We start from the raw sequence: 57671 nt of genomic DNA on the forward strand, positions 1-57671 counted from the left end.
TTTTCCCTCAAGTGAAAAAAGAATGGCCACTTGAGGATCTACTTCTTCAAGGAATTCCTGTGACGTACCATTCGAACTACCAAAATGACCGACCTTAAGAATCGTTGATTTCAAATCATACTGAGAAGCTAGAATTTCCTCTATTTTAGAATCTGCAAGTCCCATATATAACGTACGGTGTTCTCCATATGTAAAAGAAAGGACTAAGCAAGGATCAACTGCATCATTCTCACCAGTAAATAACACTTCGGTCTTTAGATTAGGAAGAACTTCATGCTTCTCTCCTTCTTTCCAACCGACTATTTTTCCGTTGTTTTGTTGCAATTGAGCTTCTATTGTTCCTTTATTGGCGTTAGGAACGATAATTGAAGAGATTTGATAATGATCTACAAGCCACTCAATATTCCCACTATATTCCTTACCATGATTCGTTACAATTAAAGAATCGATTGTTTCAACATGATACATATGTAACTTTTTTGCCAATTCTATTTGTGACAATGAGTCGCCTGTATTAATTAAGACTGTTCCTCCTTGTCCAGATTGAATTAATGTTGCTTCACCACTAGGAAGATCAAAATAGGTAAAAGCGATCTCGTCATCATCTAAAGAAAATTCAACCTCCAATTCATTTGTTACATTTACTACTGACACTACCTGGCAACCAGCTAATAAAAACATGCAAAAAAAGAAGCATGCCAGCCGTTTAATAAGCATCTGCATACGCGAAACCTCCGAATTTTCCATTAACCGTATTAGTTTGTAACAAATATGGCAAAGTTATGTTACTAAAACTAATGTATGCCTGTGGTTCGCGTATAATGATATTTTACCTTACGACTGATACCAGTCTTTTAAATCAGTTAGTAACTCGTTTGTGTTGACCTTTAGGACAGGGACATCTTCAACGGATAGTAAGAACATTTTCCCGTAGCGCGTTGAATTTACTCTTTGATCCATAACGACGATCACGCCACGATCCCCTTCCGAACGAATGAGTCGCCCTACCCCTTGTTTAAACCTTATAATAGCTTGCGGCAGCGCTAAATTCATAAATGGGTTTTTTCCCTCTAACTTCATATGTTCCGATCGTGCCTGTAAAACCGGATCATCAGGTGGTGAAAAAGGCAGGCGAATGATGACTAAACAACTTAAGTCCTCACCCGGAATATCAATACCTTCCCAAAAACTACTTGTACCAAAAAGAATGGCTTGGTCACTTTGTTTGAACGTTTTTATTAACTTTGTTCGGCTGCCACTATTAATTCCTTGTCCGATTAGATAAAACTCATCCTCTCCCATACGTTCTTTGATGATCTGGTATGTTTGCTTTAACATCTTAAAGGATGTAAACAAGATGAGCATTCGCCCTTTAGTTACATGAGCGATCTTTATAATCTTTTCTGCAATATCTGAAACAAACAATTCAGGTTCCTCATTAATGCTGAATGTATCTGTTGGAATATATAATTTGGACTGACTTCTGTAATCAAAAGGAGAAGGAATGATAAGCGACTTTGGTCCAAAATCTTCTAACCCCAACCGTTCAATAAAGTAAGAAAAGGATTCTTTTACAGAAAGAGTAGCCGATGTCAAAATAACTGAATCTTTCTTTGCAAAAAATTCATCTGCTAATGTTTCTTTTAATTGCACTTGCTTCTTAAACAAGTATGTTGCATTTTTAGCTCCTTTTTCCTCAATTTCAATCCAATACACTGCGTTAGGATCATATTCGAGAAGGAGTTGCTCGATGATCTGTTTCGTTTCTTCAAAATCATTAGTTACACCTTGGAAATCAGCAATAGTTCCTCTGTCTTCCCAAGAAAGATCGTCTACGTTGTCATTTAAATGTTGTACGTAATATTCCAGCTGTCGGTTTAACTCTTTTAAAAACGTGTAAACTCGAAGACCACACTCTAAGATGCTCTGCCATAACGATCCATGCTCATTCGGTGCACAGTAACGATAGGATAACCGACCTACCTCTGTCGAAGACGATTTTTTCATTTTTATTACGTAACTATGCAGCATACGAAACAGTTCATCAATTTCAAATTTACACGTTTCAATCTTCATCTCTAAGGATTGCTTCTCATCGGCCGCAGGCACTTGCCCGCATTTGCCAAACACAGAGGAAATAGCTTGTTTCGAATTAGCCAATCGATTAAATAAAAATGCCATTTGATGAAAGTCAATCGATACCCCTAAATGATTACTTGCTACGTCTTCAAAATGATGGGCCTCATCAATCACGGCTTGAGAATAACTTGGGATAATCGAATGGTTTTGAGCAACATCTGTAAATAATAACGCATGATTTGTAATAATAATGTCTGCTTTTTGAGCCATTTTTTTCGCATGTTGATAAAAACATCTTGAAAACCAAGGACATTGTGGTCCCGAGCATGAATTAGGCTCACTTTGGATTTCCAGCCAGAAACTTCGACCGCCTGAAGGTAAATTTAATTCTTCTACATCCCCTGTAGTTGTTTCTGTAAGCCAGATTAATATTTGTCCTTTAGATAATAATGTATCATAATTATCATCTAAATGATTTTGTAATCGCTGTTCAAATTTTCTTAAACATAAATAATGACTTCTTCCTTTAAGCAGTGCAGCCTTAAATGTGAATGGTAACATACTCTTTAATGCTGGGATATCACTATCTATTAATTGTTGTTGTAATAAAATAGTATGAGTACTTACTACGACCCTTCGTCCATAAGTTTTAGCATAAAAAACCGATGGGATTAAGTAGCCTAATGATTTGCCTGTACCTGTACCTGCTTCAACTAAAAGATGACTCCTGCTTTCATAGGCATCAGAGACAGCTTCAATCATTTCTAGCTGTCCTGTACGCACTGCATAATTGGGGAATTTTTTTTTCATTTCACTTAGATTTGTAAATGTATCTTCAACAAAATCTTTGAGTTGGGACTGTGTAATTAAAACTTCTTCTTCCCCATTAGCTTCCACTGTTTTTTTTCGAATTGCTAATTGGCGGTAAATATCAAAGTCCTGCTCAACCTCTTCGTTATAACTTGTCAACCTTTTACTAATTATAGGCTCCAATAAAGTATTGAAATCACTTTTCAGACGTGTCGTAATCTCTTTTAATTTCTGTAGCGTAACTAGTGGTAACCCTTCTAACTTATGTATCATTTTCAATAACAGCAATGCAGTAACTTCTGCATCACTATCGGCTTGATGAGGACGATCATGTTGAAAATTAAAACTTTCAGCTAATTGCTGCAGCTTATAGCTTTCTTCATTAGGCAATAGCAATCGAGATAGTTCAACTGTATCTAGGATTGGTCCTTTAAAAGGATGATAACCCACCTCATCGAGCTGGGCTTGTAAAAATGATAAATCAAATTGAACATTATGGGCAACAAAGTATGAGCCCTCTAACATGTGCAGTAACTCAGGTATGACTTGTTCAAGAGTAGGGGCCAGCGCCACCATTTCATCGGATATCCCCGTTAATGACTCGATAAATGGCGGGATATTCATTTGCGGATTAACAAATGAAGTAAAGCGCTCAATAATCTCGCCGTCTTGAACTAACACTGCACCTATTTGAATAATCCGGTCTTGTTGCGGGGAATGACCGGTGGTTTCTATATCTACAACGACAAAGCGTGTTTCTTTCACGAGTTTCACCTCTCGAGTGACTGATTCTTGTACTTAAAGTATTTGCTCCAATAATGGGTGAGAAAAATTGAGCCTGTTACAGTACGAACGTACTTTTTCAAACTTTGTTTTTTCGCCCCAGGCTTGTAATAACCATAAATACGAAATCCAACAATTGACTTGATACGGGTTCTCTTGAATTAAGTGCATAAAAAGTTTGTCTGCACTTTGACGCATATCCATTAATCCGTAGTTCCATGCTAACCCATGATAAACTTCAGTGTCGTCAAAACCGAGTGCAAGTAACCGTTTATAACAATGAATGGCTCCAGCGTAATAGCCCATCCACTCCATCTCGTATGCTAAAGTTTGTAACATTCCTTTGCTTTCAACCAATTGTAACCCAGTAACCCATGTTTGACATGCTTGATCATATTTATCTAATTCAACATAACATCGACCTAGAAAATAGTATACATCACCATCTTCAGGAAGTAACTCAATGGCTTCTCTAAAATATGGTAAAGCCAAGCTTGGTTGGTGCTGTAAAAAGTGACACATGCCTAAATTATACACTACATCGGAATTGTTGGTAAGAGATAAGGACTTTTCGAAATAGGTAATAGCCTCGTCATATTTTTCTTGTTGTGCCATTAAACAACCGAGACCAACATAAGCAAAATGTTGGCTCGATATGGACTCTTTACTATGAATTAAGTATAGAAACCACTCTTTGGCCTTTTCATAATTTTGGACGTATAAGTATGAATAAGCGAGATATAATTTGACAATAGGATGTCGATGGGCCTTTATTTCTTTAAGAAACTCTTCAATTGCTTGATGATATAAATCCAATTCAAAGTAGGAAGTGCCTTTTGAGGAATAACTAGTGCACTCATAGCTAAAATTTTTAATCTCATCTTTTAAGACATGTAATTCTTCGTCCATTTCAACCCATTTATCTAAAACGGCTTCGTTTAATTTTGCTAGTTCATTGATGTAGTCATTACGTTCATTTTCCCCAATTTTCTTCCAATTGTTTTTCAATTGTTCCATCATCATTTCCCATTGTTTAATTTCTATTTTTTGCATAAAAAATCCCCCCTCATAGATGCTGTTATCCAACAGTTTTCTTCTAATGAGGGGGGATTATGTTAGTAATAGTTGCCTTACAAAACAGTCGAAGCAGGCTCTGTACCAATCATTTCAACTATTTCATTTTTTTCATTCATAATAGCGACTTTTGGTTCATGTTCTAATATTTTTTCTTCAGCCACAAGTGCATATGCAATAACAATGATTACATCATCTTCTTGTACGAGTCGCGCTGCAGCACCATTTACACAGAAAACTTTGCTTCCTCTTGGACCAGCAATTACATAGGTCTCAAAGCGTTGACCATTATTATTATTTACGATTTGAACTTTTTCATTTTCAAGAATATTAACTTGATCCATAATATCTTCATCAATTGTAATACTACCTACATAATTTAAGTTGGCCTCAGTGACACGGGCACGGTGGATTTTTGATTTCATCATTGTACGAAACATTGTTTTGTTCTCCTCCTTGGTTCTCCCCAATTAAAAAATGCTCAGCTTATTCTATATCTAATACGATATTATCAATTAATCGGGCTCTTGAATATTGTTGAGCAATGGCAATTATCACTTTTCCTTCCAATTGGTCAAGATGATTTAGATCTGGATACGTTAATAGTTCAATGTAATCAATAGTGCCTGAACTACTTTTTTCTAAGAATGTTGTCATTTCTGCTTTAATGCGATCTGCCTTACGATCCCCTTGGGCAATTAGGTCTTTTGCTAGTTGTAAACTGTCAAAAATAGATGTGGCTTCTTTTCTTTCCACTTCAGTTAGATTAACATTTCTTGAACTTTTGGCAAGACCATCTTCTTCACGAAGGGTTGGACAGCCGATTAGACTTACTTGTAAGTTAAAATCACGGATCATTTTTTCAATAACAGCTACTTGCTGAGCATCTTTCATACCAAAGTAAGCTCGATCAGGTGTAACAATATTAAATAACTTTAAAACAACTGTTGCGACACCATCAAAATGTCCTGGCCGGCTTTTTCCGCAAAGTACATCTACCCCATCATGAACGATGACCTTCATCGCTGACTCTGTCGGGTACATTTCTTTTACATTTGGGTAAAATAAAACATCAACACCAGCATTTTGAGCTAATCGACTGTCACGTTCAAAATTTCTTGGGTATCGGTCAAAGTCTTCATTTGGTCCAAATTGTAGCGGGTTGACAAAAATACTCATGACAACAAGGTCACATTCTTTTTGAGCTTGTTCTACAAGGCTCATATGTCCTTCATGCAGGAAACCCATCGTTGGAACAAAGCCGATAACGCTTTCATTTCTTTTTGCTTCCTTGATCAACTTTTGTAACTCTTGTACTGTTTCAACAATTTTCATTTTCTATTTTACGCCTCCATAAAGATGCGAGAGTTGTTCTTCACTCATCGTAAACGTATGTTTCTCTTCTGGAAACTGCTTATTTTTTACTTCCGAAACGTAATCAGCAACCGCTCGTTGAATAACAGGTGAAAGGTCCGCGTACTTCTTCACAAACTTCGGAACAAATTCTCCACCGTAACCAATGACATCATGGTAAACTAACACTTGCCCGTCTGTGTTAGCACCAGCGCCAATACCAATAACAGGAATGGTCAGCTGTTTGCTAATAAATTCACCTAATTGTTTAGGTACACATTCAAGCACAAGTGCAATTGCCCCAGCTCTCTCTACTTTCTTTGCATCTTCTATGAGTTCATTTGCACTTTCTTTATCTTTCCCCTGAACCTTATAGCCACCCAGCACCCCTACGGACTGTGGAGTTAAGCCTAAATGAGCAACCACAGGGACGCCTGCTTTTGTTAACATTCCAATCGTTTGAATAACTTCCCCATTGCCTTCAACTTTGACTGCATGTGCACCGCCTTCTTGCATAAGACGTTTTGCATTATTCATCGTCTCACTAATGGAGCTATGGTACGTAAGAAACGGCATATCTGTAACGATAAACGTTTGCTTTGCACCTCGTTTTACTGCCCTTGTATGCAAGATCATATCCTCTAAGGTAACAGGAACGGTTGAGTCATAGCCCAATACTACCATACCGAGTGAATCACCGACTAGGATCATGTCCACACCAGCCTGTTCGACTAACTTGGCTGATGGTGCATCATAAGCTGTTATCATCGCAATCTTTTCATTTGATACTTTCATCTTCTTAAAATCTGTTGATGTTTTCATCGTTTCTCCTCCTTTTTTATAGAGGAAACTGAATAAACCGACAGGCTAAGATGTAAAAAATCCTTCTTTCCACACCGGAAGAAGGATTCAAAGGAATTATAAGTCAACACTGTCAAACAGTTGATCGGTTTAATTCATCCCTCTGTCCCAGTCCCTAAATGGATCAAGGCAGACTACATAAGTTTAAAATTGTGTATAAAAGTAGTTTAATCCAAAAGGTGCAGTTCTAATGGATACTGCCCATATCAAGAGTATAACAAAATGTAACAGATTTGTGATCAACTTTTCTTTATTTTATTTCAATATCTGCGGAATAAATTTGATGAACAACCTGCTCATCATCTTCTAGTAGAAGTACACCATCATCTGTAATGCCCTTAGCCACTCCCTCAATAGTTCCTTGTATTGTTCTTGCAATAATTCGCTTACCGAGGCTTATTGCATAACTTTCCCACTGTGGTTTGATCACATCAAAGCCTTCTAGGAGATAGTGCTTATACAATGATTCTAACTCATAGAAAACATTACTCATTAACTTCGCTCGACTAACTTCTTCACCTTTGGCAATCGCTAAAGAAGTGGCAATTTCACGAAGTTCAGATGAGAACTGTTCGCGTTTATGATTTACATTAATTCCTATTCCAATGATGACAGAATGCACATAGTCAGGCTCTGATTGCATTTCTGTTAAGATGCCCACAATCTTTTTGCCGTTCAGTAGAATATCGTTTGGCCACTTAATACTACATTGTAAACCAGTCGTTTTCTCAATACCTCTTACCACTGCAACCGCAGCAAGCAGCGTTAGCTGAGGCGCTTTCTGTGGAGATACTTTTGGACGTAAAATAATACTCATTGAAATACTCGTCCCAATTGGAGAATGCCAAACTCGGCCTAACCTTCCTTTGCCTGATGTTTGTTCATCAGCAATTACTACATGTCCTTCGGCTGCTCCTTCTTGTGCTAAACGATGGGCAACCTCTTGTGTAGACGGTAGTGATTCATGATAAGTAAGCTCTTGTCCAATTTTTTCAGTTTGTAAGTACACCTTTATTTCATGCGGTGAAATGGTATTAGGTCTTGTTATAATTCTATACCCTTTTCTTGGAACTGCCTCCACTTCATACCCGTTCTTACGAAGTTCCTCAATATGTTTCCAAATCGCCGTTCTTGAGCAACCTAGATTATTACTGATCTTTTCCCCAGATACAAAGCCATCCTCATTTTCTGAAAGCATCTCCAAAAGCTTGTCCTTCATCATTGATATCCCTCTCTTTCATTAGCCAAGCTATCATTTCTCTTGTATTATTTGCAACCTTTTGTGCTAGTACTGCCTTTTCTACTTTTACTAGTAGACGTTCAATCCAAGCACCTTGCTCTTTCTGAAATGCCTGTACTAGTAACTGTCCATTTAGATTTAAGTCCCGGCGACTTTTTATAGGCAAGTTATTGTGCCATTTCATTAAGGATTGCTCAGTATGTACATGGTTTTCTTCCGGGTGTAAAGTGTAGAGTAATCGCCCTAATTTTAAGCTGTTTTCTAGACCGATTTTGTATATGAGTCCGTTTGTCCAGCCGTTGTTTCTATAAGTATTCAATGCTTCTTGTAACCGAACGACTTGATGAACAAACTGCTTTGACTTTTTTAAAGCCTTCAAATAACTTATTAGATCTTGTTCAGTTTGATCAACATATAAAAAGGCTGCCCAAACCTCTTCAAGTGACAAAAGTATTTCCAGCTTCATCGCAGCTAAATCTTCTAAAGCTTTCTCCTTACCTTTTAAAAATGAAATGTGCTGTGTTAAACCTGAAGATAACATGTAATGGAGGCCACGCGAAAACGTCCTTGCCTTTACTAGCTTTTCGAATTCAGTAACCGCTCTTTCAATTGCTGTTCTTTCAGTTAAACCTCGGCACTTTGTAATTGCGTCAAATGTTTCCTTTTCAATTTCAAAGTTTAATTGACTACTAAAGCGACACGCACGAAGCATTCGTAACGGGTCCTCCACAAAGCGTTCTACTCCATTCTCCACAGCACGAATTAATCGATTTTCAAGATCGTTATAAAAGTTGTATGGATCAATTAACTCCATTTTTTCATTCATGGCCATTGCATTAATAGTAAAATCTCGTTTCTGTAAATCTTCAGCTAAAGTACTTCTACCGTCAGAAACAGAACGATAAGTGGTTACTTCAAAAGACTGTTCTTCTAAACGTACAATAATCGTACCATGCTCTTTACCTAAAGGAATCGTTACCTCAAAAAGTTCTTCAATCCGCTCTACAGGTGCAGATGTCGTAATATCGATATCATGAACCGGTCGTTGTAAGAGAAAGTCTCTGACTGCCCCCCCGACAAAATAAGCTTCATCGCCTTGTTGCTTTATCTTGTGAATAACTTTTGATCCAATTAAAAATAACGGTTCCATACTGTTGCCCCTCTTCATCTGTTGAGAGTTGAATGATAAATATGCTCATATTGATCAACAATATCTTTTGAACTAAAATGATCTAACACACGCTCACGTGCACTTACGCTCATTTGTTTATGCATCTCTTCGTCTGTTAATAAACTAATTGCCTTATCACTTATAGTCGATATATCACCGACTTCACATATGTATCCTGTTTTACCATCCTCAATTACTTCTGGAATCCCACCAATATTCGTTCCGATGACAGGAACCCCACATGCCATCGCCTCTAGTGCAACTAAACCGAAACTTTCTTTTTCAGATAATAAAAGTAATAAGTCAGAAATGGATAAAATCTCAGCTACATCTTTTTGACTACCTAAAAACAATACGCGCTCCTCAATCCCTAACTGTTTGACAAGTTGACAAGCAACAGTTAACTCGGGTCCATCACCTATTAACAGTAACTTTGAAGACAGATGTTCGTTAATTTTTGCAAAACTTAAAATAACGTCCTTTACTCGTTTAACAGGGCGAAAATTAGAGATATGAACAATAACCTTCTCCTCTTCAGCAATTCGATATTGCCTTTTAAGCTCAGTATTGTCTCTCTTATAATACACTCGCTCATCTATAAAGTTGTAAATCGTTTTAATGTCTTTATTTACGTCTAGCAGTTCTCCAGTTTGTCTCACAAGATCATTTGAGACTGCCGTTACAGTATCAGACTGTTCGATCCCAAATCGAATAACTTCACTTAAAGAAGGATCATATCCTAAAACGGTGATATCCGTACCATGCAATGTCGTCACAATCTTTAAATGGTCACCAACCATTTGTTTTGCTAAATAGGCACATATTGCATGAGGAACGGCGTAGTGTACATGAAGTATATCTAACTTTTGCCTTTTGGCAACCTCAGCTATTTTACTAGCTAGAGATAAATCGTATGGAGGGTGTTTAAATACAGAGTATTGATTTACCTCTACTTCATGAAAAAATATATTTGGATCAATTTTATCAAGACGAAAAGGAACGCTAGAAGTAATGAAATGAACTTCATGCCCACGTTCTGCTAGCAGCTTTCCTAATTCTGTTGCAATAACTCCAGAACCTCCGACCGAAGGATAACAACTAATTCCGATTTTTAGTTTCATACGTCTCCTCACTTCTTTTGGCCTTTGGCTTTAATTTTTCTGTCTCCACTCAAGCTCTCCACGTTCAATTCCTTTTATTAAGATTTCTGCTGTAGCCATATTGGTTGCTAACGGTATAGAATGAACATCACAAAGACGCAAAAGAGCACTTACATCAGGCTCATGAGGTTGTGCCGTTAATGGGTCTCTGAAGAAAATAATTAGATCCATTCGATTTTCAGCGATTAGTGCCCCGATCTGTTGATCTCCTCCGTACGGACCAGATAAAAATCGCGTAATTTTCAAAGAAGTTGCGTCCATTATACGTTGTCCAGTCGTGCCTGTTGAAAATAATTCATGCTCTTTGAAAATGTGTTCATAGGCAGTAACAAAATTGACGATATCTAATTTTTTTTGATCATGTGCGATAAATGCAATTCTCACTTTGATTTCCCCTATTCAATAATATTTTCTAATCCATAAATTAACGTGTCCATTTTCATAACTGTTTCTACAGATAACTGAATACCAGGCATGAAGGATGTACGATTAATTGAATCATGTCTTAACGTTAATGTTTGACCTTGTCCTCCAAAAATGACTTCTTGATGGGCCACTAATCCTGGTAACCGAACACTATGTATATGCATACCATCGATAGTTGCGCCACGAGCGCCTGCTAATTCTTCTACTTCATCTGGGTGTCCTTGGACTTTTGAAGCTCGAACCTCCTGAATGAGTTGAGCGGTTTTAATCGCTGTTCCAGATGGAGCATCCAGTTTTCGGTCGTGGTGTTTTTCAATGATTTCAACATCAGGTAAGTATTTAGCAGCAGCCTGTGCAAACTTCATCATAAGAATTGCACCGATTGCAAAATTTGGCGCAATAATGGCACCTAACTTTTTATCTTCAGCTACCTTTCTTAACTCATTTATATCTTGTTCACTAAAGCCCGTCGTCCCCACCACAGGTCGCACTCCATGATTAAAGGCAATTTCCATATGTTTTCGACCAAATTTGGGTGCTGTTAAATCTATAAGGACATGTGGCTCATGCTCAGCTAAACATACTGCTAGGTCCTCATAAACAGGAACATCTAATGCTGGCTGTCCTTCAATATCTTTTAATAACTTCCCGTTATTTTTTGAATCCACTACTGCCGCAAGCTGGAAATGCTCAGTTGCTGTCACCATTTTTACCGCTTCACTACCCATATTCCCTCTTGGCCCTGCAATAACAATCTTAATCCTGTTCTCTGTCATTTATGATTCCTCCTCTATTTTTGTCCAACGATTGGCATCTCTTGTTTTAAATTTTTCCATAACAAGTTCTAATGCCTCATCTAGATTAATATTTAATGAATTAGCAAAACAAATAAGGACGAAAAAAAGATCGCCCATTTCTTGTTCCATAGAGCGCTCGTCTTCTGAATCTTTTTTCGGCTTTTCTCCGTAATAATGATTCACTTCACGTGCTAGTTCACCTAATTCTTCTGTCATTCGTGCTAGCATCGCTAATGGACTAAAATAACCTTCCTTGAATTGACTTATGTATGCATCTACTTCCTTTTGCATATCCTTCAAGCTTCGATCTTCCATGCTCAACACCCCTTATATTCATGTTAGCTAATTCAGGAGCATTTGACAAATATTTATCGAATAAAACATTTATTTCTATAGATCGTGGAATGATTTGATGTAATAACTACAACTTTTAACCTTTAGCGAGGATAATTTGATAACCAATTTGCCCAAATAATGCATATCCAGTATAATATTCGTGCGACACCCATTTGTATCCGCAATAATTAAAAAAGGACGTAAAACATGACCTATCGTATTAAATTTAAAAATGTATTCTTTATTCTGCTTGGCTCTGCCATTCTTTCTTTTGGGCTAGTTTATTTTAATATGGAGAACAATTTAGCTGATGGCGGATTTACGGGAATTACACTAATCCTATTCTTTATCTTCAATTTTGATCCAGCTATAACAAACCTCCTTTTAAACATACCTCTATTTTTCGTTGGTTGGTATATTCTAGGAAGGCATACTTTTATCTACACGATCATCGGTACTTTAGGTGTCTCGCTCTTTTTGTATATTTTTCAACGCTATCCCGTTATTTCTTTACCACTTCATGATGACATGACTCTTGCGGCTCTCTTTGCAGGAGTATTCATCGGTGTCGGTCTTGGTATTGTGTTCCGTTACGGTGGAACAACAGGTGGGGTAGACATTATTGCAAAATTAGGTTACAAGTACATCGGTTGGAGTATGGGAAAAACGATGTTTATCTTTGATGCAATGGTAATTGGCTCATCTTTACTTTATTTAAACTATCGCGAAGCCATGTATACGCTATTAGCTGTATTTATAGCAGCCAAAGTCATTGACTTTATCCAACAAGGTGCTTATTCAGCGAAAGCTTCGTTTATTATTTCAGATCGTGTCCCTGAGATTGCAAGTGCCATCTTAAAAGAAATGGACCGGGGAGCTACTGTACTTAATGGAAAGGGAAGTTTTACTGGTTCCGATAAGGAAGTACTATACTGCGTAGTGGGTAGAAATGAACTTATTCGTCTTAAGGGATTAGTTGAAAGAATTGACCCCCATGCATTTGTTACCGTCAATGACGTTCAAGATGTGATTGGTGAAGGCTTCACACTAGATGAAAATAAGAAACCATTAGAAAATTAGAAAAATTCAAGAAAGCTAAAAACGACTGAAGGAGTAGGTTCCTTCAGTCGTTTTTCTTTTTTCCTTTTAATTAATCGTCACTGTTCATTCCGATGTACATCAGTACAAAACGAACGAGTTCCATAACAGCAACTAATGCAGCCGCTACATATGTTAATGCTGCAGCATCTAAAACTTTTCTCGTTTCACGTTCTTCATCGTTGCGGATAATTCCTGAAGAAACCATTTGTCCCATGGCTCGACTACTTGCATTAAACTCAACCGGTAACGTAACCACTTGGAAAAGAACCGCAGCAGCCATGAAAATAATCCCTAAAAGGACTAATCCTGACATTCCCATAAGAAACCCTGCAATAAGGATAATAAATGACGTGTTTGAACCGAAATTCGCTACAGGAACTAGTGCGTGACGGAAACGCAGAAACGCATACTCTTCTGCATCCTGCATCGCATGTCCGACTTCGTGCGCAGCAACAGCAGCACCTGCAACAGAATTCCCATAGTAGTTCTTTTCTGAAAGACGCACAGCCTTAGCACGCGGGTCATAATGATCCGTTAATTCTCCTCGAATCGGCTCAACTGTAACATCATATAATCCGTTATCATCTAAAATCTTTCGAGCAACTTGCGCACCAGTCATACCCGATGTAGCCGCAACCTGAGAATATTTCTTATAGGCCGACTTTACTTTTCTTTGCGCCCAAATTGGAATGATTAAGATAATCGCAAAATAAACTAAGAATGCTCCTAAACCCATTTGTAAACTCACCTCTCGATGTACACTTTTATAATTATTCTAATTTAAACATCAAAAAAAGTCAATTTATATACTAACTATATTGTGGCGAGTTATTGACATTTACACACTGTTAATGGTGAATATCTAATCTCTAACTTTCACACGTCGCTTTTCTGCTCGGTACTTTTTCCAGCCTACATAAGATAATGAAATAATAATCATTCCACCAATAGTTAGCATAACCCAAACAAGCGACGGATCTGCACTATCTTCTTTAACTTGCTGATACAAATTCTGGAATTCCTTTTCCATCACAAACAATTGTTTTTGCATACTAGTGTCATGGATCATATCGTTTCCATAACGATCGATAAATTGAACGAGTGATTCAATTTTTTGAACTTGTACACCTTCGACACTAACTAGTAATGCTGGTCGTATCATTTGGTATACACGTAGAAATTCATTTATTTTATGGCGGAAAGCTTGAGCATCTTTTTGTTGCATTGTACCTTTTAATTCATTAATTGACTTCATAATTGTTTGTTCAGAACTCAGCCACAGAGGATGGTGCGGACTAGTCAAAGCATCAACAACGAGCCTAAATTCTGTCGCCAACCTAACTCGCTCAACACGATTCATGGAAACTGCAGTAACTGACTCCATTGCTCGCTCATATGATTTAGTAATGATTTGAAGATCGCTCATCGATAGGGAAGATTGCTTATGATCTAAAGATAAAAATTGCTTCGAAAAATAATCTAACAATTGTTTTGCTTCTTCAAGCTTTTCTTGCTTTACTAATTGTAAAACTTTATCCGAAGTGTCATTTAGCGTACGCCAATATTCCTTATCCTCAGCGGCATTACTATATGTTGGCATGCTCAAAACAAAAATAGTAAGTAATATAAGTAAAAACGAGCGCATTTCGGTCCCTCCTTCATCTACTCTAATCTATGAAGGTGTGGACAAGAGTAGACCAATTTCAGGACAAGTTTTTGCGACTTTTCAAAGTTACTTTTCAGGTCGAATAGAAAGCTTCAATCGATCTTCTCGAACTCCGTACCAATAAACTACGAGTACCGAAAAAATACTTAGCCAAAATGTAAAATAGCCAATATGATGAATGTATGGTTGAAGACTCCACGAAACATATGGATGCATATTATAAACGTAATCAATAATGTCATTATGTAATGTCCAAACAGCGACGAGCATTAAATGCCACCCTTTGATCCGGTAGTAAGGTAAGTATAAGACCGCTTGCAGCGCCATCCCTAAATGAGATGCGATCAGCATATAATTTTGCCACCCTAATTGAGAACCGGTCACTCCCGCGCCAATATTCATAGCTACAGCCCACAACCCATATTTAATTAAAGTAACAGCCGCAAGTGCTTCAAGAAGTGGAACATTTCTACCTAAAATAAAAGCGATTAATACAAATAAGAAAAACAAGCTTGCTGTTGGACTGTCAGGAACAAAAATTAAAAAGTGTGTTGGTGTTGCAGCCAGTTGATCCTTATACCAGTAGTACCCATAGATCGTACCGAAAAAATTGATGATCAATAACATATATAACATGAGGGGTTGCCTGAAAATCTTTAATAATGAAATCACACGAAACACACTCCTTCGTATTCTTGAGAACCTGAAGCTACTAATAATAATTTAATGTGTAAAAAAAGCTGACTATATAGTCAGCTTTTCATTAAAAACTATTCGTCGCCTTGACCGTCATTGGCGATAAACTGTGCAAGAATTTCAAGCTCTTCATCAGTACCGTCGAATAAGCCAGGAGGCATTGAACCTTGTCCGTTAATTACGATATCTTTAATTTCATCAACAGTTAAGCCTGTTTCAACTAAAGCGTAACCAGCAGATCCACCTTCCATTTGGTTACCGTGACATCCGATACATGATTGCGTGGCATAAATTTCATATCCTTGGGCTGTATCATCGATTTCGTGTTCAATGATTGCACCTTGCTTAGCAGCTGCTTCCCAGTCATGTTGGTCAACAGACTCCCAAGTTAAATAGATAGTAGCGATTACTGCTAAAAGCATTAAACCTGTAGCTACAGGACGCTTGGATGGTCTTCTTTCTTTTCCAGTATCTAACCATGGCGCTAAAAGTAAAGCACCAAACGCTAAACCTGGTATTACAATTGCACCGATAACTGTGTATACACCAGCAGCATATTCATATTTTAATAATTGATATAAGAATAAGAAATACCAGTCAGGAAGCGGAATATAACCTGCGTCAGTCGGATCAGCCATACGCTCTAATGGCGATGGATGGGCAACAGTTAAACATAAGTAACCGATTAAAAATACCGCACCAACCATCCATTCCTTTAATAGGAAGTTTGGCCAAAACGCTTCCGTTTTACCTGGATATTCAGAATAGTCTTTTGGAATGTTAGGTTTTCTGTGTTCTAAGTCTTTAACACGAGAGTCACCAACAAACTTCATCCCTTTACCACGATGCATCGATTTCCCTCCTTTATAAATTGTCTTTTATTTTTTACAACGGTCCAGAAATACCTTGCTTACGAATCATGAAGAAGTGAGCTCCTAGTAAACCTAAAAGAGCACCTGGTAAGAAGAATACATGGATTGCAAAGAAACGAGTTAACGTCGCTGCCCCAATAATTTCTCCACCAGCAAGTAGTGTTTTCGCAAACCCACCGATAATCGGCGTTGCTTCAGCGATCTGTAAACCTACTACAGTTGCAAAATACGCTTTCATATCCCAAGGTAAAAGATAACCTGTGAAACCAAGGCCTAACATTACGAAGAAAATAAGTACTCCGACTACCCAGTTTAACTCACGAGGTTTCTTATATGATCCTGTGAAAAATACACGTAACGTATGTAGGAACATCATTACGATAACTAAACTAGCTCCCCAGTGATGCATACCGCGAACGATAACACCAAAAGCTACTTCATTTTGTAAATATGCAACGGAATGATAAGCATTAATAATATCTGGTACATAGTACATCGTTAAGAACATACCAGATAGGATCTGGATGACTGTGACGAAGAATGTTAACCCACCAAAGCAATAAACAAATGCTGAAAAGTGATGGGCAGGGTTAACATGCTCAGGCACTTCATGATCCGCGATATCACGCCACATAGGAGTAATATCGAGACGCTCATCAACCCAGTCATAAATTTTCTGTAACATGAGCTACGCCCCTCCTATCCTCTTCGAATTGGTCTACCTAAGTAAATATATCCGTCTCTAACTTCTAATTCATATACATCAAGTGGTCGTGTTGGTGGTGTACCAGCAACATTTGTACCGTCTAATTCAAAACGACCGAAGTGACATGGACAGAAGAATTGGTTTTCAAAGTCTGGATTAGTGTTCCAGTCTACTGTACAGCCTAAATGAGTACATACAGGAGATAATGCAATAATCTCATCACCTTGTCTAAATACCCAAGCTGCCCCAGTTACTTCTGAAGTATACCATGCATCGACCTGCTCAAATTGGAAGTTTTTACGGATTGGCTCTGAAGTAACTTCATCTACATGAAGATTAATCGGAACCATATCGCTTTCAGCACCAACTTTTAAAGCTGGATCTAACGCAAAACGAGCCATAGGCATGATCATACCTGCAGCCATAAAACCGCCAACCCCTGTTAGCGTATACGTTAAAAATTGACGTCTTGATACTTTATGATCTTTCTCACTCACTCTATTTCCCCCCCTACGTTTGTAAGTTAAGTCCAACCGGACATAATTTAACACATATAATACTAGGACATACTCATGATAGCTAACTACTCTTTCAATGTCAATCTTTTCAGAAGTCAAAATGCCACGGAAATTTCATAATTAACGATTTTGCCACTTGTTTGTCAAAAAGGGGATAAGCTGTTTAATTTGTCCCTCAATGACCTCGACCTTATGCTTTTGGTCCATATGTTCTAATGGAATAGAAGGTAGCCAAATAAGCGTTTCTGTCAACTCTTGTTTTGCCTGTTCCCATTCAAAATCTGAAGTGATGTAAACAATGTGTTTAATTTCATTTTCTTTAAGTTCTTTTTCCCAACTCTTAAGGCGCTCTAACTTTTCAATATCACTCTTCAAATATGTAAATGCTGGAAATTCAATCACTCTACCTTGGAATTGCCGTTCTAATTCACTAGAGATAATTGAAATGAATTCTCCCATCGCCACTGTGGACTTAATCTCCTTCTCCCAGCTTACAGGGATTAACGGAATTAACGCAGTATCCACATATTCTTTTGCTTGTAAATATGTATCCATTTCTTTAGCTAACCATTTCATCTCTACTCTCTCCTTATAACAACTAAAATATTAATATTCTCTTATCTTACAGAAAAAAGTACAAAAATAAAACAAGCTGACTTATTCTAAGAGCTTTAGAGCCCCCAATAAATCAGCTTCTACTTATCATTTCTTCTTTTTTGTTAATTTATAAAATGTATCTTCATCTCTTTTGTCTAACGCTTCATCCACTTTTTCATACCATTGTTTGTCACTAAACGAAGCTAAAACTTTATCAAGAAAAATTTCAGCAATAATTGCATCAGCCGTTGCCATTTCATTTGCTGGTAAATACGGATTTTCTTCAAGGACAGCAACATAATGAGGGTTTGTTTTAGCATTCGAGAAGTTCAACTGAATATATACGTCCTCATCATTATTAAGGCGAATGTCATGAAAAGCCTTTTCTGCATCCATCGTTACATGCTTTTGCTTATGGAAACAAAACGGAACATGATCAACGTCAGTTGTAGAAATAATTAATGCTTTTGGACAATATTCAGCTCTTTCCACAAAATGAACTTTTTCCATTAAGTCTTCATCACTAATTAAGTAATTTAAGAGCCAAGCACACTCTCTTCGTTTCAACTGATACTCATTAAGAAACCAACGTAAAAACTCTTTCTTCTCATATACTGAAATAGTGCTGCTCATCCTGATTCCCTCCCCGAAAGGCTAATACCTTAGTTCACATTTGACACGACAACAGAAAGAATCTTATGTATATAATTATTCTCTAACTTACAGTTCAAATCCTCTAAAAAGTACAAAATTATTGTTACATGATTATGAACAATTTATTGTATGTCCTCTTCTAAATAATCAATGAATTCTTTAATATTTAACCGTGTTTCATCTAAAGTGATGGCCTGCTTAAATAAACGGAGACTTTCCTGTCGTTCTCCATTTTCCATTAAAAACTTCCCATATTCTTCAAGAAAATCAACATCATCTGCAAAATCTACTTTAACAGCCTCAAAGCACTCTTTCGCTTGATCAATGTCATCATTCTCATATCTTGCTACTGCCTCATACCACGTTAAGACCGGATCTCCCTCGCCGATATCCTTTAAGTATTCGACCAAGTCAATTAAGTCATCAAAACGATTTTCATGCTTTAGGAATCCTGCTAATGTACGTATTGCTTCAAAATGACTCGGATTAATTGCGACGACTTCTCTTAAATATTCTTCCCCTTTTTCACGGTTTTTCATCTTAAAACTTAACTTCCCACCATGAACGTACAGTTCTTCGTTATATTGATCAACTGACAGACCCTCATTAATGATTTTAATGGCCTCTTCATACCGGTGTAGCACTTCATAACATTTTGCTAAATATGGATACACACTGCTGAATTCCGGATCAAGTTCCTTTAATGTATTGAATTGTTCAATTGCCAGCTCGTATTGTTCAATTTGGTATGCTGTATACCCATAATTAAACAGCGCATGAATGTCTAATTGTTGATCGAGACCCTCCTGATATAATTTCAAAGCTTCCTCATACTCTCCTGTACCACTATATGCTTCAGCTAAACGTAATGCGATATTTAACCCTTCCATTTCTACATTTGCGTGATATGCCTTTTTTAAATGTGGGAGGCTCTTTTGAAAATCACCTCTTGCTAAATAAAAATCACCGAGACCAAAAGAGACAATCGGTTCATCTGGGGCTTTCTCGATTGCCTTTAACAATTTTTGTTCTGCGACTTCATCTAACCCTTGCATTTGATATAGATCTGCTAATAATAAAAGTGACCTTAAATAAGCAGGATCATCTTCTTTAATCTCTAAGAGCATTTCAATTGCTTCGTCCTCTTGATCTTGGTCGATTAATAACTCGGCAGAAAACGTATATAATTCACCTTCATCTGGATACATCATGAGTAAATCATCCACCAGTTTTTTTGCTTTATCAATATGTCCTAACGCATAATAGGTTTCCGCCAGTTCAAATTTTGTTTCATGATTAGTCGTATTCTCAAGTTCTTCAAGTTGTGCAAGTCCTTGATCGACTTCCCCATTCTCTATTTTATGTACTGCATTTATTATTTTTTGCATAACAGCCTCCTGCGTGGTACCTTATTTTACTCAATAAAAACACCATCATAATTATATTATGATGGTAGCATGAATATTTGCTTTTAACTATCTTTTCGCATTATAGACAACACATTATAGATCTATAACATCCCTATAAGCTTCAGTAATTGGTAAGAAGTGCCTCGGAACCGCAATACGTACTTCTCTTCCGTAGCCAGGCTTATAATAAACGTGATCCCCAGCTTTTAGTACTTTTCCTCGCAGGACAACGACAGCTGGCTCATTTGGAGTATCGCAAACTTCTTGTCCAGGTGCATCTTTCTGAAACATGATATAATCAACATCGCTTCCAGCAATTAGTTCACTTTTTTTTGGATATAGCCCGATTTTTTTTGAAAGAACCTTAGAGAAAGGCTCATGTTCACACAAAAACGGATGGTGGGTTGGAATACGATGTTGATTCGAGAGCATTTCCCACGTATCTGCAAGCTTTTGTTCTTCTTTTCTTGTTAATGGAGTAACTGTCCAATTTGGGATAACCAAAAGTTGGTAAGTTAGCATCGCTTCTTTAATACGTCCCCACGCAACCTTATAAAAATCTTCAACTGATGTGATATTAACGAGGATGATTGGAACTTTTTCATTTTTACATTTTCGAACGAGAGCAGGAGTAAATCCATCAATATTCGTTTGAATCCCAATTACGTAATCAATAGGACTATTAATTAGTTGGTGACGTGCATGCCTCAACTTCTTCTTTAATTCATCAACATTCTCTACAAATGGAAACGTAACGATCGTCGTACACCCTTTTTCAATCAGTCGCTTAAACCTCATTTTATAAGCTTCTTTGTGTTTGAAGTTAATTATGTTGAAATCATTCATAATATGCCCAGCCGCTATAGTAAATCCGCTCATATTTATTCGTGTAAATTTAAGTTTGTCCATCCTATCGTTCACATATGAAATAGAATCATTTTCAATGTAGTAAGACTTCTTTATAAATTCACAACCTTCTTCCCTTTTAGCGTCTGCAAGAATGTATTTCATTACTATCCCACCTTTCTTCTATAGACAAGCTATGAGAAAGACTGAGAAAACATTCCCTATTTTGTGTATATATTAACAGTCGTATATCTTTTTAACTTAATGTTTACCTAGAAAAAAAAAGACCTGTTCAAAAACGTAAACGCTTTCAAACAGGTTTAGCAAGATGCTAAAAAGTCTATTAGTATGGATAGGAGTGGAGAGAAACCATACGCTAATTTTTATTATATAGAAAATACTGACAAAGTCAATAATTACTTTCAGAAAAATAAAAAAATATTTTCTAGGTCTGTTATTCTCTAAATATAATAACTAACATGGAGTGTCCTCGAACTTAAGAGCATAACAGTTCGACTAAACACAAATAGACGAAAATCCAACTGATTTCCGTCTACTGTCTATTTTCTGTAATTTATAATGACTACTCTTCTTTATGACAACTTCTTAATATGGTCAAAGAAATTAGGATATGAAACAGCAATAGCTTCACTATTCTCAACCGTAACGCTACCATTAGCAACACAGCCTGCTATTGCCATTGCCATCCCAATACGGTGGTCTCCATGACTATCGACTGTATTTCCTCTAAGCTGGACAGGACCATTTATGACCATTCCGTCATCTGTAGCTTCGATCTCAGCCCCTAGCTTCCTTAACTCACTTACTACCGTATCAATACGGTTCGTTTCTTTTACTTTTAGCTCTTCTGCATCACGGATTACTGTTTTTCCTTGTGCTTGTGAAGCTAGCACCGCAATTACAGGGATCTCATCGATTAATCGCGGAATAATATCACCGCCGATTTCAGCGCCTTTTAGATCCGATGTGGAAATAATGATATCTGCAACAGGTTCTCCATTTGATTCTCTTTCATTGATCAGTTCGAGTTTAGCACCCATTTGTTGAAGAACATCAATAATTCCTGTACGTGATGGATTAACTCCTACATTTTCGAGAACGATTCGACTATTAGGAACAATTGCACCTGCTACCAGGAAAAAGGCTGCCGAAGAAACATCTCCCGGCACGACAACATGCTGTGCTTTTAAGTCTTGTCCACCTTTAACAGATACCGTCAGACCATCTATTTCTACATCAACACCAAAAGCTCGCAGCATCCGCTCCGTATGATCACGTGACAAATGGGGCTCAGTAACAGTCGTTACACCTTCACTTTGTAAGCCGGCAAGTAATAGTGATGATTTCACTTGGGCACTAGCGACCTTAGAAGTAAAATTAATCCCCTTCGTTTGACCTCCACGAATAGATAAAGGCGTTAAATTACCGTTATTACGTCCGTCAATAACTGCACCCATTTGACGTAAAGGCTCCGTTACTCGTGACATCGGTCGTTTGGCAATTGATGCATCACCGATAACAACAGAGTGAAATGGGCGTGTAGATAAGATGCCGAGCATTAAACGGGTTGTTGTCCCAGAATTTCCTACATCTAAGATTTCACTAGGCTCCGTTAACCCTTCCCATCCTTTACCTTCAACTTTCACTTTATCTCCTTGCGCCTCGATATAAATCCCGAGTTTGCGAAAACAATCAATCGTACTTAAACAATCCTCACCTGGTAAAAATCCTTCAATCGTAGTTGTCCCCTCTGCGATCGCACCAAACATAACAGCACGATGAGAGATTGATTTATCACCTGGTACTTTAATTGTTCCATTTAAGCCACCAGTGATTTGTTCCACTTTACTCATTTCTCTCACTCCATTAAATTAGTTTCATACAGATGTGATCTTAAGCTCGTTTCTGCTTTTTCTCTATCTTCATTCGTACGGAAAGTTAATCTTAGAACTCCCATAATATCCTCGCGAGTCTCAATAATGCGGATATTTGTAATACTTATATTTTCCTTCGCTAAAATTCCTGTGATATCAGAAATAACCCCAGGGTGATCGGGAACGTCTACATATAAATCATAGAACGCAGGAATAGCACCTTTTTTATGAATTGGGAGACCGTCACGGAATTTCTTTGCATGATCAAAATATTGGTGGATCTTATCATCTTCCTCTTGCTCAATAAGGACCCTTACATAGTTCATCTCTTCTTGCCATTTATCTAACAATTCAATTAAGCTCTCTTTATTATGAATGAGAATATCCCGCCACATGACAGGACTCCCTGAGGCAATTCGCGTGATATCACGAAACCCTCCTGCCGCTAATCTTGAAACAAGCGGATCTTCTTCTTCAATTTTAGCTACTTGATGGACAAGACTCGCTGCAACAATATGAGGAAAATGACTAATAGCACCTGCTAATCGATCATGTTGTTCAGGAGACATCTCGATAAAACGCGCTCTCGTACCTTTTAACCAATTTTGTAATTGAATAACTTTGTTCATACTTTGTTGATCTACAGGTGTTAAAATATAAAAAGCATTCTCAAACAAATGTGCTCTTGCCGCCTCGACCCCGCTTTTATGAGAGCCAGCCATAGGATGGCCCCCAATAAAAGTTACGTCTTTTTCCTCTAAGCAAGTTGCACTTTGAAATATTCTTTGTTTGGTACTGCCGACATCCGTAATAATTGCACCTTGCTTTAATTCGTAATTAGAAATATCCTCCAGTAGTTGTTCTGTTTTAGTAACTGGTGTGGCTAATACAATAAGATCTGCATTTCTTACCCCAGCTCGAATTGAATCAGTTGCGTCATCAATAACTTTTAAAGACAAGCCCATCTTTACTTGTTGTTCATTAATGTCGTAGCCAACAATATGGACATCGTGCTCTCTCCTAATCGCTAATGCAATTGAGCCTCCAATTAAACCTAGACCGATAACAAATACTTTGCGTTTCTCCACGTTAAAATCTCCTTCTAACCTACAGAGTTCACTTTCTTTCTTCAAGCCATGCTGAGAGCTCTTGAATAATTCCTGCATTTTCTTCTTGGCTTCCTACTGTAATTCGTGCACATGTTGGGAACCCGAGTGCATTTCCAGAGCGAATAATGTAGCCTTTTTTCAAAAGAAAATCAAAAATTTCATCACCTTGAATACCAAAGTCAATTAAGAGAAAATTCGTTTGTGTTGGGTAATATTTCAGATTAAACTTCTCACAAAATTGAATGTATTGCTCAATTCCTTCTACATTTCTCTTATAACAATCTTTAATAAACTGTTGGTCTTCTAAAGCAGCAATTGCAGCCGCATGTGCGAAAGTTGTCGTGTTAAACGGCGGTCTGACTGGCTCTACTAAAGAAATAATCTCTTTGTTAGCAATACCGTATCCAATACGCAAGGCTGCCATGCCATATGCTTTTGAGAACGTTCGTAAAATAATTAAATTATTATATTGTTGAAGTAAAGGAACCGTTTGCGGGAAATCAGAAGCTGTAACATATTCATAATAAGCTTCATCTGATACGACGAGAACATCGTTTGGAACTTTAGCCAAGAATGTTTTAAATGATTCTTCATTTACATATGTACCTGATGGATTATTCGGGTTACAAACCCAAACAATTCTCGTTTTTTCATCAATCGCCTCAAGCATTGCATCTAAATCATGAACTCCGTCTTTTGACGGTACTTCACGAACTTCAGCCCCCTCAATCACAGCATTTAACTTATATTGTGAAAATGTAGGATCCGCAGTCACTGTATTTGTATCAGGGGTTAAAAATGTTCTACAAAGCAACTGAATGACTTCATCCGATCCATTTCCAAACACTAGTTGATCTGGATTGACATTCACAAACTGCGCTACTTTATTACGTAATTCCGCTGCATAACCATCTGGGTAAACGGCAGTATGACTCGCAAGTTGTGAAATCGCCCCAGCGACTTTCTTCGAAGCTCCAAACGGATTTTCATTGGAAGCAAGCTTCACAACTCTTTCTAATCCTAATTCACGTTTAACTTCCTCAATTGGTTTTCCAGGTTTATAGGCTGGCAACCCGATAACTTGTGGTTTTGCTTTCACCTGTATGCACCTCTTTCTATGTATTCATTTGTAATGCTTGATTTTAACTAAGTCAAAATCGTACGCCTTAGCTTTTCTTATACTATCTAAGGTTAAACTTCCCCCAACAGATAGTATATAAATAAGTTCGAGGCCGACCCTGACATGCAGACATCCATAATACCTATATTCATTGCTTCCTAAGGTGCAATGAAAAAGATACAGCGGTATCTGACATTTCGCTTTCGAGTCAGCCTCTATTCAAAAAGTTGACATACCGATCAAAAAGACTTTAGCGGTTTACAGTAAGAAATCTATAATACTATGTTACGATGAAATGAGCGAAAGGACAAACCTTTTTATATGAAAAAGTCCATCTTTTCTTAATTTTTCATCTTCAAGAAGCTCCTTTACATTCTCAACCTCGCGAATAATCGCACTTCCAACAATTACACCATCACAATGGGACTGTAACTGCTGTACCTGCTCATTGTTGGAAATTCCAAAACCAACGACAACTGGCACTTTACTATATGAGCGGACGTCTTCTAAAAATTCATAAACTTTAGGATGAAACTCGTTTCGAACTCCTGTCACCCCTAATGAGGACACACAATAGATAAAGCCTTTTGCTGATTTTGCTATTTTTTCAATTCTTTGTTTGGATGTCGGCGCAACGAGTGAAATAAACTGCAGCTCGTTTTCTTCGCATAACTGAGCGAGTTCTTCATTTTCTTCAAACGGAATATCTGGAACAAGCAGTCCATCTACCCCACACTCTTTTGCTTTATTCATAAATTCCCGTTCACCAAATTGAAGAACTGGGTTATAATACGTGAACGCTATGACTGGGATTTCCAGTCCTCTTTCGCGCATAATCGGAACGAGCTCTAATGCTCTCTTAAGTGACATTTTATGTGCTAGTGCTCGTTTCGCTGCTCGTTGAATAACTGGCCCGTCGGCAAGTGGATCTGAATACGGGATACCAAGTTCAAGCGCATGTGCACCCGCTTCTTGTAAAGTTAGCGCCAATTCGATCGTTGCTTCTGGTGTTGGATCACCAGCCATAATAAAAGGAATGAATAGTGATTGATCTTGTTTTTGAACGTATTGTTGAAATCGTTGCATTATTCTTGGTCACCTCGCTCTGCTTTCATTAACGTATGAACATCCTTATCGCCTCGACCGGATAAACATACGAGGATTATATCATCACTTGTTAATTGTTTTGCTCGCTCAAATGCCTTTGCTAATGCATGGGCACTTTCAATGGCTGGAATAATCCCTTCAGATAGCGATAATTTTTTTAAAGCTTCAAGTGCTTCGCTATCTGTAACCGCTTCATAGGACGCCCTCTCAATGCTTGCTAAGTACGCATGTTCAGGCCCGACCCCTGGATAATCCAACCCCGCAGAAATGGAATATGGCTCAATAATTTGTCCATTTTCATCTTGAAGTAAATACGTAAGCGATCCGTGAATTACACCTTTTGTTCCTTTTGTAATTGTTGCAGCATGTTGATTAGTTGTTACCCCTTTACCAGCAGCTTCAACTCCAATCAATTTCACATCATCGTTTAGGAATGGATAAAACATTCCAATCGCATTACTTCCCCCACCTACACAGGCAACGATTTCATCAGGTAAACGCCCTTCTACTTCTAGCATTTGCTTTTTAGCCTCATCACCTATAATTCTTTGAAACTCACGAACCATTTTCGGATACGGGTGTGGACCTACGACTGATCCTATTAAATAAAATGTGTCTTCAGCGTTTCCAACCCAATAACGGATGGCTTCGTTTGTTGCATCTTTTAAGGTTCTGCTACCGGAAGTAGCCGGAATGACCTCCGCTCCTAACAGCTCCATTCTGAAAACATTCAGCTTCTGTCGTTCGATATCTTCTTCTCCCATAAACACTTTACATTCTAAACCAAAGCGCGCTGCAATGGTGGCAGTCGCAACCCCGTGTTGACCTGCTCCTGTTTCTGCAACGATTTTCTTTTTTCCCATTCGTCTGGCAAGAAGTGCTTGCCCCATCGCATTATTTAATTTATGTGCGCCCGTATGAAGTAAATCCTCACGTTTCAAATAGATCTTAGCGCCACCTAATTCTTTAGAAATATTTTCAGCATAGGTTAAAGGAGTTTCCCGTCCTGCATACTCTTGTAAATGGTGGTGGTATTCTTCAAAAAAGGCAGGGTCTTGCAGAGCCTCATCAAGTGCCTTTTCTAAATCTTCAATTGCATTCATTAACGTTTCAGGTACAAATTTCCCACCGAAAGGCCCGTATCTGCCACGTTTATCTGGATAATTGGTTATCATGATTAGTAATCCTCTCTTCGATCAGTTTGATCAATGTTTTATCTTTTGTTCCGTCCTTTTCTATTCCACTAGAAATATCGATTCCATCAGGGTAGTAGGTTAATAACTCATCGACATTACTAGGATTAATTCCACCTGCTATAAACACAGGTCTTTGCAAAGATTTACCTTGCTCAATGTATTTTGGAATATGCCCCCAGTTAAAGGTAATACCTGTTCCACCCCATTGGCCTTTGACTTTACTATCAATGATAAACGCATCAACAAAAGGCGCATAGTCGCTCATGTTTTGCCATGCCTTTTCTTTATGATGAATGACTTTCCAAATCGTTTTTTTCACCCGTTGCTTAATTTCTTGAACAAGTTCTGGTGTCTCATGCCCGTGACATTGAATAATATCAACAGGCACTTTGGAAACTATCTCTTCTATTTCCGAAATGGTTGCATTAACGAATAAGGCAACGACTCGTTTTGTGTGGTTAGTTGGAACACTTTTTAACCAGCTGTTCACATCTTCAGCTGTGACTTTTCTCTTACTTTCTGCAAAAACGAAACCGATATATTCAGCTTGGGAGTTTATAACGTTATTAACATCATGTAATGAGTGATTTCCACAAAATTTAAGCTTCGTTTGCAACTGCTTCTCCCCCAAATAATGTTTGAATTCCTTCTGCAGGAGAACTCGCTCTCATCAACGATTCCCCGACTAATATTCCGTTTGCTCCTGCTCTATATACACGATCAACGTCTGCATGAGTATGAATTCCGCTTTCACTAATAAATAGACTGTTGTTTGGAATTAAAGAACTTAGTCTCTCGGTTTGCTCTAATGACGTTTCAAACGTTTTTAAATTGCGATTATTAACACCGATAATTTCTGGTGTAAACACGGATAAAACTTCTTCTAACTCTTCTTTTGAGTGTACTTCGACTAAACACTCAAGACCTTTTTCGTACGCAATTGTATATAATTCTTTTAACTTCTCTACTTCAAAAATACCAGCAATCAATAGAATAGCATCTGCTCCAATACGCACACTTTCCTCAATTTGAAGTGGACTAATAATAAAGTCTTTACGTAAAACTGGAAGATCTACTTCTTCTTTAATCGCTGTTAAATAACTACGATGCCCTTGAAAATATGTGCGGTCCGTTAAGACTGAAATAGCATCAGCGCCACTCTCTTCATAAGCTTTACCAATTTCCACAGGTTGAAAGTTTTCTTTTATCACACCTTTTGAAGGAGACGCTTTTTTCACTTCCGCAATTAAACCAACTTTACGATTCGGGTGAGAAAGGTGCTGAAAAAGAGATCTGCGTTCAACTGATAGGCCTGGCGGTAAAACTAACTGATCAAGTTCTTCCATCTTTGTTTGTATAATTTTTTTAAGCATCGATTTTCTCCACCTTTTTTTGTTGTAAATTCATAAATTGGTTATATACTGTTCCATTTTCAAGTGCTTTTTGTGCTTCTTCAACACCTTCTTTAATAGATGGTACTTTACCCGATATATATAAACCTGCTCCAGCGTTATAGGCCACAATGTTTTTAGCCGCTTCATTCTTTCCGTTTTGGAAAACATTTAAGATCATGTTTGCACTTTCGAGAGGAGTATTTACTTGAATATCACTTAAAGTCCCTCGCGGCAACGCAACATCTTCCGGTGTCAGAACATATTTTGTAATTTCCCCATGCTTCAATTCCGTTACAAAGGTATTAGTACCGATTGAAATTTCATCTAAGCCTTCTGCACCTGTTACGAGCATTGCTCTTTTAACTCCTAACTCTCTAAGTGTTTGAGCCATTAATTCACCGTACTTTTCATCAAACACTCCGATTAATTGAGCTTCTGCATTAGCTGGGTTCGTTAATGGACCTAATAAATTAAAGATCGACCTGAAGCCTAATTCCTTTCTAGGCGTTGCAACATTTTTCATTGCGACATGGTAAAGTGGAGCAAATAAGAAACTCATTTTCTTTTGTTCTAGTACAAGAGCTGCTTCTTCAGGAGTTGTTTGGATTTCAATATTTAAATGTTCTAAAACATCTGCACTGCCACTATTCGAAGAAACGGATCGATTGCCATGCTTTGCAACTGTCGTACCAAGCGAAGACAATACTATAGCAGCGGCTGTTGAAATATTAAATGTTTTCGCATGGTCCCCGCCTGTTCCGCATGTGTCAATTACACCCTTTTCATTGTGAGGAATCGATATAGCATGCTCTTTCATTGACTTTGCAAAACCGACCATTTCCTCCAAAGTTTCACCACGAAATCTCAATAATGTTAGCAAGCTAGCAATTTGACTATGTGTTGCTGTACCAGTCATTATTTCATCCATTACTGATTTTGCTTCTTGTTCTGACAAGTTTTCCCCACGAATACATTTTTGCAATATGTCTTTAAACATTACCAATCGCCTCCTCCGCATTTCTCTTAACCATAGCCTCTGCTAATTGAACAGCATGTAAAAGTGCTTTTGCTTTATTTCTTGTTTCCTCATATTCATTTTCTGGGATTGAATCAGCTACGATTCCTGCACCAGCTTGAACATAAGCCTTTTTGTTTTTTATCACTAATGTGCGAATTGCGATACACGAGTCAATATTGCCATCAAAACCAAAGTACCCAATCGCCCCTGCATAAATTCCTCGTTCTGTCGGTTCAATTTCCTTTAAAATTTCCATTGCTCTAATCTTCGGTGCCCCCGAAACTGTTCCAGCAGGAAATGAAGAAGAGAAAGCTTGGAGTGGATGAATACCTTCTTGCAATCTCCCAGTTACTTTAGAGATGATGTGCATAACATGTGAGAAATTCCCGACTTCTAGTAAGACAGGCGTCTCAACTGAACCATATTCAGCTACTCGGCCGATATCATTACGAGCAAGATCTACGAGCATATAGTGCTCGGCACGTTCTTTTTCATCCGATAATAAGTCTTGAGCTAACACTTGATCTTCTTCTACTGACTTTCCGCGCGGCCTCGTTCCAGCGATCGGATGAATTTCCATATGTCCGTCTTGAATCTGGACAAGTCGTTCTGGAGAGCTACCGATAATTTCGTTGCCACCAATTTTTATATAAAACAAGTAAGGGGAAGGATTTACCATACTTAACACTCGGTAAATATCTAGACCACTAACGTCGATATCCACTTCAAACCGTTGCGATAACACTGCTTGAAACACATCTCCAGCGCGAATATATTCTTTAATTTTTTCAACATCTGATAGGAATTGTTCCTTTTTATAGTTAGAACGAACCTGCTCAAACGATACATCGACTTTGTATGTCGGCGGTGGTAATACTCGCTTGTCTTTGGAACCATCCATCATTTGTGCAACAACATTTTTCATCGTTTCGACGGTTTTGTTATAGATCTTTTTGTTTTCTTCATCATTCTGACCCGAACTAGGAAGAGAAATTAAATACATTTCTTTTTTGTGATGGTCGTATGCAATAACTAGTTCACAGAACATAAATTGAACCGTTTCCTTGTTTGTCTCCTCCTGAGCAAGCACACGTTCAAATTGCTCTACCGCATCATATGATACATATCCGACCATACCGCTATGGAAGGGGATTGGAAGTTTAATTGGTTTCACATCCACATATTTTGTTGCATAGTCAAATGCTAATTGAAAAGAAGAAGTAGTATGAATGGTCTTGTTTTGATCTTTAATAAAAAAATCATCCCCATGATTGCTTAAAAACAACTTTGGATAAAGGCCAATAAATGAAAATCTTGACCATGGCGACTGCTCATCCTTACTTTCAAGTAAGTAAACCGCATCTTGCTCTAACTGACGAAAAATTTGAATGGGTGTTAACGTATCAGCAAATAAATGACTAATAACGGGAACTGTTTTGAATTGATTGGCATCTTCTAAGTAAGAAGATAATGAGGTATTTAACATGATTTTCACTCCTTCATATAAGTGAGTGAAAATGAATGTGAGACATATAGCGGAGAAACAGAGGCTAGAACATCCGTACTGCTATGAATTTAGCATCCATTAATTAAATCTAAATATAAAAAGCTGACTCTATAGTGCCCAGCTCCCCAAAACCATACGAAAATAGCGGTGCTGTTGAAACAATCAGCACTAACATTTCGTATTGAGGCACCTGACACCCTTCACTAGAGTCAGCCGAATCATTAATAAACCTATTCGCTCTGCTCAGCTCTACTCAACTATTCATTCTCATCTCTGCTCTACTCTTAAATAAACCTATTCTAAAGAACTCATCTTTTGAGTTTCTTTTCATGTAGTATATACTAATATTCTATACAACTAAACTAAAATTAAACTCTCATCTCAACTAATGTAATCTTACCTTGAGTCTTCTTTATTTGTCAATTGTAAATCTGGTCGAAGTGAAATAGCGTTCTCTAAATATATATGCTCAACTTCACTTTGAGGTACATCAGTTTCTGCCGTAATCATCACTCGAATACACATCGGCAGACTATTCGGCACCGGGATTTCAAGTGCACACATAATCGGTACAAACTTCCACCCTTCAAATCGTCGTAATGCTTTTGCTGGGAACGTCGCATTTAAATCCTGAGTGACTGTCACAACAATTTGGGCAACATCTTCTGACTTAATCCCATTTTTGATAATCATTGTTTCCAATAATTTTTCTGTTGCATCCAAGATAACCTCTTCTTCATTTACCTCAACTGTTGTTGCGCCTCGAATTCCTCTAATCATTTCTACTCCCCCTTAATAGACTTTAAGAGCAGCTCTTTGATTGGCTCTTCATCAACACTAACAACCTCTACTCTCCCTAGTTCTTTCATTAGGACCATTCGGATGACTCCTTTTTGGGCCTTTTTATCTTTTTTCATTGTATGTACTAATTGATTAGGGTCTAATTCAGCAGGAACATCTGTCTTATATCCTAACTTAGTTAACCACGCTTTTACTTCATATACTGGTAAAGAAATTTTGAAATAATGTTCACTTAAACGCATGGCAAAAATCATACCCACTGCTACTGCTTCACCGTGAGTCATTTTGCCATAGCCTAGTTCCTTTTCGATGGCATGACCTAAAGTGTGTCCGAAATTTAAGATCGCACGGATGCCGTTTTCTTTTTCGTCTTCACTTACGACCGCAGCTTTCACAGCTATTGAACGTAACAGCAATTGTTCTGCTAATTCACCTTTAATGTTTGAAAAATCGTCTATATGATCTTGAAGCCATAGATACAACTGAGCATCCCATATTAAAGAATGCTTAATCGCTTCAGCAAACCCCGATCGCCATTCATGTAACGGAAGGCTTTGAAGTACTCGTGGATCATACACCACCGCTTCTGGCTGGTGAAAAGAACCAATCATATTCTTACCTAACGGATGATTGATTCCCACTTTCCCGCCTACACTACTATCATGTGCAAGTAATGTTGTCGGAACTTGAATAAATGGTATTCCACGCATATAAGTTGCCGCAACAAAGCCGGCAAGATCACCGATAACGCCTCCACCTAATGCGATTACTAGTGAATGTCGATCTAACCCTTTTTCTAATGCATACGACTGTATATCATAGTATTGCTGAAATGATTTCGATTGTTCTCCAGCAGGCACGATATATTCGAATATCTCGAACCGATCACTTAATCCGCTCTTTACATCTCGTAAATACAATGGAGCAACTTTATCGTCTGTAATAATTAAAACAGACGACACGTTTTGTTTTAGCGGATTTGGAATATAATCAGACACTTTAAAGCGAATATCTTCACCAATCCATACAGAGTATTGTTTTGAGGATGTGTTTATGTGTAATTGTTCCATTAGAACAACCTCGCTCGCTCTTCATGGCGTTCTATATTCTCCTTTATTTCATCTACACGATCGCTGCCGAATTTCTCAAGTAGTGCATTAGCAATTTCCCAAGCGACAACAGCTTCTGCAACTACGGATGCGGCTGGAACCGCACAGCTATCTGAACGCTCTATGCTCGCAGCAAAAGGCTCCTTCGTATCAATATCGACACTTTGAAGAGGCTTATATAAAGTTGGAATAGGCTTCATTACTCCACGCACGACAATAGGCATTCCATTTGTCATTCCGCCTTCTAACCCGCCAAGGTTATTCGTTTTACGAGTATAGCCATTATCTTCATCCCATAAAATTTCATCGTGGACTTGGCTACCAGGTTTTCTAGCAGCTTCAAAGCCGACTCCAATCTCTACACCTTTAAAAGCATTGATACTCATAATAGCTGCTGCCAGTTTTCCATCCAGCTTTCGATCGTAATGAACATGACTTCCTAGACCAATAGGAACACCTTCCACTACTACTTCAACCACTCCACCTATTGAATCTCCATCCTTCTTTGCCTGATCGATAGCATTCATCATTTTCTGTCCAGCTTCTTCATCTAAACAGCGCACAGGGGAAGACTCAGAACGTTCTTGTAAATTTTTTATAGATGTGTAAGACGTCTGTTCAGCTTTTACCCCACCAATTTCGAGGACGTGTCCACCGACTTCTACGCCAAATGTTTTAAGAATTTTTTTCGCTACAGCTCCAGCCGCAACACGAACCGTTGTTTCGCGTGCTGAGGAACGTTCTAATATATTTCTCATATCGCGATGACCGTATTTAATCGCACCATTGAGGTCCGCATGACCTGGTCTTGGACGTGTCACTTTACGCTTCATTTCTTTTTCTTCATCTTCTGTTAATGGTTCTGCACCCATTATCTTCGTCCAATTTTTCCAGTCATTGTTTTCGACGACGAGTGTTATCGGCGCGCCTGTCGTTTTCCCGTGGCGAACTCCACTTAATATTTCAACAACGTCTTTTTCAATTTGCATACGGCGTCCTCGACCATGTCCACCTTGTCTACGAGCTAAATCGACGTTAATATCTTCAGATAATAAATCTAGATGAGCGGGAACACCTTCGATTATTGTAGTCAATTGCGGTCCATGTGACTCTCCTGCTGTAAGGTATCTCATATCTTACTCCTCCTCCAACCTATTCTCTCTTTAGCGCTTTTATGCACTAAATTATAGCACAACTTTATTTCTTTGTCTTAACAAATTTTTCATTCTGCTACAACTTAGCTTTTTTATGTTAGAAATTTCAGTTTATCAGAAAATTTTTGAAATAGAAAGATGGACTAGTATGTATTTGTACTTTCATTACTTTTTCCGATAAAAAAATGTATCCTCCGTTTCAAAACCATACGTCTGCGGATTGAATATTTGTTCGGTACTTCCTACGAAAAGAATTCCACCAGGCCTTAACGCATCACTAAACTTCTGGTAAAGTTCATGCTTTGCCTCTTCTGTGAAATAGATCATGACGTTTCGACAAACGATTAAGTCAAAGTTCGATTCAAAACGGTCTGCAAGTAAATTGCCTTGCCTAAATTTAATCGTATTTTTAATTTCGTCTTTAATGGTATAACCGATAGTATCTTTGTTAAATGCATTGTACAGCACTTCTTTAGGAACATCTTTTATGGATCGCTCTGCGTAAAATCCAACCTTTGCTCTTTCTAAAATCGCTCGGTCAATATCTGTCGCTAAAATAGAAACTTGGGACAATGGCATAAAGTGACTCATTATAATTGCGAGAGTATACGGTTCCTCTCCTGTTGAACACGCCGCACTCCAAATTTTCGGACGAGGATTTTGTTTTAACAGCCTCGGCAATATTTTATTTTCTAACACTTCCCATCGTTTAGGGTTTCGATAAAATTCTGATACATTGATCGTCATACGTTCAAGAAATTCATCAAATAATTTTTCATCTTTTAACATTGCTTGAAAAAAACTACTAAAATCATTAAAGCCTTTTTTTTCACGAAGGGATGTTAATCTGCGCTTCATCTGCGCTTCTTTATACAGATTTAAATCGATTCCTGTTTTTCTTTTAACGTTATCAATAAACTCGTTATAATCACATTTCATGTCTTGCTGTCTCCTCTAAAACAAACTTATTTATTACTTTTTATCACAGTTTTCCCGATAAAACTACAAAAAAATAAAAGATCCGTACGATTTCAAAAAATATTATAAGTACAAATAGAGCTATCTCACGTTTTAGATAAGAAAAGTGCAAGCGCCCGTTTAGCGACGTACGGACTGAATCTCGCCGTGTGAGATAAAGGAAACACGATGAATACAATGAGGCGATGTGGACTTTTCGCAAGAAGGTGAGCGAAGTTTCGCTGAGCGCTGGAGCTAGACATCTTCGAATTAGATATTCTTACCTTTTAAAAAAAGAAAAGGCATCTACAATTAGATGCCTTTCCCACTTATTATTAAACCCACTTGCTAATTGTTTTATCGTAAGTGTTTAACTCTTCTTCTTTAAAGAAAATACCGATTTCACGAACTGCACTTTCAGGAGAGTCAGAACCATGAATAACGTTCATCGCAACTTGTGCAGCGAAATCACCACGGATTGTTCCAGGTGCAGCATCTGCAGGATTAGTAGCCCCCATCATCGTACGAGCTGTTGAGATTACTTTTTCACCTTCCCAAACCATTGCAAATACTGGTCCAGAAGTAATAAAATCAACTAACTCACCAAAGAAAGGACGCTCTTTGTGTTCAGCGTAATGAGTTTCAGCAAGATCTTTTGAAACCGTCATCAATTTTGCACCTACTAAATTATAACCTTTCTTTTCAAAGCGAGAAACGATTTCTCCCACCAAGTTACGTTGAACTCCGTCTGGTTTAACCATTAAAAACGTTCTTTCCATTATAAAACCCTACCTCTCATTTTTCATGTTTATGTACAAGCCTTTTCGATTATATCAAATTTGGGCGAATTATACAATAAATGAAACATTATATAAGAATTATAACATATGGACATACAACCTTTTTATACTATAGATGAGAAACGGTGACACAACAAAAAAACGCATGAGGCCTGTTAAGGACTACCATGCGTAAGTTCATTTATTTTTAAGAAAACATAGGACCGTTCATTAAAACTTTCGTTTTCCTATGTATCTTGCAATTTCGTGTAAATATTTTTTGGCATCAATGTCTGGTAGATCCTCTAAGCACCTAAATGCTTTGTTTAAATACGTATCACTGATTTGAAGCGAATATTCAATTCCACCTGAATTTTTGATCTCATCCAATATATTCCCGATGTCTAATTTATCAACATACGGATCATCTAGAGTTTCCATAATGAGCCGCTTAATTTCTGGATTTTTGTCCATTGCATATAAAACAGGTAATGTGATGTTTCCTTGTAATAGATCACTGCCAGCCGGCTTTCCTAGTTGTTTCTCAGTACCAATGAAATCTAGAACATCATCTGTAATTTGGAAGCTCATACCGACAAAATAACCAAAATAATAGAGGCGCTTTTGAATATGTAAAGGAGCATTTGCAGCAATCGCTCCTAATTCACAACTAACTGCAATTAATAGTGCTGTTTTTCTTTTTATACGTCGTAAATAATTTCTAAAGTTTTGATTCCAATTGTACTGGTCACGGATTTGCTCCACTTCACCAATACACATCTCCATCATCGCGTAGGAGAGTATTTGGTGGATCCTAGGATTTTCAAAATACATGGATATTTCAAGTGCACGCGCAAAGATATAATCACCAGTATACATAGCTACACGGTTATCCCACTGTGCTTTAACGGTCCGCTTACCTCGCCGAGTTTCGGCGTCATCGATGACATCGTCATGAACTAATGACGCCATATGAATCAGTTCGAGTGGAACCGCAATATTTTTTAATGAATGAATATCATAATCACCAAATTTTCCTGCTAACAAGACAAAGACAGGACGTATTCTCTTTCCACCTGCTTTGAGTAGTTGAGTGGAAGCTTCACTTAGAGTGACATGATCCGCTTGGACTGTCAGCTCTAATTCTTTCTCGATGATGTTAATATCCTTCTGTAACTTATAATATACGTCTGCTAATTTCATTTCTTCCACCCTAAACTACATGGAATGACAATGGTCAAAAGCACTCCATAATGAAATAGTTTGTACCTTTTTCTTTAAGTAGCCTAAATCATATGCTAATTGATAATAATAATTTAAGCCTTTTAACATTTGGTCATTAAGATCATACGATAAACCTTTGAAATATTGTTCCCAGAACTGTTGAGTTCCGCCAAAGTTATTTTTTATGCTATTAATCATCGGCAGATAGTTTATATCAATACTTTTCCTTTTACTACTTATAAATGATTCATATAATACACTCAACTTTTCAGTTTCTGCCTGAAGAACTTCGTTTCTCACAGCAAAAACCGCATAAGTCATTGGTAATCCCGTATGTTCATACCAAAGCTGACCTATATCATACATATAATATTGATCTGATTTATTCCAAACCGTTTTTATTGCATCATCGCCAATTAATAGACACGCATCGTGTGTTTCAAGCATGGTTTCAAAATTTGGCTTCATAACATCATATTCTACTGAAAACTCATAGAACCGTTCTAATATAATTTTAAGTAAATGAATGGTCGTCGCCGAGCTCGATGTTAAGGCAACTGATTTTTCGTTGAGTTCTTCAATCGGCACCTTTGAAAATAAAAAAAGTGATCCGACCCTGGAGTAAGCAGAAACAGATAAGTTCGGTAAAAGTGTGTAACGGTCAAAATTTTCTCCATAAGCAAATGATGAAATCCCACCTACATCTACTGCTCCATTAGCCATACCGCGATTTAATTCAGCTGGTATTTGCGGAACAAAACGACAATCTAGATCGTTTAACTTTTCACGATCTAGATAGTAAAAAATAGGCAGAATATTTGTATAGGAAATTTCCCCGACGATTAATGTCACTTTTGATCCCCCCAACGGGTAAAGAGCTCGTGCCCTACACCTAAACTATCTAACGCCTTTCCAACAACAAAGTTTATTAGGTCATCCATCGACTTTGGCATTTGATAATAGGCTGGCATGGCTGGTAAAATTTTTCCGCCAACTTTTGAGATTTTTAACATATTTTCTAAGTGAATTTGATTTAACGGTGTTTCTCTCGGCACAATAATTAACGGACGGCCTTCTTTTAGCATGACATCCGCCGTGCGTTCTAATAAATTCTTAGAAGAACCATGAGCAATTCCTGACATCGTTCCCATTGAACATGGAATAACAATCATTCCATTATTTTGGTAAGAACCACTAGCAATAGGTGCTGTGAAATCCTGAAGAGTGTGATAAGAGAACTGTTCATCGTTCTCTTTAAATAAGTGGTTGATCACTTTATTACGATTAGATGTATCTAATTCTAGTTCTTCACGAAACACTTGCCATCCTGCTTCGGTTACGATCAAATGCACTTTGTAATTTTGCCTTAACAATTCTTGAACAAGTCTGACACCGTAAATGGCACCACTTGCTCCGGTTATACCAACTGTGTAAATTCCATCGAATTTTTTCATAATAGTAAGTCTCCTATAGTAAATACTAACATGACAATACTAATTATTCCATTCATTGGAAAGAACGCTACACCTACTTTGGATAGGTCGTCCTCTGATATAATCATATGCTCGTACACCATAATTCCACCAGCAATAAGTACTCCTAACAGATAAACCCAACTTAATGGACTAACAAAAAACATGGCTAACATAGAAATAAAACTTAATACATGAAGACCTCTAGCAATTTGTAACGCTTTTTTAATGCCGAAGTAACTTGGGATCGAATATAAGCCTGCTTTTTTATCATAATCTGCATCTTGTGTTGCATAAATGACATCAAAACCTGCAATCCAGAATACTACTGCTAAAAATAATAATACCGCCACCCATGGAAGAGTACCCGTCGTACCGACCCAGCCACCTAAAGGTGCAATACCTATTGTAATTCCTAAGACAATGTGACAAGCCCATGTAAACCGTTTCGTATACGAATAAATAAAAAGAAAGAATACGGCAATCGGTAATAAATAAACAGCAAGTAAATTTAATTGGTAAGAGGAATAAATTAAGAGTGCGAAAGATAAAATAGTAAACGCAATAACCTCTAGTTTTGAAATAAGATTGGCAGGGATTGCACGGTCAGCTGTTCTAGGATTGTGCTTGTCAATTTTCTCATCAATTAGACGATTTAAGGCCATAGCTGCACTTCTTGCTCCAACCATTGCTAATGTGATCCATATCCAATGGTGAAGGGTCGGCCAAGAACCGTTCACCATTATACTGCCTACAACTGCACCTAAAAATGCAAATGGCAAGGCGAATACCGTATGTTCAAATTTGATCATTTCCAGGATGATTTTTATTTTTTTAATCACTTTAATTTCCCCAATTCTACTTCTCTCTTTGAAGATTACTATTTCTATTTTGTTCCTAAATGCATGGCACATACTCCGCCTGAGTACGATTTAACTTGTACATCCTTAAAACCAGCTTCACGGAACATGTTAGCCAGTTCTTCTTTACCTGGGAAGTTCAATGTCGATTCTTGTAACCAAGAGTACTCATCATAGCTTTTTGCAAAGATCTTTCCAAAGATCGGCATAATAAATTTGAAATAAAAAAGATATAATTGCTTAAACCCCATAAGTGTTGGCTGAGATGTTTCTAAGCAGACGACTTTTCCACCTGGTTTGAGAACACGATACATTTCTTTCATCACTGTCATATAGTCAGGTACATTTCTCAAACCGAAACCTATCGTTACATAGTCAAATTGATTATCTTCAAACGGAAGTTCCATTGCATTTCCATGAAGAAGTTCCACTTGTGAAAATTTTGCATCTTTAACTTTCTTTTCACCAATAGTCAGCATATTTTTGCTAAAATCTAATCCATACACTTTGCCATTCGGTCCAACAGCTTCAGCCATAGACATCGTCCAGTCTGCTGTACCACAGCAAACATCTAACGCTTGACTACCTTCTTTCACTTGTATCCTTTTCATCGTGTCTTTACGCCACGCTTTATGGCGTTGAAAACTAATAACAGAATTCATCATATCGTACTTTTTATAAATCGACTCAAAGACTTGATGTACGCGTTGTTCTTTTGTTTGTGTCATTATTTACCCTTCTTCCGCAACTTTTTCACTATGATTTAATGGCGAGAAAAGTAGGTCCATTTGTTTCATTATAACATCATGTTGAAATAATGGGTCTTCTAAAAGCTTCTCGATCCGTTCTTTTCCTTCATTGATTTTTTCATTAATGAGTTTCAAAACCTCATCATCTGTTAAATTGGAAGAATGCTCACGTTTAATTTTCATCTGGTCATGAATTAGAGCTCGAACAATCGGCAGGATACTACTACCTTCTAACCATTGACTTCGTTCAAAAATCAGCCTTTTTAAGAAAAAGAATTCAGAAATCACTCGTTTCCAGTTAGCTAACTGAAAGTGTTCTGCTATATTTTGCAAAATGGCAGATTCAATAGAACATATATCTCGATGAACAGCTTCAAATGTCAAATTTTCATTCTGATAAATGTTCATTTTGTGTTCGTTAATCTCTTGAATGGATATACTAAATAAGCGGATCATTGACATTTGCCCGGCATTTGCCAACAAATAGTAATACAGGCTGCTAAAATAATCACCAGCGAGAACAGTCAATTGACGATTTTTTTTCACATAATCTGAATTAATTTTATTGAGGGAGACTTTTTCGTGTGTGTTAAGAGCTGCATCTACTAATGTGGAAGCTAATGCAAAATCTTTAATGTCATTTTCGGGTACTTGCTCAGATAACATAGTATATATAAATCGAAGCTTGTCTTCATCAATTTCTGGTTTTTGTATATATTTTTGTAAAAATGTGTGTTCAGTGAGCGAAAAAAATTTCTCTTTACATTCGTTCACCATTTCATTAAGATCATTCATTTATATAGTCCCCCGTTAATCTTTTGTTGCTTGTTATTTTTCTGTATTCATTAACGTCGAACTATATTATAGCATAATTGTAAAACGTCAATAAACACGTTCACAAAAAGTCACTATGATTTCATTATGGAAGGCTTACCTTTTTATTGAAACAATAAAAGAAAGCAGGGGAAACCTGCTTTTCTAATTTACTATACTTCAGTATCCATCTCACCATGACTTGTTTGAATAACTGCCTTACCGCGCACTTTTATCGCTGATGTGTGCTCTGTAAATTGAGCAATCATAATCTCACCTTTATCTAATTTCTCTAGGTGATGAAATCGTGTATCGGATCCTCGCGTTAAACCGATTACATTTACACCGTCTTCTTTTGCTTTGATTAAGATAAAATCTTGTGCCGAACTCATTGAAAAGCCCCCTTCTTAAAATTCTAATATTATTAAGAGCTTTAATATAAACTTACTATCTCTTATTCCCTACTATTTGTCAATGACATAAAGAACTACTTATTCTTTAATAAAAGATAACACTTCGGCACGTGCTGATGCATCCTCAGCAAACGTTCCTCTAACAGCTGATGTAATCGTTTTTGAGCCTGGCTTCCTCACACCACGCATTGTCATACACATATGCTCTGCTTCAACAACGACAATTACTCCGTGAGGATCTAATTCAGTAACTAATGCATCTGCAATCGTTGAAGTAATTCGTTCTTGCAGTTGAGGTCTTTTCGCAACTGCATCAACTGCGCGGGCAAGTTTACTTAGACCTGTTACTTTTCCACCTCTTGGAATATACCCGACATGAGCTTTGCCATAAAAAGGTACTAAATGATGTTCGCACATTGAAAAGAAAGGAATATCTTTTACGAGCACAATCTCTTCATGATCTTCTCCAAATATCGTTTGAAAATGTTCTGCTGGGTCTTCATTTAAACCACTAAAAACTTCCGCATACATTTTTGCTACACGTTTAGGTGTATCTTGTAAGCCTTCACGACTAGGATCTTCACCGATTGCTTCTAATATCATCGTAACAGCTTGTTGAATTTTTTCTAAGTCAAATTTATTATTCAAAATAAATGCCTCCATTCAAACACTTAAGTCAATCATAATATGTAAGCTTAAAAAATTTTAGCACAAGCATCACATGAAAAGCAAAAAATATGAATTTAGACTTATCCACAATAAAACAATAAAACGGTGCCAGGCACCTTTAGTGGACTAAAGGTGCCTGGCACCGTTGTTTTTTGTGTGTTATTGTGTTATAGGATGATGGCGATTAGTCCACCAGATCCTTCGTTTATAATTCTTTCTAATGTTTCTTTTAACTTGTAACGTGCATTTTCAGGCATAAGTGACAATTTGGCTTGAATTCCTTCTCGAACGATCGAATTTAGTGATCTTCCGAAAATGTCAGACTCCCAAATCGATAATGGGTTATCCTCAAAGTCTTGCATGAGGTAACGTACGAGCTCTTCACTTTGTTTTTCTGTACCAATAATTGGTGCAAACTCTGACTCAACATCAACTTTAATCATATGAATGGACGGCGCAACTGCTTTTAGGCGTACGCCAAATCGAGACCCTTGACGAATGATTTCAGGCTCATCTAAGCTCATATCAGTAATCGCCGGTGCAGCGATCCCGTAACCGGTTTGTTTTACCATACGAAGTGCTTCGGACACTTGATCATATTCAGCTTTCGCATGAGCAAAGTCTTGCATCAACTGAAGCAAATGGTCTTTACCTCGGATTTCAACACCGACCACTTCTTTTAGGATTTGGTCATATAAATCATCTGGAGCGTAAAGATCAATTTCAGCTACACCTTGCCCCATTTCAATTCCAGCCAGACCCGCTTGGTCAATGAAATCATATTCTCCAAATTGTCCAACAACACGGTCCACATCACGAAGACGTTTAATGTCTTTTACTGTACTTCTTACCGCTTCTTCATAGCTTTGACGTAACCAATGTTCTTCTTTTAATACCATTACCCAGCTTGGAAGATTTACATTGACTTCATGAACTGGGAATTCAAAGAGCACTTCTCTTAAAACGTTGTTAATATCACTGTCTGTCATACTTTCAATACTCATAGCAAGTACTGGTACATCATGACGTTCAGAAATTTCCTGACGAAGTAAATCTGTATCAGGGTGATGTGGTCTAACACTGTTTATAACGACGATAAATGGTTTCCCGACTTCTTTTAATTCCTCAATTACTCGCTCTTCTGCTTCAAGATAATCATAACGTGGGATGTCACCAATTGAACCATCCGTCGTAACAACAACACCTAAAGTGGAATGTTCTTGAATTACTTTCCTCGTTCCAATTTCTGCTGCTTCTTGGAACGGGATTGGTTCTTCATACCAAGGTGTATTAATCATCCGAGGACCGTTTTCATCCTCATATCCTTTAGCTCCTGGAACAGCATAACCTACACAATCTACCAACCGAACATTTACATCTAATCCCTCATCAACATGAATGGAAACTGCAGTATTCGGAACAAATTTCGGCTCAGTTGTCATAATCGTTTTACCAGCAGCACTTTGTGGTAACTCATCTTGAGCTCTAGCTTTGTCACCTTCATTTTCAATGTTGGGGATTACAACAAGTTCCATAAACTTTTTTATAAAGGTAGATTTACCTGTTCGAACTGCCCCTACCACTCCTAGGTATATATCGCCACCTGTACGTTCAGCGATATCTTTAAAAATATCAATCTTTTCCACGTGATCCCCTCCCGATCATTTATAAATTTAGAAGTTTGCAATCTAGCACCGTAATTGTTGGACATTACATACTTATGTCGTTGTCCAAAAAATATGACAACCCTTAAAAAAAGAATGAAAATATTATAAAAGATATGTGTTGCACGGCACAGACAAACTTCATTATTTATCATCGTTATGAAGTACGCATTTTAAGTAAACCAACACAAATGCTCCTTCCTCTTGTATGTATATGACCATGTAACAACTTTATAACCCTTTAACTCATAAAAAACATAAAAAAGTGCTAGGCATCTCTATTATTAAGAGCACCTAGCACTGATATAATTTTAGTTCGAAACTCTTCCATATACTAAATCCATAAAGTAAACAGGGTCACCTTGTTCGTCAATCGTATAAGGAATGGAAAACGCCGGTACAAATGGAGAATTTTCAACAAGAATTTCTCTGACGTCATCACCATGAGTATAGGAATGTTCAAACTCTTGTAATGCCATATTAATATCCATACGGTAATCAATTAATATTTGACCGCTATTATCAATAAGTAATGGTAAGTAATTTCCAAAATAAGGTGTTCTTACAGTTGGTGGTTCTTTGTAATTCAATTTTTCAAACTGTAGAGAAAACAACCCAGTATCTAGCATTTCATCAATTGGGGCCAAATCATTCTTGCGCATATATTGATTTAACTGACCTTGCAGCTTTTGTATCTCACGCATTACAGAAAGATCCAGAAGCTTTACCCCAACCTCTTCTTCTTCTACATTTACTAATACGTACTGATAAAGTCCACCGCTTTCAAATGAGTTGCCCGGTGGATTTTGCAAGTAACGAGGTACTAATTGTCTAAAGTCTACAGGGTATTTTTGGTAGAGTGGTGTATCCATATCTCTGTTCTTTATTGGTAAAACTCCTGTATCTTCTTTAAATTGGTTGACAGCCTGTTGAACAGACAACAGTTGGTCAGGGTACGGCACTTGGTTTTCTACCCGCTGTTCACTTGGATAAAGGCATCCCGTTAATACCAGTACCCCTATCGTCATTAATACCATGCCAAAAAAATTCTTCATGTAAATCAATCCTATTTCTTTTTATAGTGTAGCGGTTGGTCCTCCAATTACAATTAAGAATACGATAAGTCCAGAAACAACGAGACAAATAAAAGAAAATGTAAGAACGATTCCTCTAAAAACCCCTCTAAGTTTTAATTTACTAAATACTGCTGTAGCAACAGAAATAAACATTAAAATCATTGCAAAAAATGATACATACATATTAATCATAGCTTGTGACAATATCATCAACCTCCTTAATAACAAAATCTATTATATCATAGCAAAACATTTCAATAAATTGAATACTTGTCCAAAAGAAAAAAGTTGGAGAATAGGGGCACCTATCTCCAACCTGACTAAAACCTTCACCCTTGTGTTACAGCCTTCATGATAGCCGTTCGTTACATTATATGCTATAGGTGCTTTCTTGTCTTATACAGGAGCCTATTTCCTCCACCTATTTCTTACCAAACATTTTCGATAAAGATCCAAAATCCATTGGCATGTTATTATTAATGATCGCATTTACAATTTGATCTTCTTTCTCTTTGGAAACCGGTTTGTTTGCCAGTTTAGCAACTTGCGCTACTAATTGACGAACTGTTTGCTCATCTTTTAAGTTTGCATTACTAACTGACTGCGCCAATTTAAAAATATCTTCTTGCTTAACATTTGTTTTCTTTTCAATGTTATCAAAAAAGTTATTAGACAATGTATAGTCCTCCCTCATGAGTATTGTCATCATATCGTATGCGACATCAATTTCGCATGTGCATGAATACTCGTAAATAATAGAAGGTGGACCGACTTAGGCTTTAGCTCGTACTAATCGACTTAATGCCCATCATTTTTATCGCCTAATGCTCATTATTTGAATTTGGAAGTAAACCTGAAAAGTCTTCTCCCTCATGTTTTTTTACTCGTCCCATTAATTCTTCTACAGCGTCATCTGGTTTCTTTTTATTAAAAAGGACGTCGTATAACGCACTCGTAATAGGCATATCAACATCAACCTTTTGGGCCAGTAGAAAAGCAGCTTCTGTTGTACGAATTCCTTCAACTACCATTCCCATTTGATCAAGTACTTCATCAATTGACTTTCCTTTTCCTAACATATTGCCAGCTCGCCAATTTCGACTATGTACACTAGTACAAGTTACTATGAGATCCCCTAAACCTGACAATCCGGAAAATGTTAATGGGTTTGCACCTAGTTTTATACCTAACCTTGTCATTTCTGCTAAGCCTCGGGTCATCAGAGCGGCTTTAGCATTATCACCGAACCCTAATCCATCCGTTAACCCTGCACATAAAGCGATTATATTTTTTAGTGCTCCCCCTAGTTCCACCCCAATTAAATCTGCATTTGTATACACGCGGAAACTTTGGTTCATAAATAGATCCTGAACTTGTTCAGCTGCATTCATATCTAATGACGAGACGGTTACAGTTGTTGGCTGACGCTTACTTACCTCTTCAGCATGACTTGGTCCTGATAAGACTACAATTGAATTAGAAAAACCAGCCGGAAGCTCTTCGGCAATCATTTCTGAAACTCGTTTTGATGAAGAAGGTTCAATTCCTTTACTTGCATGAATAATTGTGACACCATCTTTTAGATAAGGTTTGATCGCTTGCACAACCGTTCGCATAGACTTCGTTGGGACAACGAGTAAAATAGCTTCACTCTCCATTAATGTCGCTTCAATGTTTGTATACGCTGTGATATTGTGAGGTAAATCTACATCAGGTAAATACTTCACATTTGTATGCTTTTCTTTAATTTCCTTAACTTGATCTTGTCTTCTTGCCCACATTTGTACATCATGATGATTATCTGCTAACACCATGGCTAAAGCGGTTCCCCAACTCCCCGCACCTAAGACAGCTATTTTTGACATATGAAAATTCCGGTAATTAACAAAGAGCAACAAAACCTTTAGTTACAGCTGCAATGTTTCATCACCAGAATTACACCTCCCTTAATTAACTTCTCGGTTTTATTATCTAAAGACTCTATGTTTTCTTGGTTACTTAGACTTACAGCCACTTATTCCAAATAAAATGAATGAAAGGGAGAAATGATATTCTCCCCTGAACGATAATGGTTATTCGATTGTTAAGTTGTCGCTTTCTTACCAAGTTTATTTTCTTTTCCTTGTATAAGGCGGACGACATTTTGACGGTGTCTCCAAAAAGATAAAATGGTGACAAGCAAACTTAAGTAAAAATAAGCCATTGGATATTGATAAACGTTAGCAAGTAAGATCGTAGCAATTGTAGTTGCTACCATAAAAAGCAGTGACCCTAATGAAACAAATCGGGTTAAAGCAATAGTAATTATAGCAACTACTCCACCTATTAAAGCAGGAATAAGAACGATAGAAGCCATTACACCGATTGTTGTAGCTACTCCTTTTCCACCCCGAAACCCATAATAAATTGGCCAGTTATGCCCAAGGATAGCAGCTAATCCCGCAAGAGCGGGTGCCCATCCTGGACCAAGTATCCATAATGTTACTAATACGGCAAGGATGCCTTTAGCCATATCTAATAACAAGACAGTAACTGCTGGTCCGACCCCAAGTACTCGTAGTGTATTCGTTGCTCCTGCATTACCACTCCCATGTTGCCTAATATCAACCTTTTTAATTTGTTTCGTTATGATATAGCTGAAACTAATTGAACCAATTAAGTAAGAAATAACAAATGCAATTATAATTTCCATTGAACTCTCCCCTACTAACTTTAAAGTGAGTGCCCAGCTTCATCTTTAACATTAAATTGGGCGCCATTTCGTCTAATTTAACCAAACGGCTTCAGCAACCATTCCCCTATAGTTGCCTAAGTTGTTTTAATCGATAGCCTTTAGTTTAACTTACTCACTTTTTTTACGAGCAAAGATTTTAATTGGTGTTCCTTCGAACTCAAATGTTTGTCTCAAACGATTTTCAAGAAAGCGCTGATACGAAAAGTGCATAAGTTCAGGTTCGTTCACAAAGAAAACAAAGGTCGGTGGTCCAACAGCGACCTGTGTAGCATAATTAATTTTTAGACGCTTACCTTTGTCTGTAGGCGTTGGGTTCATTGCAACAGCATCCATCACCATGTCATTTAAGACACTAGTAGACACACGTAGATTATGGTTTTCAGAAACTTTTTGAACCGTAGGTAAAATATGTTGTAATCTTTGCTTTAGTTTTGCTGAGGTAAATAAGATAGGTGCATAACTTAAAAATAAGAAATGATCGCGGATTTTTTGCTCAAAATTCTGCATCGTCTTATCGTCTTTGGCAATTGCATCCCACTTGTTGACAACGATAATTACAGCTCGTCCTGCTTCATGAGCGTATCCTGCAATCTTCTTATCTTGCTCGATAATGCCTTCCTCTGCATTTAAAACAACTAAAACGACATCTGAACGTTCAATAGCTTTTAAAGACCTAAGAACACTATATTTTTCTGTTGTTTCATACACTTTTCCACGCTTTCGCATACCAGCTGTATCTATTAGAACATAATCTTGTCCATCACGTTCGAAAGGTGTATCAATCGCATCTCTTGTCGTTCCAGGTATATTACTAACAATGACTCGATCCTCACCGAGTAATGCATTCACTAAAGAAGATTTCCCTACATTTGGGCGCCCGATTAATGAAATTCTAATCGTGTCCTCATCATACGGATCTTCTTCTTCGTCAGGAAAGTGCTTGATTACTTCATCTAATAAATCACCTAAACCGAGACCATGCGATCCCGAGATAGGAATAGGTTCTCCAAGCCCTAAAGAATAAAACTCATAAATTTTTTCTCGTTGTTCTGGATTATCTATTTTATTTACTCCAAGAACGACAGGCTTTTTCGACTTAAACAACATTTTCACTACTTCTTCATCTGCACCTGTAATTCCTTCTCTACCATTAACAATAAAGATAATAACATCGGCTTCTTTAATGGCAAGCTCAGCTTGCTCACGCATTTGGACTAATAATGGCTCATCACTAAGTTCAATACCACCTGTGTCAATTAAATTAAAATCCCGATGCAGCCATTCTCCAGAACTATAAATACGATCACGAGTTACACCTGGCATATCTTCAACAATTGCAACTCTCTCCCCAACAATTCGATTAAAAATCGTTGACTTTCCTACATTTGGACGACCAACGATTGCAACTACTGGTTTGGGCATACTTTCACTACCTTTCTTTCTATATCTACACTTTACAAATACTGTATTTGTCGTGCGGACGATTTTGGTAACACAACTAATCTATTCTAACAAATATAGGTGCTATTCGACAATTAGATTATTTTTAAACAGCCTAATTATCGTACATCCTCTAAATAGTATTAACGAAAAACACGGATATCTTTCCCTCTTGATGCAGGTAGTTTTCTTACATATTGACCCATATACTCACAGAACTGCTCAAAAGTATGCCAGCTGATAATTACAACAGAAGTTATCGCGATCATATCAAAAAAAGTGGCCGTTCCAAGTATTTGTACTCCATAAATACTTGAGAGAAAGTTTTTAAACAATAACTCGCCTTGTATCAAGCCGGATACTGAAATTACAAACCTCCCACGTAAATCTTTTACTAAAACAATTGTAATAATAGCAATAAGAGCTGAGATAACCCACATTTTATCGACAAGTAAAAACATAACAGGATCATAAAGTTCAACGAGGTGAAGTCCTGCAAATAAAAAAGTTAGTATCATTGATATAAATAACATGTACATCATCATTATTATGTTATAGCTTGAAATTAACCAGTAACAAAGAAACGAAATGAGTAAATAAGCATAAGAAATTTCGTACATACCTATTGAAAAAGACTTATTAAATAAAAATATGATTACAAGTATCCAAAAGGATATCCATGTTCGTTTTTTTGATTTGTTTAAATAAAAGGTACATATAATCCAGCTTATCCACATAAACCAAATAAACCAAATGCCCTCCATGCGCTCATCACCACCTATCCTTAACATATCCTTAACATTATGTACAATTCTAAAAATACTAATCATTTATGCATAAAAGTTATAAGGTTGTGAGACACTACTCAGGATTCTTAGACACGAGTAAGGAGGGAAATGAATATGGGCAAAGATCGCCAAGAGAGAAAATTAAGGAAGTCAGATAAAGTTGAACTAGACAGAGATCAAGATTTAAAATATAGTGGTGCAACTAAACTTGAAGGTCCAGAAGAAGCACGTAAACGCCAGCGATAAATGAACAAAAAGCCATGAGGCATGTAAAGAAAAGAGGCCCTATATCAGCCTCTTTTCTCAAAGATTGTTCACTCTTGCTTTTGGGCCGTAAATCGAGCCGATACTTGGCTCTGCACGCAAAGCGTGAAGGAAAAAAAGGTCTAAAAGCAACAAAGTATACGAAAAACAGCCTTTTTTAATTACCTACGACTAAACTCTTCAGTAGAGAAACCTCTTTGTTTAAGCCAATGATAGGTTGGTCCACTTATAACAAGCGGGACCTTTTTTAATTCATCTACATTTTTGGCACCTAGAGCTGTCATAAGCATTTTAATTTCAGAATGCATACTTTCAATTTCTTTAACTAATGTTTCTTCGCCGTCATCTAACAATATTTTTAGAAAATAGCCTGCTAACCCAGTTGCCGTTGCCCCTAGAGAAAGTGACTTAATGATATCAAGGGCGTTCTGGATTCCACCTGAAGCTATAACATCCATGAAAGGTTGACTCTTTACAACCTCTACGATAGAGGATGTAGTTTGTATACCCCAGTCATTAAAAAATTGTAAAACTTTTTCACGCCTCATGTTTTCAATTTTAGAGAAATTAGTTCCACCAAAACCCCCAACATCAACAATAGTTACACCCGCATCTGCTAATTTTTTCGCTGTCTCTTTACTCATCCCATATCCCACCTCTTTAACAATGACAGGAACAGGTAACGCATTAACTATCTTTTCTATTCGATCAATAGCACCTGAAAAGTCTCTATCACCTTCAGGCATAACGAGTTCTTGAACGACGTTAAGGTGAATTTGCAAAGCATTAGCCTCAAGCATATCAACAGCTACTTTGGCTTGTTCAACCGTTGCTTCACTGCCTAGATTACCGATGATAACACCCTTAGGATATACTTTTCTTACAATGCTATAAGATGCACGTTCTTCAACGTTTTTAATCGCAGCCATCTGAGAACCCACCGCTATACCAATGTTTGTATGTTTAGCTACTTCAGCTAAGCGTTGGTTTACATTTTTCGTACGCTCACCACCGCCACCTGTCATCGCATTGATAAAAATCGGCGAACTCATAACAAGTTCGCCGATAGTAGTAGATATATCAACACGTTCACTATTCATATTAGGCAAGCTTTGGTGAACAAACTGCACATCATTAAATCCATGCTTTTTTTCTTGCCCGATTTCAATTGCATGGGCAATATGTTCATTTTTTCTTACAGAACGAAGTGTCAATGTTATCACCTACGATTTATACTTTTTTAGTTGATCTCCAATCATATCGCCTAAAGAAAACCCTGAGTGTTCGTCTTCATTTTTCGTATATTGTTCTGGAACTTCTTCAACTGTATCCTCTTCTTGTAGTGCACGAATACTTAAAGAAATACGTTTTTCGCCAACGTTAATATCGAGTACTTTTGCTTCAACTTTATCGCCTTCTGTAAGAACTTCTTGAGGTGTGCCGATATGACGATTAGCGATTTGTGAGATATGAACAAGTCCTTCTACACCTGGAGCCACTTCAACGAAAGCGCCAAACGAAACTAGCCGCTTTACTGTTCCTTGTACAACATCACCAGTCCTAATTTCACCTGCAACTGTTTCCCAAGGACCAGGCAATGTATCTTTTAGCGAAAGAGAAACTCTCTCTTTTTCAGCATCTACTGATAACACTTTAACTTTCACCTGGTCCCCTTCTTTGACAACGTCTGAAGGTTTTTCAACACGATGGTGAGCTAGTTGTGAGATATGTACAAGTCCATCCACACCACCTAGATCAACAAATGCACCAAAGTCTGTTAAACGTTGAACTGTTCCTTCCACAACATCGCCTTCATTTAAAGAGCTAAGAACAGATATTTTTTTATTTGTCACTTCTTCATCTAGGACAGCACGTTGAGACAGGATAAGCTTGTTGTTTTCAGGCTCCATTTCAACCACTTTAAGGCGTAGTGTACGTCCTTTATAATTTGAGAAATCCTCTACGAAATGTCTTTCAACAAGTGACGCAGGAATAAATCCTCTAACTCCTAAGTCAACAACAAGTCCACCTTTAACAACATCAGCTACTTGAGCTTCAATCGTTTCTTGATTAGCAAACTTTTCCTGTAACTCAGTCCATGCTTTTTCTGCTTGTACTGCTCGTTTTGAAAGTACAAGTTCATCATCCTGTACTTTACTAACCTTTAGTTCAACATCATCTCCAACATTTAATACGTCACTTACTTTTTCGACGTGAAGACTTGACAATTCACTAATTGGAATAATGCCATCTACTTTGAAACCAACATCAACAAAAGCTTGTTTATCCTCTACTTTTGTAACTTTACCAGTTACAGTGTCACCTACGTTAAAAGCTTTAATTGTCATTTCACTGTTCATTTCTTCCACCATGACCATTGCCTCCTTCAATGTCCAGCATCGGGACGAATATTACAATTTTTTATTACACCTTTCACGATGTGAAAGAGCTGTACCACTAAAAAATGATTGTTACTTGTGCTTATGTAATAATTCAGCAATTGCATTCATAATATAGTCAGTTACTTCACCTGAGGATGCTTTAGCAACGCGCAAACTTTCCATCTCTAAAGGTTCACCGTATATAACCCTCAACTTACTAAAAGGTTTATAGCTACCAATAATAGCACAAGGTATGACCACCGCATCAGTACGCAACGCAAAAAAACCAGCACCTGCTAACCCTTTTCCTAAATTGCCATCTTTACTTCTCGTACCTTCTGGAAAGAGACCAAGAGCTTCTCCTTCTTTGAGGATTTTCAACCCTAGTTTTAATGCTTGCTTATCACCAGAGCCCCTTTTTACAGGAAAGGCACCAACAGCCGAGATTAAACGGCCTAATAAGGGAACCTTAAATAACTCTGCTTTCGCCATATAGTGAACTTTTCTTGGTACATATGAACCTAAAAACGGTGGGTCAAAATTATGGATATGATTACTACAGAGTAATACAGGTCCTTCTTTAGGTATATGCTCTAATCCTATTGTTTCAACACGATAAGTTGTGGAGAAAAACGACCTGCACAAACCTCGTCCAAATACATATAAATTCATGAAATTTAGAACCTCTCCTCAACTAAATGTAATATATTTTCAACCACTTCAGGTATGGACATATGTGTGGAGTCAATTACAACTGCATCAGAAGCTTGTTGTAATGGGGCAAACTCACGATTTGAGTCTAAATCATCACGCCTGGCAATCTCTTCTTTTAACTTTTCAAAATCTGAAGGAAAACCTTTTTGAAGATTTTCTTCATGTCTTCTCTTCGCACGTTCTTCTACTGAAGCAGTTAAAAAAACTTTGACTTCAGCTTGAGGAAGAACATGAGTGCCTATGTCTCTTCCATCCATAACGGTCCCACCACTCTCGGCCATCTTTTGCTGTTGCTTGACCATTTCGAGGCGAACTTCTTCATGACTGGCTACGATTGACACAGTATTTGTAACTTCACTTGATCGAATTTCTTCGGTTACTTCTTCCTCATTCACGTAAACTAATGTACCTAATGAAGTAGGCTTTAGTATAATTAAAGTTTTATCAAGTAATTCCTTTAGTTGCCTACCCTCTTTAGGGTCAATTGAACGTTTTAAGGCACAATAGGTTAATGCCCGGTACATTGCTCCGGTATCAATATATAAATAGGATAACTGTTCAGCTACCATTTTTGCTACGGTGCTTTTTCCAGCGCCTGCTGGTCCATCTATTGCTATGTTTGATTTTCGATTCATAATACACCTCTACTACGATCTATCTTAGTTGTTCAATACTGTTCCAATAAAGGTAAAATAATCTAATAACACTATCATATCATACCACATTAAGCTAACAAAGGTCTAACGATTGTAACTAATAAACAAATATTCTTAACTTTCCAATAAATTTATTGCGTTCGCTTCATAGCTAATTGTTTTTCAAAACAAAAGCGTATAACCTTTTGTCGATCTTGATCTTTAACCTCAACAAATTGCAGTGATACACGATCATTTGATTCGGGAGTTGTTTTAAAAATTCTAACGATTTCACAAACAGTAGGAACATAATTAATTTCTCCTGATTGCATATGAAGAACAAACCAACATTGAACTAAGCCACTCGAAGGCAATGTTTTTCCCGGTGGCAGTGTAACGGCTGCTCCTCCACCACTAATATCCATCGTTACCGCAGTAAACGGATCAAAAGAAACGTTCTTTGGATGAACCGCAACATCAATAGAAGTGTTAATTCGAACATAGTTTCTTCTTTGCGTTCGAATGTATGATGCAACACCAGGATCTGAAAGGACAAACATAGGGATGTTTCCTCTTTTCCGTCCCTGTAACGCGGTTTCAAAACTATATATAGCCTGGTCTTTACCTACATACCAGGCATTAAATTGAAAGCCTTCATAAAAAAAGCCTAACTTTCCAGTTGACTCATTCATAGGGTGGTCAACAATTAATATATTTTCCCCTTTGTCGACTAACCGACATTTGAATAAATTTTGTTGATCTTCTAATCCTTCTAGGTCATTTTTAGGCTCAAGATGGATCGTTGTTCCTATCTCTATCATAGGAAAAACCCTCCCCAATATGTACGTTTTTCTTCTTTTATTATCTCATGAATTTAGAAAAAGAAGAAGCAATAATTGCTTCTTCTTCTAAAATTTATGAAAGATTATAAACCGGTTCTGCATTATCTAATTTTTCTACTAACTCTTCTTCACCATCTTCAGCATTAATGAATATACGGTACGTATCATTATCAATTACACCGTAAAATTCATAACAAAGTACTTCTTCACCAAGGTCATTCACAATAATAGCAAGGTGATCTTCCATCACTTCAAGCTTTCCATTTAAATGGTCTCGAGCTTCTTCTTTTGTTATTGCAGGTTCTTCGAGATCGCGATCATCCTTGTGGTTTAATAAGTAGTCCTCCGCTTCATAGGCTATAACATCACCATCATCTAATGCGACTTCAATGACGATATGGTCAGCATATACACGAACATTATCTTGTAAATAAGCAAATTCAAAAGCACCAATCGAATCATATTGTTTACTATCAACAAGTTGCATTCCTTCAATACCATTTCTCTCTAAGAATTCTTTTGCATTTTCAGCCGCTTCATTCAAGCTAATATTCCGCTCAGTAATTTCGCGATATTGAAGGAACCAAAGAACATGTCCGCCACTTTCAGTAATATCCATAAAATAGTTAGTCTCATGATTCGGATCGTCGATTGTTAGGCTATATGCCTTATATGCTAAACCATCACCTGTTTCAGCTACATGGACCTCTACATTTTCGTCGATCCCAATAAATTCTAATGCTTTTTGTCTTGCTTCTTCTTCATTGATTTTCTCACCATTCAATCTCTCAGCTAAATCTTCATCATTAAATGCATCCATTTGGGAGAACCCAGCTCCCCATTCAGTCTCACTATAACCTTTGACCTTCTCATTCGCCGTTTCAAATCCATTTAAAACCGTATTATCTAATGGTTCATCTAATGCTTGAAACTCTTCTTCAATATCCATCCACAACATATTGTTGCTTAATAATGATGCTTGCGCTTTCCGCAATTCATTTCTAACATCTGTCGACAAATGATACAGGTGCTCAAGTGTATCGTATTCCTCGTCTGTTAATGGGTCCGTTTCTAGATCACGGACAGCAGTTTTATAACTAAAGTCTCCTAAGTCGTGAAGAAATTTTTCTGCTTCATGTATTTCCATCATTCCAAGAGGAAGTTGTCCAATTTCACTTTGAGCGTGTGAAGTAACTCTCCAAATATCTGTAAGCTTGGGTGAAATATGGCGCTTCGTGTTCATCGCTAATACTGCTCCTAAATCATCTTCTAGTTGGTCCACATGATATACAAGAGTATGGAAAGCCCTTTGATAACCAGCTTCTACATTGTTTGCTAACAGTGCATTTTGTTCATGTTCAGTATAGCCCCAATACGAAGTTCCAATTAATCCTAATGCTAATACTCCAATAATTATCGAACGAATCATTTATGTCACCTCCAACCTATTTAGCAAATACATGTTTTCCAATTGTTTTAATTTGTGGTCTTGACCATACCCATGGAGATCTCGCTGTAGCCGGGTTAAAGAAGTACAACGCATGACCTGTTGGATCTTGACCATTGATTGCATCCATTACTGCTCTTCTCGCTTCTTCACTTGGGTTATTATAAATCTCACCGTTTGCAACTGGTTCAAATGCACGCGGTTCATATATAACTTCAGAAATTGTATTTGGGAAATCTTCACTATTTACACGATTAAGTATAACTGCTGCTACCGCTACCATTCCTACATAAGGTTCTCCACGTGCTTCAGCATAAACACATTGAGCCATGAGTTGAATATCATTATCACTAAAGCCTGCCGGGACATTCATCGCTTGCTCAATATTTGGTTCATCTCCAGCTGGTGCATCTGGTGTTTCTTCAGCAGGCACTGGCTCCTCTTGTGCTGGTGTTTCAGCTTCAGGTTCTGCAGGCGCTTCTGGTGCATCTGGTGTTGGCGCAGGGTCTGCTGGTGTTTCCGGTGCATCTGGCGCTGGCGCAGGGTCTGCTGGTGTTTCCGGTGCATCTGGCGCTGGCGCTGGGTCTGCTGGTGTTTCTGGTGCATCTGGCGCTGGCGCTGCTGGTGTTTCTGGTGCAGGTGTATCTGGCGCTGGCGCAGGGTCTGCTGGACGCTCCTCTCTCGGTGCTGGTTGAGCTTGTTGGCGCGCCTGTGGCTCTTCCTGAGGTGCTCCTTTAGGTGCTCCTTTTTGAGCTTTTTGTCCTCGACTTCCTTTAGGCCCTTTTTGAATGTCTAGAGGGGTTGTTCCATAGTGAGTAAAAGAACGCCCCTCATTTAATGCTTTATGAACAAATTCCTTATTGAAATTCGTCGTTCGTTCTAATCTCTCTTTCATTTGTGGCCCTACTAGACCATCGACATTGAGACCAAATTCATTTTGATAATTACGAACAGCCCAATACGTACTCCATCCATAGACTCCATCGATTTTCTTATTATAAAAACCAATGTATTGAAGTCTTGCTTGTAACTCAACCACATCGTCGCCAGTTGCTCCACGCTGGATTACTTGGTCTGTAAATGCCTGAGCTGTCGGCTGTAAAACACCCCCGAACATGATAGTTAAGCAAATTATTGAAACAAGGGGGTATTTTAACTTGTTCGCCATTGTCTTCATGATGTTCT

Annotated in this window: 61 protein-coding genes (1 of these 61 only partly in view); 2 read left to right on the forward strand and 59 right to left on the reverse strand. The window is 37.6% G+C overall.

Annotation, left to right across the window (positions count from 1 at the left end; translation table 11 throughout):
* From ACNSTQ_RS11145 to ACNSTQ_RS11200, 12 genes are all read right to left on the reverse strand, one after another.
* Window positions 1-723 carry the 5' portion of a hypothetical protein gene (locus ACNSTQ_RS11145; protein WP_418199894.1) on the reverse strand. Its footprint begins 162 nt before the window's first position, so the window shows 723 of its 885 coding nt (coding positions 1-723); the start codon lies at window positions 721-723; its stop codon lies off the left edge, out of view.
* Window positions 724-834: 111 nt separating this feature from the next.
* Window positions 835-3654, reverse strand: coding sequence for an ATP-dependent DNA helicase DinG (dinG, locus tag ACNSTQ_RS11150; RefSeq protein ID WP_418199895.1), 2820 nt, complete (start codon window positions 3652-3654; stop codon window positions 835-837).
* 33 nt (window positions 3655-3687) lie between these two features.
* Window positions 3688-4725 (reverse strand): tetratricopeptide repeat protein, encoded by a 1038-nt coding sequence (locus ACNSTQ_RS11155; protein WP_418199896.1) that lies wholly within the window; start codon window positions 4723-4725, stop codon window positions 3688-3690.
* Between the two features lie 77 nt (window positions 4726-4802).
* Window positions 4803-5186, reverse strand: a complete 384-nt coding sequence (gene panD, locus ACNSTQ_RS11160; RefSeq protein ID WP_418199897.1) for an aspartate 1-decarboxylase — start codon at window positions 5184-5186, stop codon at window positions 4803-4805.
* 46 nt (window positions 5187-5232) lie between these two features.
* Window positions 5233-6081, reverse strand: a complete 849-nt coding sequence (gene panC / locus ACNSTQ_RS11165; RefSeq protein WP_418199898.1) for a pantoate--beta-alanine ligase — start codon at window positions 6079-6081, stop codon at window positions 5233-5235.
* 3 nt (window positions 6082-6084) lie between these two features.
* Window positions 6085-6921, reverse strand: a complete 837-nt coding sequence (gene panB / locus ACNSTQ_RS11170) for a 3-methyl-2-oxobutanoate hydroxymethyltransferase (RefSeq protein WP_418199899.1) — start codon at window positions 6919-6921, stop codon at window positions 6085-6087.
* A gap of 289 nt (window positions 6922-7210) precedes the next feature.
* On the reverse strand, window positions 7211-8179 hold the full coding sequence (locus ACNSTQ_RS11175) for a biotin--[acetyl-CoA-carboxylase] ligase (protein ID WP_418199995.1): 969 nt from the start codon (window positions 8177-8179) through the stop codon (window positions 7211-7213).
* The gene (locus ACNSTQ_RS11180; protein WP_418199900.1) at window positions 8142-9350 is read right to left on the reverse strand and encodes a CCA tRNA nucleotidyltransferase; all 1209 of its coding nucleotides are present in this window, start codon (window positions 9348-9350) and stop codon (window positions 8142-8144) included. Before ACNSTQ_RS11180 ends, ACNSTQ_RS11175 begins: the two co-directional genes overlap by 38 nt.
* Window positions 9351-9364: 14 nt before the next feature.
* Window positions 9365-10492: an N-acetyl-alpha-D-glucosaminyl L-malate synthase BshA gene (gene bshA / locus ACNSTQ_RS11185; RefSeq protein WP_418199901.1), complete on the reverse strand. Its 1128-nt coding sequence runs from the start codon at window positions 10490-10492 to the stop codon at window positions 9365-9367.
* A gap of 30 nt (window positions 10493-10522) precedes the next feature.
* Window positions 10523-10915, reverse strand: coding sequence for a methylglyoxal synthase (mgsA, locus tag ACNSTQ_RS11190; RefSeq protein ID WP_418199902.1), 393 nt, complete (start codon window positions 10913-10915; stop codon window positions 10523-10525).
* Window positions 10916-10926: 11 nt separating this feature from the next.
* Window positions 10927-11733, reverse strand: coding sequence for a 4-hydroxy-tetrahydrodipicolinate reductase (gene dapB, locus ACNSTQ_RS11195; protein WP_418199903.1), 807 nt, complete (start codon window positions 11731-11733; stop codon window positions 10927-10929).
* Window positions 11734-12069: a nucleotide pyrophosphohydrolase gene (locus tag ACNSTQ_RS11200; protein ID WP_418199904.1), complete on the reverse strand. Its 336-nt coding sequence runs from the start codon at window positions 12067-12069 to the stop codon at window positions 11734-11736.
* Window positions 12070-12297: 228 nt separating this feature from the next.
* On the opposite strand from ACNSTQ_RS11200, the gene ACNSTQ_RS11205 reads away from it, so the two are divergent.
* A complete protein-coding gene (locus ACNSTQ_RS11205) occupies window positions 12298-13170 on the forward strand; it encodes a YitT family protein (RefSeq protein WP_418199905.1) in 873 nt (290 codons plus the stop codon).
* A 70-nt stretch (window positions 13171-13240) separates the two neighbouring features.
* Here ACNSTQ_RS11205 and ACNSTQ_RS11210 read toward each other — a convergent pair whose 3' ends face one another.
* The 40 genes from ACNSTQ_RS11210 to ACNSTQ_RS11405 all read right to left on the reverse strand — a co-directional run bounded on the left by ACNSTQ_RS11210 (window position 13241) and on the right by ACNSTQ_RS11405 (window position 50245).
* On the reverse strand, window positions 13241-13927 hold the full coding sequence (locus tag ACNSTQ_RS11210; protein ID WP_275116536.1) for a zinc metallopeptidase: 687 nt from the start codon (window positions 13925-13927) through the stop codon (window positions 13241-13243).
* A 126-nt stretch (window positions 13928-14053) separates the two neighbouring features.
* Window positions 14054-14836: a sporulation protein YpjB gene (ypjB, locus tag ACNSTQ_RS11215; RefSeq protein ID WP_418199906.1), complete on the reverse strand. Its 783-nt coding sequence runs from the start codon at window positions 14834-14836 to the stop codon at window positions 14054-14056.
* 87 nt (window positions 14837-14923) lie between these two features.
* A complete protein-coding gene (locus ACNSTQ_RS11220) occupies window positions 14924-15493 on the reverse strand; it encodes a DUF1405 domain-containing protein (RefSeq protein ID WP_418199996.1) in 570 nt (189 codons plus the stop codon).
* Between the two features lie 134 nt (window positions 15494-15627).
* Window positions 15628-16404, reverse strand: a complete 777-nt coding sequence (locus tag ACNSTQ_RS11225; protein ID WP_418199907.1) for a c-type cytochrome — start codon at window positions 16402-16404, stop codon at window positions 15628-15630.
* A 34-nt stretch (window positions 16405-16438) separates the two neighbouring features.
* Window positions 16439-17110, reverse strand: a complete 672-nt coding sequence (qcrB, locus tag ACNSTQ_RS11230; protein ID WP_075384751.1) for a menaquinol-cytochrome c reductase cytochrome b subunit — start codon at window positions 17108-17110, stop codon at window positions 16439-16441.
* Between the two features lie 14 nt (window positions 17111-17124).
* Entirely contained in the window at window positions 17125-17628 is a 504-nt protein-coding gene (locus tag ACNSTQ_RS11235; RefSeq protein WP_275116539.1) for a ubiquinol-cytochrome c reductase iron-sulfur subunit, read from the reverse strand.
* Window positions 17629-17769: 141 nt separating this feature from the next.
* Window positions 17770-18225, reverse strand: coding sequence for a YpiF family protein (locus ACNSTQ_RS11240; RefSeq protein ID WP_418199908.1), 456 nt, complete (start codon window positions 18223-18225; stop codon window positions 17770-17772).
* 126 nt (window positions 18226-18351) lie between these two features.
* Window positions 18352-18879: a ReoY family proteolytic degradation factor gene (locus ACNSTQ_RS11245; RefSeq protein ID WP_418199909.1), complete on the reverse strand. Its 528-nt coding sequence runs from the start codon at window positions 18877-18879 to the stop codon at window positions 18352-18354.
* A 143-nt stretch (window positions 18880-19022) separates the two neighbouring features.
* Window positions 19023-20288 (reverse strand): tetratricopeptide repeat protein, encoded by a 1266-nt coding sequence (locus ACNSTQ_RS11250; protein WP_418199910.1) that lies wholly within the window; start codon window positions 20286-20288, stop codon window positions 19023-19025.
* A 114-nt stretch (window positions 20289-20402) separates the two neighbouring features.
* On the reverse strand, window positions 20403-21320 hold the full coding sequence (locus ACNSTQ_RS11255) for a hypothetical protein (protein WP_418199911.1): 918 nt from the start codon (window positions 21318-21320) through the stop codon (window positions 20403-20405).
* A 428-nt stretch (window positions 21321-21748) separates the two neighbouring features.
* The gene (gene aroA, locus ACNSTQ_RS11260) at window positions 21749-23029 is read right to left on the reverse strand and encodes a 3-phosphoshikimate 1-carboxyvinyltransferase (protein WP_418199912.1); all 1281 of its coding nucleotides are present in this window, start codon (window positions 23027-23029) and stop codon (window positions 21749-21751) included.
* Between the two features lie 5 nt (window positions 23030-23034).
* Complete coding sequence (locus tag ACNSTQ_RS11265; protein ID WP_418199913.1) at window positions 23035-24216, reverse strand: prephenate dehydrogenase; 1182 nt, start codon at window positions 24214-24216, stop codon at window positions 23035-23037.
* A complete protein-coding gene (hisC, locus tag ACNSTQ_RS11270; protein ID WP_418199914.1) occupies window positions 24167-25258 on the reverse strand; it encodes a histidinol-phosphate transaminase in 1092 nt (363 codons plus the stop codon). The genes ACNSTQ_RS11265 and hisC overlap by 50 nt, the downstream gene beginning before the upstream one ends.
* A 306-nt stretch (window positions 25259-25564) precedes the next feature.
* Window positions 25565-26365, reverse strand: coding sequence for a tryptophan synthase subunit alpha (gene trpA / locus ACNSTQ_RS11275; protein ID WP_418199915.1), 801 nt, complete (start codon window positions 26363-26365; stop codon window positions 25565-25567).
* The gene (trpB, locus tag ACNSTQ_RS11280) at window positions 26365-27561 is read right to left on the reverse strand and encodes a tryptophan synthase subunit beta (RefSeq protein ID WP_418199916.1); all 1197 of its coding nucleotides are present in this window, start codon (window positions 27559-27561) and stop codon (window positions 26365-26367) included. The genes trpA and trpB overlap by 1 nt, the downstream gene beginning before the upstream one ends.
* Window positions 27539-28198, reverse strand: coding sequence for a phosphoribosylanthranilate isomerase (locus ACNSTQ_RS11285; protein WP_418199917.1), 660 nt, complete (start codon window positions 28196-28198; stop codon window positions 27539-27541). Before ACNSTQ_RS11285 ends, trpB begins: the two co-directional genes overlap by 23 nt.
* On the reverse strand, window positions 28182-28955 hold the full coding sequence (gene trpC, locus ACNSTQ_RS11290; RefSeq protein ID WP_418199918.1) for an indole-3-glycerol phosphate synthase TrpC: 774 nt from the start codon (window positions 28953-28955) through the stop codon (window positions 28182-28184). Before trpC ends, ACNSTQ_RS11285 begins: the two co-directional genes overlap by 17 nt.
* The gene (gene trpD / locus ACNSTQ_RS11295; RefSeq protein ID WP_418199919.1) at window positions 28948-29973 is read right to left on the reverse strand and encodes an anthranilate phosphoribosyltransferase; all 1026 of its coding nucleotides are present in this window, start codon (window positions 29971-29973) and stop codon (window positions 28948-28950) included. The genes trpC and trpD overlap by 8 nt, the downstream gene beginning before the upstream one ends.
* A complete protein-coding gene (gene trpE, locus ACNSTQ_RS11300) occupies window positions 29966-31480 on the reverse strand; it encodes an anthranilate synthase component I (protein WP_418199920.1) in 1515 nt (504 codons plus the stop codon). The genes trpD and trpE overlap by 8 nt, the downstream gene beginning before the upstream one ends.
* A 417-nt stretch (window positions 31481-31897) precedes the next feature.
* Window positions 31898-32281, reverse strand: coding sequence for a chorismate mutase (gene aroH, locus ACNSTQ_RS11305; RefSeq protein WP_418199921.1), 384 nt, complete (start codon window positions 32279-32281; stop codon window positions 31898-31900).
* A 2-nt stretch (window positions 32282-32283) separates the two neighbouring features.
* The gene (gene aroB / locus ACNSTQ_RS11310) at window positions 32284-33372 is read right to left on the reverse strand and encodes a 3-dehydroquinate synthase (RefSeq protein WP_418199922.1); all 1089 of its coding nucleotides are present in this window, start codon (window positions 33370-33372) and stop codon (window positions 32284-32286) included.
* Complete coding sequence (gene aroC, locus ACNSTQ_RS11315; RefSeq protein ID WP_418199923.1) at window positions 33372-34544, reverse strand: chorismate synthase; 1173 nt, start codon at window positions 34542-34544, stop codon at window positions 33372-33374. Before aroC ends, aroB begins: the two co-directional genes overlap by 1 nt.
* 186 nt (window positions 34545-34730) lie before the next feature.
* The gene (locus tag ACNSTQ_RS11320; protein WP_418199924.1) at window positions 34731-35504 is read right to left on the reverse strand and encodes a CheR family methyltransferase; all 774 of its coding nucleotides are present in this window, start codon (window positions 35502-35504) and stop codon (window positions 34731-34733) included.
* Window positions 35505-35857: 353 nt separating this feature from the next.
* Complete coding sequence (gene ndk / locus ACNSTQ_RS11325) at window positions 35858-36301, reverse strand: nucleoside-diphosphate kinase (RefSeq protein ID WP_275116557.1); 444 nt, start codon at window positions 36299-36301, stop codon at window positions 35858-35860.
* A 231-nt stretch (window positions 36302-36532) separates the two neighbouring features.
* On the reverse strand, window positions 36533-37504 hold the full coding sequence (hepT, locus tag ACNSTQ_RS11330) for a heptaprenyl diphosphate synthase component II (protein WP_418199925.1): 972 nt from the start codon (window positions 37502-37504) through the stop codon (window positions 36533-36535).
* Between the two features lie 15 nt (window positions 37505-37519).
* The gene (locus ACNSTQ_RS11335; protein WP_418199926.1) at window positions 37520-38377 is read right to left on the reverse strand and encodes a menaquinone biosynthesis protein; all 858 of its coding nucleotides are present in this window, start codon (window positions 38375-38377) and stop codon (window positions 37520-37522) included.
* Window positions 38374-38979: a UbiX family flavin prenyltransferase gene (locus ACNSTQ_RS11340; protein ID WP_418199927.1), complete on the reverse strand. Its 606-nt coding sequence runs from the start codon at window positions 38977-38979 to the stop codon at window positions 38374-38376. Before ACNSTQ_RS11340 ends, ACNSTQ_RS11335 begins: the two co-directional genes overlap by 4 nt.
* Window positions 38976-39839 carry a UbiA-like polyprenyltransferase gene (locus ACNSTQ_RS11345; protein ID WP_418199928.1) on the reverse strand — a complete coding sequence of 288 codons (864 nt, stop codon included), beginning with the start codon at window positions 39837-39839 and terminating at the stop codon, window positions 38976-38978. Before ACNSTQ_RS11345 ends, ACNSTQ_RS11340 begins: the two co-directional genes overlap by 4 nt.
* A gap of 44 nt (window positions 39840-39883) precedes the next feature.
* Complete coding sequence (menG, locus tag ACNSTQ_RS11350; protein WP_418199929.1) at window positions 39884-40585, reverse strand: demethylmenaquinone methyltransferase; 702 nt, start codon at window positions 40583-40585, stop codon at window positions 39884-39886.
* A gap of 3 nt (window positions 40586-40588) precedes the next feature.
* The gene (locus tag ACNSTQ_RS11355; RefSeq protein WP_418199930.1) at window positions 40589-41401 is read right to left on the reverse strand and encodes a heptaprenyl diphosphate synthase component 1; all 813 of its coding nucleotides are present in this window, start codon (window positions 41399-41401) and stop codon (window positions 40589-40591) included.
* A gap of 191 nt (window positions 41402-41592) precedes the next feature.
* The gene (gene mtrB / locus ACNSTQ_RS11360) at window positions 41593-41811 is read right to left on the reverse strand and encodes a trp RNA-binding attenuation protein MtrB (protein ID WP_209122586.1); all 219 of its coding nucleotides are present in this window, start codon (window positions 41809-41811) and stop codon (window positions 41593-41595) included.
* 99 nt (window positions 41812-41910) lie between these two features.
* Complete coding sequence (gene folE / locus ACNSTQ_RS11365) at window positions 41911-42480, reverse strand: GTP cyclohydrolase I FolE (RefSeq protein ID WP_418199931.1); 570 nt, start codon at window positions 42478-42480, stop codon at window positions 41911-41913.
* A gap of 188 nt (window positions 42481-42668) precedes the next feature.
* The gene (gene spoIVA / locus ACNSTQ_RS11370) at window positions 42669-44147 is read right to left on the reverse strand and encodes a stage IV sporulation protein A (RefSeq protein ID WP_275116566.1); all 1479 of its coding nucleotides are present in this window, start codon (window positions 44145-44147) and stop codon (window positions 42669-42671) included.
* Between the two features lie 329 nt (window positions 44148-44476).
* Window positions 44477-45220 carry a hypothetical protein gene (locus ACNSTQ_RS11375; protein ID WP_418199932.1) on the reverse strand — a complete coding sequence of 248 codons (744 nt, stop codon included), beginning with the start codon at window positions 45218-45220 and terminating at the stop codon, window positions 44477-44479.
* A 21-nt stretch (window positions 45221-45241) separates the two neighbouring features.
* Window positions 45242-45451: a DUF2768 domain-containing protein gene (locus ACNSTQ_RS11380; RefSeq protein WP_418199997.1), complete on the reverse strand. Its 210-nt coding sequence runs from the start codon at window positions 45449-45451 to the stop codon at window positions 45242-45244.
* Window positions 45452-45662: 211 nt separating this feature from the next.
* A complete protein-coding gene (locus ACNSTQ_RS11385; protein WP_418199933.1) occupies window positions 45663-45917 on the reverse strand; it encodes a stage VI sporulation protein F in 255 nt (84 codons plus the stop codon).
* Window positions 45918-46062: 145 nt separating this feature from the next.
* A complete protein-coding gene (locus tag ACNSTQ_RS11390) occupies window positions 46063-47106 on the reverse strand; it encodes an NAD(P)H-dependent glycerol-3-phosphate dehydrogenase (protein WP_418199934.1) in 1044 nt (347 codons plus the stop codon).
* 218 nt (window positions 47107-47324) lie between these two features.
* A complete protein-coding gene (gene plsY / locus ACNSTQ_RS11395; RefSeq protein WP_418199935.1) occupies window positions 47325-47933 on the reverse strand; it encodes a glycerol-3-phosphate 1-O-acyltransferase PlsY in 609 nt (202 codons plus the stop codon).
* A 150-nt stretch (window positions 47934-48083) separates the two neighbouring features.
* The gene (der, locus tag ACNSTQ_RS11400) at window positions 48084-49397 is read right to left on the reverse strand and encodes a ribosome biogenesis GTPase Der (protein ID WP_418199936.1); all 1314 of its coding nucleotides are present in this window, start codon (window positions 49395-49397) and stop codon (window positions 48084-48086) included.
* Between the two features lie 161 nt (window positions 49398-49558).
* Window positions 49559-50245 (reverse strand): hypothetical protein, encoded by a 687-nt coding sequence (locus ACNSTQ_RS11405; protein ID WP_418199937.1) that lies wholly within the window; start codon window positions 50243-50245, stop codon window positions 49559-49561.
* A 72-nt stretch (window positions 50246-50317) separates the two neighbouring features.
* Here ACNSTQ_RS11405 and ACNSTQ_RS11410 point away from each other — a divergent pair, with 72 nt between their 5' ends.
* Window positions 50318-50449 carry a YpzI family protein gene (locus tag ACNSTQ_RS11410; RefSeq protein WP_418199938.1) on the forward strand — a complete coding sequence of 44 codons (132 nt, stop codon included), beginning with the start codon at window positions 50318-50320 and terminating at the stop codon, window positions 50447-50449.
* 179 nt (window positions 50450-50628) lie between these two features.
* Here the strand turns inward: ACNSTQ_RS11410 and fni are convergent, their stop codons facing one another.
* The 7 genes from fni to ACNSTQ_RS11445 all read right to left on the reverse strand — a co-directional run bounded on the left by fni (window position 50629) and on the right by ACNSTQ_RS11445 (window position 57663).
* Window positions 50629-51681, reverse strand: coding sequence for a type 2 isopentenyl-diphosphate Delta-isomerase (gene fni, locus ACNSTQ_RS11415; RefSeq protein ID WP_418199939.1), 1053 nt, complete (start codon window positions 51679-51681; stop codon window positions 50629-50631).
* Between the two features lie 9 nt (window positions 51682-51690).
* Window positions 51691-52839: a 30S ribosomal protein S1 gene (rpsA, locus tag ACNSTQ_RS11420; protein WP_418199940.1), complete on the reverse strand. Its 1149-nt coding sequence runs from the start codon at window positions 52837-52839 to the stop codon at window positions 51691-51693.
* A gap of 99 nt (window positions 52840-52938) precedes the next feature.
* The gene (locus tag ACNSTQ_RS11425) at window positions 52939-53520 is read right to left on the reverse strand and encodes a lysophospholipid acyltransferase family protein (RefSeq protein WP_418199941.1); all 582 of its coding nucleotides are present in this window, start codon (window positions 53518-53520) and stop codon (window positions 52939-52941) included.
* 5 nt (window positions 53521-53525) lie between these two features.
* Complete coding sequence (cmk, locus tag ACNSTQ_RS11430) at window positions 53526-54197, reverse strand: (d)CMP kinase (RefSeq protein ID WP_418199942.1); 672 nt, start codon at window positions 54195-54197, stop codon at window positions 53526-53528.
* Window positions 54198-54349: 152 nt separating this feature from the next.
* A complete protein-coding gene (locus ACNSTQ_RS11435; RefSeq protein WP_418199943.1) occupies window positions 54350-55018 on the reverse strand; it encodes a flagellar brake protein in 669 nt (222 codons plus the stop codon).
* Between the two features lie 94 nt (window positions 55019-55112).
* Window positions 55113-56468 (reverse strand): germination protein YpeB, encoded by a 1356-nt coding sequence (ypeB, locus tag ACNSTQ_RS11440; protein ID WP_418199944.1) that lies wholly within the window; start codon window positions 56466-56468, stop codon window positions 55113-55115.
* Between the two features lie 16 nt (window positions 56469-56484).
* Entirely contained in the window at window positions 56485-57663 is a 1179-nt protein-coding gene (locus tag ACNSTQ_RS11445) for a cell wall hydrolase (protein WP_418199945.1), read from the reverse strand.
* Window positions 57664-57671: the final 8 nt, after the last annotated feature.

This window comes from Alkalihalobacterium sp. APHAB7, from assembly GCF_048323755.1.
Taxonomy (GTDB): Bacteria; Bacillota; Bacilli; order Bacillales; family Bacillaceae_F; genus Alkalihalobacterium.

Excerpts from the sequence above, each read along its gene's own strand:
- ACNSTQ_RS11155 (WP_418199896.1), bottom strand. The coding sequence starts at position 4,725 with ATGCAAAAAATAGAAATTAAACAATGGGAAATGATGATGGAACAATTG.
- panD (WP_418199897.1), bottom strand. The coding sequence starts at position 5,186 with ATGTTTCGTACAATGATGAAATCAAAAATCCACCGTGCCCGTGTCACT.
- panC (WP_418199898.1), bottom strand. The coding sequence starts at position 6,081 with ATGAAAATTGTTGAAACAGTACAAGAGTTACAAAAGTTGATCAAGGAA.
- panB (WP_418199899.1), bottom strand. The coding sequence starts at position 6,921 with ATGAAAACATCAACAGATTTTAAGAAGATGAAAGTATCAAATGAAAAG.
- ACNSTQ_RS11175 (WP_418199995.1), bottom strand. The coding sequence starts at position 8,179 with ATGAAGGACAAGCTTTTGGAGATGCTTTCAGAAAATGAGGATGGCTTT.
- ACNSTQ_RS11180 (WP_418199900.1), bottom strand. The coding sequence starts at position 9,350 with ATGGAACCGTTATTTTTAATTGGATCAAAAGTTATTCACAAGATAAAG.
- bshA (WP_418199901.1), bottom strand. The coding sequence starts at position 10,492 with ATGAAACTAAAAATCGGAATTAGTTGTTATCCTTCGGTCGGAGGTTCT.
- dapB (WP_418199903.1), bottom strand. The coding sequence starts at position 11,733 with ATGACAGAGAACAGGATTAAGATTGTTATTGCAGGGCCAAGAGGGAAT.
- ACNSTQ_RS11200 (WP_418199904.1), bottom strand. The coding sequence starts at position 12,069 with ATGGAAGATCGAAGCTTGAAGGATATGCAAAAGGAAGTAGATGCATAC.
- ACNSTQ_RS11205 (WP_418199905.1), top strand. The coding sequence starts at position 12,298 with ATGACCTATCGTATTAAATTTAAAAATGTATTCTTTATTCTGCTTGGC.
- ACNSTQ_RS11210 (WP_275116536.1), bottom strand. The coding sequence starts at position 13,927 with ATGGGTTTAGGAGCATTCTTAGTTTATTTTGCGATTATCTTAATCATT.
- ypjB (WP_418199906.1), bottom strand. The coding sequence starts at position 14,836 with ATGCGCTCGTTTTTACTTATATTACTTACTATTTTTGTTTTGAGCATG.
- ACNSTQ_RS11220 (WP_418199996.1), bottom strand. The coding sequence starts at position 15,493 with ATGTTATATATGTTATTGATCATCAATTTTTTCGGTACGATCTATGGG.
- ACNSTQ_RS11225 (WP_418199907.1), bottom strand. The coding sequence starts at position 16,404 with ATGCATCGTGGTAAAGGGATGAAGTTTGTTGGTGACTCTCGTGTTAAA.
- qcrB (WP_075384751.1), bottom strand. The coding sequence starts at position 17,110 with ATGTTACAGAAAATTTATGACTGGGTTGATGAGCGTCTCGATATTACT.
- ACNSTQ_RS11240 (WP_418199908.1), bottom strand. The coding sequence starts at position 18,225 with ATGAAATGGTTAGCTAAAGAAATGGATACATATTTACAAGCAAAAGAA.
- ACNSTQ_RS11245 (WP_418199909.1), bottom strand. The coding sequence starts at position 18,879 with ATGAGCAGCACTATTTCAGTATATGAGAAGAAAGAGTTTTTACGTTGG.
- ACNSTQ_RS11250 (WP_418199910.1), bottom strand. The coding sequence starts at position 20,288 with ATGCAAAAAATAATAAATGCAGTACATAAAATAGAGAATGGGGAAGTC.
- ACNSTQ_RS11255 (WP_418199911.1), bottom strand. The coding sequence starts at position 21,320 with ATGAAATACATTCTTGCAGACGCTAAAAGGGAAGAAGGTTGTGAATTT.
- aroA (WP_418199912.1), bottom strand. The coding sequence starts at position 23,029 with ATGAGTAAAGTGGAACAAATCACTGGTGGCTTAAATGGAACAATTAAA.
- ACNSTQ_RS11265 (WP_418199913.1), bottom strand. The coding sequence starts at position 24,216 with ATGCAGGAATTATTCAAGAGCTCTCAGCATGGCTTGAAGAAAGAAAGT.
- trpA (WP_418199915.1), bottom strand. The coding sequence starts at position 26,365 with ATGCAACGATTTCAACAATACGTTCAAAAACAAGATCAATCACTATTC.
- trpB (WP_418199916.1), bottom strand. The coding sequence starts at position 27,561 with ATGATAACCAATTATCCAGATAAACGTGGCAGATACGGGCCTTTCGGT.
- trpC (WP_418199918.1), bottom strand. The coding sequence starts at position 28,955 with ATGCTTAAAAAAATTATACAAACAAAGATGGAAGAACTTGATCAGTTA.
- trpD (WP_418199919.1), bottom strand. The coding sequence starts at position 29,973 with ATGTTTAAAGACATATTGCAAAAATGTATTCGTGGGGAAAACTTGTCA.
- trpE (WP_418199920.1), bottom strand. The coding sequence starts at position 31,480 with ATGTTAAATACCTCATTATCTTCTTACTTAGAAGATGCCAATCAATTC.
- aroH (WP_418199921.1), bottom strand. The coding sequence starts at position 32,281 with ATGATTAGAGGAATTCGAGGCGCAACAACAGTTGAGGTAAATGAAGAA.
- aroB (WP_418199922.1), bottom strand. The coding sequence starts at position 33,372 with ATGGAACAATTACACATAAACACATCCTCAAAACAATACTCTGTATGG.
- aroC (WP_418199923.1), bottom strand. The coding sequence starts at position 34,544 with ATGAGATACCTTACAGCAGGAGAGTCACATGGACCGCAATTGACTACA.
- ACNSTQ_RS11320 (WP_418199924.1), bottom strand. The coding sequence starts at position 35,504 with ATGAAATGTGATTATAACGAGTTTATTGATAACGTTAAAAGAAAAACA.
- ndk (WP_275116557.1), bottom strand. The coding sequence starts at position 36,301 with ATGGAAAGAACGTTTTTAATGGTTAAACCAGACGGAGTTCAACGTAAC.
- hepT (WP_418199925.1), bottom strand. The coding sequence starts at position 37,504 with ATGAAATTAGCAGACGTATATTATAAGTTACAGAAGGATATTAACATC.
- ACNSTQ_RS11340 (WP_418199927.1), bottom strand. The coding sequence starts at position 38,979 with ATGAAAAAATTCGATGGAATTTACACAGTTGGTATAACCGGAGCAAGT.
- menG (WP_418199929.1), bottom strand. The coding sequence starts at position 40,585 with ATGACACAAACAAAAGAACAACGCGTACATCAAGTCTTTGAGTCGATT.
- ACNSTQ_RS11355 (WP_418199930.1), bottom strand. The coding sequence starts at position 41,401 with ATGAATGATCTTAATGAAATGGTGAACGAATGTAAAGAGAAATTTTTT.
- mtrB (WP_209122586.1), bottom strand. The coding sequence starts at position 41,811 with ATGAGTTCGGCACAAGATTTTATCTTAATCAAAGCAAAAGAAGACGGT.
- ACNSTQ_RS11375 (WP_418199932.1), bottom strand. The coding sequence starts at position 45,220 with ATGAAGAATTTTTTTGGCATGGTATTAATGACGATAGGGGTACTGGTA.
- ACNSTQ_RS11380 (WP_418199997.1), bottom strand. The coding sequence starts at position 45,451 with ATGATATTGTCACAAGCTATGATTAATATGTATGTATCATTTTTTGCA.
- ACNSTQ_RS11390 (WP_418199934.1), bottom strand. The coding sequence starts at position 47,106 with ATGTCAAAAATAGCTGTCTTAGGTGCGGGGAGTTGGGGAACCGCTTTA.
- plsY (WP_418199935.1), bottom strand. The coding sequence starts at position 47,933 with ATGGAAATTATAATTGCATTTGTTATTTCTTACTTAATTGGTTCAATT.
- der (WP_418199936.1), bottom strand. The coding sequence starts at position 49,397 with ATGCCCAAACCAGTAGTTGCAATCGTTGGTCGTCCAAATGTAGGAAAG.
- ACNSTQ_RS11405 (WP_418199937.1), bottom strand. The coding sequence starts at position 50,245 with ATGATTAGTATTTTTAGAATTGTACATAATGTTAAGGATATGTTAAGG.
- ACNSTQ_RS11410 (WP_418199938.1), top strand. The coding sequence starts at position 50,318 with ATGGGCAAAGATCGCCAAGAGAGAAAATTAAGGAAGTCAGATAAAGTT.
- rpsA (WP_418199940.1), bottom strand. The coding sequence starts at position 52,839 with ATGGTGGAAGAAATGAACAGTGAAATGACAATTAAAGCTTTTAACGTA.
- ACNSTQ_RS11425 (WP_418199941.1), bottom strand. The coding sequence starts at position 53,520 with ATGAATTTATATGTATTTGGACGAGGTTTGTGCAGGTCGTTTTTCTCC.
- cmk (WP_418199942.1), bottom strand. The coding sequence starts at position 54,197 with ATGAATCGAAAATCAAACATAGCAATAGATGGACCAGCAGGCGCTGGA.
- ACNSTQ_RS11435 (WP_418199943.1), bottom strand. The coding sequence starts at position 55,018 with ATGATAGAGATAGGAACAACGATCCATCTTGAGCCTAAAAATGACCTA.
- ypeB (WP_418199944.1), bottom strand. The coding sequence starts at position 56,468 with ATGATTCGTTCGATAATTATTGGAGTATTAGCATTAGGATTAATTGGA.
- ACNSTQ_RS11445 (WP_418199945.1), bottom strand. The coding sequence starts at position 57,663 with ATGAAGACAATGGCGAACAAGTTAAAATACCCCCTTGTTTCAATAATT.